The organism is Mesorhizobium sp. P160187, assembly GCF_057766425.1.
Window position 1 is genome coordinate 841,241 of the sequence record NZ_JBYMDX010000003.1, and the last position, 57,671, is coordinate 898,911.

General features: G+C 61.4%; 54 protein-coding genes and 1 tRNA gene (1 of these 55 cut by a window edge). 35 read left to right on the top strand and 20 right to left on the bottom strand.

The features are described from left to right. The first annotated feature begins 310 nt into the window (after positions 1–310). From AC3CCE_RS07420 to AC3CCE_RS07495, 16 genes are all read left to right on the top strand, one after another. A complete protein-coding gene (locus AC3CCE_RS07420) occupies positions 311–817 on the top strand; it encodes a terminase small subunit (protein ID WP_488377119.1) in 507 nt (168 codons plus the stop codon). Further along, entirely contained in the window at positions 792–2,324 is a 1,533-nt protein-coding gene (locus tag AC3CCE_RS07425) for a terminase large subunit domain-containing protein (RefSeq protein ID WP_352624875.1), read from the top strand. The genes AC3CCE_RS07420 and AC3CCE_RS07425 overlap by 26 nt, the downstream gene beginning before the upstream one ends. Next, positions 2,321–4,552 (top strand): hypothetical protein, encoded by a 2,232-nt coding sequence (locus AC3CCE_RS07430; RefSeq protein WP_352537093.1) that lies wholly within the window; start codon positions 2,321–2,323, stop codon positions 4,550–4,552. The genes AC3CCE_RS07425 and AC3CCE_RS07430 overlap by 4 nt, the downstream gene beginning before the upstream one ends. Positions 4,553–4,565: 13 nt before the next feature. Further along, positions 4,566–4,817 carry a hypothetical protein gene (locus AC3CCE_RS07435; RefSeq protein WP_156939134.1) on the top strand — a complete coding sequence of 84 codons (252 nt, stop codon included), beginning with the start codon at positions 4,566–4,568 and terminating at the stop codon, positions 4,815–4,817. Next, the gene (locus tag AC3CCE_RS07440) at positions 4,814–5,143 is read left to right on the top strand and encodes a hypothetical protein (RefSeq protein ID WP_488377120.1); all 330 of its coding nucleotides are present in this window, start codon (positions 4,814–4,816) and stop codon (positions 5,141–5,143) included. Before AC3CCE_RS07435 ends, AC3CCE_RS07440 begins: the two co-directional genes overlap by 4 nt. Then, positions 5,140–5,361 (top strand): hypothetical protein, encoded by a 222-nt coding sequence (locus AC3CCE_RS07445; protein ID WP_352534033.1) that lies wholly within the window; start codon positions 5,140–5,142, stop codon positions 5,359–5,361. The genes AC3CCE_RS07440 and AC3CCE_RS07445 overlap by 4 nt, the downstream gene beginning before the upstream one ends. Positions 5,362–5,389: 28 nt before the next feature. Then, on the top strand, positions 5,390–6,553 hold the full coding sequence (locus AC3CCE_RS07450) for a hypothetical protein (RefSeq protein WP_352534031.1): 1,164 nt from the start codon (positions 5,390–5,392) through the stop codon (positions 6,551–6,553). A gap of 24 nt (positions 6,554–6,577) precedes the next feature. Beyond that, a complete protein-coding gene (locus tag AC3CCE_RS07455; RefSeq protein WP_023831661.1) occupies positions 6,578–7,594 on the top strand; it encodes a phage major capsid protein in 1,017 nt (338 codons plus the stop codon). 18 nt (positions 7,595–7,612) lie between these two features. Next, entirely contained in the window at positions 7,613–8,128 is a 516-nt protein-coding gene (locus AC3CCE_RS07460; protein WP_352534030.1) for a hypothetical protein, read from the top strand. Positions 8,129–8,209: 81 nt separating this feature from the next. Next, on the top strand, positions 8,210–9,031 hold the full coding sequence (locus tag AC3CCE_RS07465) for a hypothetical protein (RefSeq protein ID WP_352534028.1): 822 nt from the start codon (positions 8,210–8,212) through the stop codon (positions 9,029–9,031). A gap of 5 nt (positions 9,032–9,036) precedes the next feature. Continuing rightward, a complete protein-coding gene (locus AC3CCE_RS07470; protein WP_352534026.1) occupies positions 9,037–9,738 on the top strand; it encodes a phage adaptor protein in 702 nt (233 codons plus the stop codon). Continuing rightward, positions 9,735–11,318, top strand: coding sequence for a hypothetical protein (locus AC3CCE_RS07475; RefSeq protein ID WP_352537089.1), 1,584 nt, complete (start codon positions 9,735–9,737; stop codon positions 11,316–11,318). Before AC3CCE_RS07470 ends, AC3CCE_RS07475 begins: the two co-directional genes overlap by 4 nt. Positions 11,319–11,365: 47 nt before the next feature. Continuing rightward, a complete protein-coding gene (locus AC3CCE_RS07480) occupies positions 11,366–11,758 on the top strand; it encodes a GNAT family N-acetyltransferase (RefSeq protein WP_081726051.1) in 393 nt (130 codons plus the stop codon). Then, complete coding sequence (locus AC3CCE_RS07485) at positions 11,751–12,764, top strand: hypothetical protein (protein ID WP_031201276.1); 1,014 nt, start codon at positions 11,751–11,753, stop codon at positions 12,762–12,764. The genes AC3CCE_RS07480 and AC3CCE_RS07485 overlap by 8 nt, the downstream gene beginning before the upstream one ends. Positions 12,765–12,767: 3 nt before the next feature. Next, positions 12,768–15,296 (top strand): glycoside hydrolase family 24 protein, encoded by a 2,529-nt coding sequence (locus AC3CCE_RS07490; protein WP_352624879.1) that lies wholly within the window; start codon positions 12,768–12,770, stop codon positions 15,294–15,296. Further along, on the top strand, positions 15,296–17,467 hold the full coding sequence (locus tag AC3CCE_RS07495; RefSeq protein ID WP_352624881.1) for a hypothetical protein: 2,172 nt from the start codon (positions 15,296–15,298) through the stop codon (positions 17,465–17,467). Before AC3CCE_RS07490 ends, AC3CCE_RS07495 begins: the two co-directional genes overlap by 1 nt. Here the strand turns inward: AC3CCE_RS07495 and AC3CCE_RS07500 are convergent. Continuing rightward, positions 17,420–17,818 carry a hypothetical protein gene (locus AC3CCE_RS07500; protein ID WP_352534018.1) on the bottom strand — a complete coding sequence of 133 codons (399 nt, stop codon included), beginning with the start codon at positions 17,816–17,818 and terminating at the stop codon, positions 17,420–17,422. The genes AC3CCE_RS07495 and AC3CCE_RS07500 overlap by 48 nt on opposite strands. Positions 17,819–17,865: 47 nt before the next feature. Here AC3CCE_RS07500 and AC3CCE_RS07505 point away from each other — a divergent pair, with 47 nt between their 5' ends. The 3 genes from AC3CCE_RS07505 (at position 17,866) to AC3CCE_RS07515 (ending at position 20,651) form a co-directional block, all read left to right on the top strand. Next, positions 17,866–19,020 carry a pyocin knob domain-containing protein gene (locus tag AC3CCE_RS07505; protein ID WP_352534016.1) on the top strand — a complete coding sequence of 385 codons (1,155 nt, stop codon included), beginning with the start codon at positions 17,866–17,868 and terminating at the stop codon, positions 19,018–19,020. 47 nt (positions 19,021–19,067) lie between these two features. Continuing rightward, the gene (locus tag AC3CCE_RS07510) at positions 19,068–19,991 is read left to right on the top strand and encodes a glycosyltransferase (protein WP_352534014.1); all 924 of its coding nucleotides are present in this window, start codon (positions 19,068–19,070) and stop codon (positions 19,989–19,991) included. Positions 19,992–20,288: 297 nt separating this feature from the next. Continuing rightward, entirely contained in the window at positions 20,289–20,651 is a 363-nt protein-coding gene (locus AC3CCE_RS07515; RefSeq protein ID WP_352534013.1) for a hypothetical protein, read from the top strand. Here AC3CCE_RS07515 and AC3CCE_RS07520 read toward each other — a convergent pair. Continuing rightward, a complete protein-coding gene (locus AC3CCE_RS07520) occupies positions 20,635–21,420 on the bottom strand; it encodes a hypothetical protein (RefSeq protein WP_352534011.1) in 786 nt (261 codons plus the stop codon). The genes AC3CCE_RS07515 and AC3CCE_RS07520 overlap by 17 nt on opposite strands. Next, positions 21,417–21,983 (bottom strand): CatB-related O-acetyltransferase, encoded by a 567-nt coding sequence (locus tag AC3CCE_RS07525; protein ID WP_023807183.1) that lies wholly within the window; start codon positions 21,981–21,983, stop codon positions 21,417–21,419. Before AC3CCE_RS07525 ends, AC3CCE_RS07520 begins: the two co-directional genes overlap by 4 nt. 69 nt (positions 21,984–22,052) lie before the next feature. On the opposite strand from AC3CCE_RS07525, the gene AC3CCE_RS07530 reads away from it, so the two are divergent. From AC3CCE_RS07530 to AC3CCE_RS07560, 7 genes are all read left to right on the top strand, one after another. Next, on the top strand, positions 22,053–22,850 hold the full coding sequence (locus tag AC3CCE_RS07530; protein WP_352534009.1) for a glycoside hydrolase family 108 protein: 798 nt from the start codon (positions 22,053–22,055) through the stop codon (positions 22,848–22,850). Positions 22,851–22,962: 112 nt separating this feature from the next. Beyond that, entirely contained in the window at positions 22,963–23,205 is a 243-nt protein-coding gene (locus AC3CCE_RS07535) for an ABC transporter permease (RefSeq protein ID WP_352534007.1), read from the top strand. Then, positions 23,187–23,381, top strand: coding sequence for a hypothetical protein (locus AC3CCE_RS07540; protein ID WP_352534005.1), 195 nt, complete (start codon positions 23,187–23,189; stop codon positions 23,379–23,381). Before AC3CCE_RS07535 ends, AC3CCE_RS07540 begins: the two co-directional genes overlap by 19 nt. Positions 23,382–23,418: 37 nt before the next feature. Continuing rightward, the gene (locus tag AC3CCE_RS07545) at positions 23,419–24,006 is read left to right on the top strand and encodes a hypothetical protein (protein WP_352537084.1); all 588 of its coding nucleotides are present in this window, start codon (positions 23,419–23,421) and stop codon (positions 24,004–24,006) included. Positions 24,007–24,211: 205 nt separating this feature from the next. Further along, the gene (locus AC3CCE_RS07550; protein WP_352624885.1) at positions 24,212–26,260 is read left to right on the top strand and encodes an acyltransferase family protein; all 2,049 of its coding nucleotides are present in this window, start codon (positions 24,212–24,214) and stop codon (positions 26,258–26,260) included. A 144-nt stretch (positions 26,261–26,404) separates the two neighbouring features. Continuing rightward, positions 26,405–26,752 (top strand): hypothetical protein, encoded by a 348-nt coding sequence (locus AC3CCE_RS07555; RefSeq protein WP_352533999.1) that lies wholly within the window; start codon positions 26,405–26,407, stop codon positions 26,750–26,752. 50 nt (positions 26,753–26,802) lie between these two features. Next, positions 26,803–27,039 carry a hypothetical protein gene (locus tag AC3CCE_RS07560; protein WP_352533997.1) on the top strand — a complete coding sequence of 79 codons (237 nt, stop codon included), beginning with the start codon at positions 26,803–26,805 and terminating at the stop codon, positions 27,037–27,039. 220 nt (positions 27,040–27,259) lie between these two features. Here AC3CCE_RS07560 and AC3CCE_RS07565 read toward each other — a convergent pair. Both AC3CCE_RS07565 and AC3CCE_RS07570 read right to left on the bottom strand, forming a co-directional pair. Next, positions 27,260–27,350 (bottom strand) — tRNA-Ser (locus AC3CCE_RS07565). Positions 27,351–27,462: 112 nt separating this feature from the next. Beyond that, on the bottom strand, positions 27,463–28,662 hold the full coding sequence (locus tag AC3CCE_RS07570; protein ID WP_352533995.1) for a porin: 1,200 nt from the start codon (positions 28,660–28,662) through the stop codon (positions 27,463–27,465). Between the two features lie 323 nt (positions 28,663–28,985). Between AC3CCE_RS07570 and AC3CCE_RS07575 the strand changes: the two genes are divergently transcribed. After that, positions 28,986–29,708 (top strand): antitoxin Xre/MbcA/ParS-like domain-containing protein, encoded by a 723-nt coding sequence (locus AC3CCE_RS07575; protein ID WP_023814763.1) that lies wholly within the window; start codon positions 28,986–28,988, stop codon positions 29,706–29,708. 342 nt (positions 29,709–30,050) lie between these two features. Here the strand turns inward: AC3CCE_RS07575 and AC3CCE_RS07580 are convergent, their stop codons facing one another. The 5 genes from AC3CCE_RS07580 to AC3CCE_RS07600 form a co-directional block, all read right to left on the bottom strand. Then, positions 30,051–30,197, bottom strand: coding sequence for a hypothetical protein (locus AC3CCE_RS07580; protein WP_023686592.1), 147 nt, complete (start codon positions 30,195–30,197; stop codon positions 30,051–30,053). 77 nt (positions 30,198–30,274) lie between these two features. Beyond that, positions 30,275–30,529 (bottom strand): GlsB/YeaQ/YmgE family stress response membrane protein, encoded by a 255-nt coding sequence (locus AC3CCE_RS07585; protein WP_023704219.1) that lies wholly within the window; start codon positions 30,527–30,529, stop codon positions 30,275–30,277. A gap of 105 nt (positions 30,530–30,634) precedes the next feature. Beyond that, positions 30,635–30,841, bottom strand: a complete 207-nt coding sequence (locus tag AC3CCE_RS07590) for a hypothetical protein (protein ID WP_023683046.1) — start codon at positions 30,839–30,841, stop codon at positions 30,635–30,637. Positions 30,842–30,921: 80 nt separating this feature from the next. Next, entirely contained in the window at positions 30,922–31,542 is a 621-nt protein-coding gene (locus AC3CCE_RS07595) for a ribonuclease D (protein ID WP_352624888.1), read from the bottom strand. A gap of 77 nt (positions 31,543–31,619) precedes the next feature. Further along, positions 31,620–33,005: a M20/M25/M40 family metallo-hydrolase gene (locus AC3CCE_RS07600; protein WP_352624890.1), complete on the bottom strand. Its 1,386-nt coding sequence runs from the start codon at positions 33,003–33,005 to the stop codon at positions 31,620–31,622. Between the two features lie 444 nt (positions 33,006–33,449). On the opposite strand from AC3CCE_RS07600, the gene polA reads away from it, so the two are divergent. Next, complete coding sequence (polA, locus tag AC3CCE_RS07605; protein WP_352624892.1) at positions 33,450–36,377, top strand: DNA polymerase I; 2,928 nt, start codon at positions 33,450–33,452, stop codon at positions 36,375–36,377. A gap of 7 nt (positions 36,378–36,384) precedes the next feature. Beyond that, entirely contained in the window at positions 36,385–36,873 is a 489-nt protein-coding gene (locus AC3CCE_RS07610; protein ID WP_023691986.1) for a macro domain-containing protein, read from the top strand. Positions 36,874–36,881: 8 nt separating this feature from the next. Here AC3CCE_RS07610 and AC3CCE_RS07615 read toward each other — a convergent pair whose 3' ends face one another. Beyond that, complete coding sequence (locus AC3CCE_RS07615) at positions 36,882–37,286, bottom strand: Fur family transcriptional regulator (RefSeq protein ID WP_352624894.1); 405 nt, start codon at positions 37,284–37,286, stop codon at positions 36,882–36,884. Positions 37,287–37,573: 287 nt separating this feature from the next. On the opposite strand from AC3CCE_RS07615, the gene AC3CCE_RS07620 reads away from it, so the two are divergent. From AC3CCE_RS07620 to amrB, 5 genes are all read left to right on the top strand, one after another. Continuing rightward, complete coding sequence (locus tag AC3CCE_RS07620; RefSeq protein ID WP_352624896.1) at positions 37,574–39,793, top strand: caspase family protein; 2,220 nt, start codon at positions 37,574–37,576, stop codon at positions 39,791–39,793. Between the two features lie 101 nt (positions 39,794–39,894). Then, positions 39,895–40,275 (top strand): hypothetical protein, encoded by a 381-nt coding sequence (locus tag AC3CCE_RS07625; RefSeq protein WP_352624898.1) that lies wholly within the window; start codon positions 39,895–39,897, stop codon positions 40,273–40,275. Then, entirely contained in the window at positions 40,272–40,985 is a 714-nt protein-coding gene (locus AC3CCE_RS07630) for a DUF4760 domain-containing protein (RefSeq protein WP_023751422.1), read from the top strand. The genes AC3CCE_RS07625 and AC3CCE_RS07630 overlap by 4 nt, the downstream gene beginning before the upstream one ends. Positions 40,986–41,018: 33 nt before the next feature. Beyond that, the gene (locus AC3CCE_RS07635) at positions 41,019–44,021 is read left to right on the top strand and encodes a caspase family protein (RefSeq protein ID WP_488377121.1); all 3,003 of its coding nucleotides are present in this window, start codon (positions 41,019–41,021) and stop codon (positions 44,019–44,021) included. A gap of 149 nt (positions 44,022–44,170) precedes the next feature. Next, entirely contained in the window at positions 44,171–45,889 is a 1,719-nt protein-coding gene (amrB, locus tag AC3CCE_RS07640; protein ID WP_352510264.1) for an AmmeMemoRadiSam system protein B, read from the top strand. 29 nt (positions 45,890–45,918) lie between these two features. Here amrB and AC3CCE_RS07645 read toward each other — a convergent pair whose 3' ends face one another. Both AC3CCE_RS07645 and AC3CCE_RS07650 read right to left on the bottom strand, forming a co-directional pair. After that, the gene (locus AC3CCE_RS07645) at positions 45,919–47,721 is read right to left on the bottom strand and encodes an MORN repeat-containing protein (RefSeq protein WP_488377122.1); all 1,803 of its coding nucleotides are present in this window, start codon (positions 47,719–47,721) and stop codon (positions 45,919–45,921) included. 188 nt (positions 47,722–47,909) lie between these two features. Beyond that, on the bottom strand, positions 47,910–48,989 hold the full coding sequence (locus AC3CCE_RS07650) for a trypsin-like serine peptidase (protein WP_023691993.1): 1,080 nt from the start codon (positions 48,987–48,989) through the stop codon (positions 47,910–47,912). Between the two features lie 402 nt (positions 48,990–49,391). Between AC3CCE_RS07650 and AC3CCE_RS07655 the strand changes: the two genes are divergently transcribed. After that, a complete protein-coding gene (locus tag AC3CCE_RS07655; RefSeq protein ID WP_352510262.1) occupies positions 49,392–50,483 on the top strand; it encodes a S1 family serine peptidase in 1,092 nt (363 codons plus the stop codon). Positions 50,484–50,562: 79 nt separating this feature from the next. Here the strand turns inward: AC3CCE_RS07655 and mgrA are convergent, their stop codons facing one another. The 7 genes from mgrA to AC3CCE_RS07690 all read right to left on the bottom strand — a co-directional run. Further along, a complete protein-coding gene (mgrA, locus tag AC3CCE_RS07660; RefSeq protein WP_352510261.1) occupies positions 50,563–51,609 on the bottom strand; it encodes an L-glyceraldehyde 3-phosphate reductase in 1,047 nt (348 codons plus the stop codon). 58 nt (positions 51,610–51,667) lie between these two features. Further along, entirely contained in the window at positions 51,668–52,810 is a 1,143-nt protein-coding gene (locus tag AC3CCE_RS07665; protein ID WP_352510260.1) for a Gfo/Idh/MocA family protein, read from the bottom strand. 11 nt (positions 52,811–52,821) lie between these two features. After that, a complete protein-coding gene (locus AC3CCE_RS07670; RefSeq protein ID WP_352510259.1) occupies positions 52,822–53,568 on the bottom strand; it encodes a sugar phosphate isomerase/epimerase family protein in 747 nt (248 codons plus the stop codon). 116 nt (positions 53,569–53,684) lie between these two features. Continuing rightward, positions 53,685–54,785, bottom strand: a complete 1,101-nt coding sequence (locus AC3CCE_RS07675) for an ABC transporter ATP-binding protein (RefSeq protein WP_023728557.1) — start codon at positions 54,783–54,785, stop codon at positions 53,685–53,687. A gap of 5 nt (positions 54,786–54,790) precedes the next feature. After that, complete coding sequence (locus tag AC3CCE_RS07680; protein WP_352624903.1) at positions 54,791–55,726, bottom strand: carbohydrate ABC transporter permease; 936 nt, start codon at positions 55,724–55,726, stop codon at positions 54,791–54,793. Further along, positions 55,719–56,612, bottom strand: coding sequence for a carbohydrate ABC transporter permease (locus AC3CCE_RS07685; protein WP_023683029.1), 894 nt, complete (start codon positions 56,610–56,612; stop codon positions 55,719–55,721). Before AC3CCE_RS07685 ends, AC3CCE_RS07680 begins: the two co-directional genes overlap by 8 nt. 81 nt (positions 56,613–56,693) lie before the next feature. Next, positions 56,694–57,671, bottom strand: partial view of an ABC transporter substrate-binding protein gene (locus AC3CCE_RS07690; protein ID WP_023683028.1) — the 3' portion only. It continues 261 nt past the right edge of the window; the window shows 978 of its 1,239 coding nt (coding positions 262–1,239); its start codon lies off the right edge, out of view — the gene reads right to left on this strand; its stop codon occupies positions 56,694–56,696.

The following is a 57,671-nucleotide window of genomic DNA, read 5'->3' on the forward strand; positions in this document are numbered from 1 at the left end:
GTTGGCTCGATCCCCGGCGGGTTAAGCCTTATCCGCTGACCGGCCGCAAAATTCCTGGCAAATTCTTCGTTCTCAAAAAAGATGCTGGGTGGTTTCGCCGTTCTCAAAAATCTGCACCGCCCATTTGCCGTCGATGCGTTCGATACGAACACCAGTTGTCTTATCGTCCAAGTCGCCACTCCCACACACGAGCTCCAACAAACCATAGCGTCTTAGAACGCACAAGTTCCTGCATGCGCTCAGACCGCAAGGTGCCTCAATGCCCGCAAAAGAGCTAACCCCGAAGCAAGCGCGCTTCGTCGAAGAATTCATGATCGACCTGAACGCCACACAGGCGGCAAAGCGGGCCGGCTACAGCGAATTGACGGCTCAGGTGCAGGGATCGCGCCTATTATCGAATGTTATGGTTGGCGAGGCCATCGCAGCGAGGCAAGCGGCCATCGCGCAGAAGCTCGGCGTCACTCAGGAACGCATCGTGGCCGAGTTGGCAAAGATAGCCTTTTCTGACATTCGCAAGGCGGTGCAGTGGGGCCGCAGCCCGATCGACACGGAATCGGAGAACGCAAAGCCGAATGGCCTAGGCATCTATCCGGTCGAGCTGGTCGGCAGCGACAAGATTGACGACGACACGGCCGCCGCAGTGTCCGAGGTTTCGCTCACCCAAACCGGTATCAAGATCAAGATGCACGACAAGAAATCGGCGCTGGTCGACCTGGGCAAGCATCTCGGCATGTTCAAGGAACGCGTCGAGCTCACTGGCAAGGACGGCGCTGCGCTCGTCCCCGTGGTCAATGTCCGCCTCCGCAGCCGCAGCTGAAATCAATCTCGACCTGCACGACAAGCAGGCGCTGGCATTCGAGACGGAAGCAACCGAAGCGCTCTATGGCGGTGCTGCTGGTGGTGGCAAGTCGCACCTGATGCGCGCGGCCGCCATCACGTGGTGCGCCGAAATCCCAGGCCTTCAGGTCTATCTCTTCCGCCGCATCCGCGACGACCTGATCAAGAACCACATGGAAGGCCCGGAAGGCTTTCGCCAGATGCTCGCCGGCTGGGTGGAATGCGGGTTCGTCACCATCGTCGAGGATGAAATTCGGTTCTGGAACGGATCGAGGATCTACCTTTGCCACTGCAAGGACGAGAAGGACCGTTTCAAATATCAGGGCGCTGAAATCCATGTGCTGCTGATCGACGAGCTGACCCACTTCACCGAAGTGATTTATCGGTTCCTCCGCAACCGCGTGCGCATGGTCGGGATCAAGGTTCCACCGCAATACGCCGGCCGGTTCCCGCGCATCCTGTGTGGCGCCAATCCGGGCGGCATTGGTCACCAGTTCGTCAAGGCAACATTCATTGACGGCGTGCTGCCGCTGAAGGTGTACAAGGCCGAAGTCAGCGAAGGCGGCATGCAGCGTCAGTTCATCCCTGCGCAGCTCGAAGACAACCCGTCGATGAACGACAACGATCCCGGCTATGAAAGCCGGTTGATGGGTCTCGGTTCGGAAAGCCTGGTGCGCGCGATGCGCTATGGCGACTGGGATGTGGTCGAGGGCGCCTATTTCGACAACTTCGAACGACGCCGGCATGTCGTCAAACCGTTCACAATTCCAGACCACTGGACACGCTTCAGGGCGGGCGACTGGGGCAGCGCCAAGCCCTTCTCTTTCGGGTGGTATGCGGTGGCGTCCGACGACACGATAGTGCCGTCTGGCGTGGCTGGCGCGCCCGGCATCGTCATTCCGCGCGGCGCGCTCATCAAGTACCGCGAATGCTATGGCGTGAAGATCGACAAGTCGGGCCGCTATCTGCCCAACACCGGTCTGAAGCTGCATGCCGAAGCAGTCGGCGCCGGTGTCCGGCAGCGCGATTATGACGACACCATTAGCTATGGCGTGCTTGACCCTGCTGCCTTCAGCCAGGACGGCGGGCCATCTCTCGCCGAGCGCATGGCTAACGGGACCAACTCCAACGGATCGACCTTCCGACGCGCCGACAACAAGCGAGCGGCTGGACGCGGTGCCATGGGCGGCTGGGACCAGTTGCGCGGCCGACTGACCGGCGACGAGGACGGCCGTGCGATGCTGTTCTTCTTCGAGACCTGCATCCACACGATTCGGACACTGCCGGCGCTGCAGCACGACGAGGCGAACCCGGAAGACCTCAACAGCGACCAGGAAGACCATGCGGCCGACGAGACGCGCTACGCGTGCATGTCGCGGCCATGGGCAGCCAAGACCAAGACGCCGGCTCCCAAGGTGCCACAGGGCTATGTCCAGCTTCCCGGCGTGCCTGACGACGGCAACGGGCGTCGAAGGATTCGCATATGATCAACGACACTGAAGACGAGATCGACAACACTGCAGATGATGCGGTCGACCCGTCGCTGAAGCCGAAGGCCTCCAAGGGCTGGCTGAAGCTGATCACGGATCAGGAGAAGGCCGGCTTTGCCGACTATCAGACACGGTGCACCAACATCCAGAAGCGGTATGCCGATCTGGAGCGCCTGGCGAACGTCACCCGAGACCGCGAGTTTCAAATCTTCTGGGCCAATATCGAAGTCCTGAAGCCTTCCATGTATTCCCGCCCACCGGTTCCGGTGGTCGCGCCGCGCTTTCAGGACAGGCGGCCGCTCCCGCGCACGGCATCGGAGCTTGTCGAGCGCTCGACGGCGGTGACGTTCGATCGGCAGAACATTGACGGCGTGATGCGGCTGGTGCGAGACGACCTGGCCACGATTGCGCGCGGCTGCATGTGGATCCGGTACGAGACCAAGAGCCGAGAGAACGGCTACACCGAAACCGTCTGCATCGAGCACAAGAACCGTCGCGACTTCGTGCATGATCCCGCCCGAAACTGGAAGGAAGTGGACTGGGTCGCGGGCGGCGCATGGATGACGCGCAAAGAGATGCGCAAGCGCTTCAAGGCGACGTCGGGCAACGCCTATCAGGATGCCGAGTTCGCCAAGCGCAAGGACGACAAGAACAACACCGACGGCAAGCTGAAGGCGCGGGTCTGGGAACTGTGGTCGAAGTCCGAAAACAAGGTGGTGTGGCTGTCACCGGGCGTTGATGTCGTGCTGGACGAGGGCGCGCCGCACCTGACGCTGGAAAACTTCTTCCCGTGTCCGCAGCCGGCCTACGGGACGTTGCAGCCGGAGAGCCTTATCCCGGTCCCCGATTACGTCTTCTACAAAGACCAGATCGAGGAAATCAACGACATCACCAACCGCATTTCGGCATTGACCGAAGCGCTTCAAGTGCGCGGCTTCTATCCGGCCGGCGCTGGTGAAATCGGCGATGCGATCGAGGCTGCGGTTAAGACGCGCGATCCGCGCCAGATCATGGTTCCGGTCAGCAACTGGGCCGCGTTCGGCAATGGATCGGCCAAGGACACGGTTGTCTGGCTGCCGACCGACATGGTGGCGTCGACCATCACGCAGCTGATCGCGCTTCGCAAGCAGCTCATCGAGGACATTTACCAGATCAGCGGCCTGTCGGACATCATGCGGGGCGAGAGCAACCCGAACGAAACGCTCGGCGCGCAGCAGATCAAGACGCAATACGGCTCTGTCCGCATTCGCGACCGGCAGAACGAGCTGGTGCGCATCGCTCGCGACGCGGCGCGCATCATCGCCGAGGTGATGGCAGAGAATTTCCAGTCGAAGACGCTGCTGGAAATGAGCCAGATGGAACTGCCGAGCGATGCCGATATCGCCAAACAGGTAAAGCCGCTGGAGGCCCAGGCCAAGAGCATCGAGAAGGAATTGCAGGGCGCGTCGAGCGATCCTGAAGTCGCCGCGATGGCGAAGCAGAACCCGGAAGCCGCGCAGCAGATCATGCAGCAGGCTCAGGGCCAGATTGCCGAGATCGCCAATCAGATCGAGGAGCTGAAAAAGACCGTCACCATCGACCAGGTGATGGACTTCCTGCACGACCAGAAAATCCGGCCGTTCAGTCTCGACATCGAGACAGACAGCACCATCCAGCCCGACGAGAACGCCGAGAAGCAGCGCCGCAGCGAGTTCCTGACGGCACTGGCTGGCACGCTCGCCCAGCTTGGCCCGATGGTGCAGGCGCAACCCGAGACGGCTCCCTTTGCTGCCGAGGTGCTGAAGTTCGCCATGGCGCCGTTCCGTCCCGGTCGCAGCATGGATGCGACGATCGACGAGTTCGCCGAGCAAATGAAGGCGATGGGTTCCCAGCCTAGGCCAGATCCCAGTGCAGGTAAGGCCGAAGCTGACGCCAAGGCCAACGAAGGCAAGATGGCGGTGGAAAAGGCCAAGTCTGACGCCGCAATGGCCAAGTCCCAAAGCGACGCGGAAATCGCCAGGACTAAGGCGGAGGCCGATATCGCCAGGATCAACGCCGATGCCGCGCAAAAGCAGCGCGAGGCCGATATCCGCATCCGCGAGATCGAGGCGAACGCGGCCGCCGCAGCTCAGAAGCACGAGCAGGACATGCAGAAGGGTCAGCTCGAAATCGAAAAGCTGCGCCTTCAGGTGCTCGGCCAAGCGCAGAAGAACGCCGCGCCTCAGCCAGCTGCTGCTCAACTTTGACAAGGACAACACCATGCCAGTCAGTGCTGATGAACTCTGCCGGGGCGGGATGTCATATCCGGTGGCGGTCGAAGTAGCCCGCCAGATGAATGCTGGCCTCACCAATGGCAACGTCGACCGGCTTATGTCCGTTGGGGTGCCTGGCGAGCAGGCAAAGGAACTGGCCAAGCAGATCAACGCCGGTGTCTTCGATGCGCACAAGCTTGCTTTAAGCAATGTGAACCCGGGCGTCGCAACTCTGCTGAAGCGGACCAGCGGCCTGTGATGGCTTACACGTGGATCAATCTCGGCGACGGCCGGCAGGTTTTCCGCAAGGTGGATACCACCAAGCCGAAGCGCTCGCATCTATCGGCGCCAATGATCAATTCGGACACCATGTCCGAAGTCCAATCAATGCACGACGGCAAGGTCTACACCTCGAAATCGGCTCTTCGCGCGACTTACCGCGCCGCCGGGCTCGAGGAAGTTGGCAACGATCCGGCACGGCTGCGGCCCCGCAAGCGTCCGAAGATCGACCGTAAGGCGATCAAAGAAACAGTGCTGAAAGCAAAAGCCCGATTTGACCGCGGCGAACGGGTCCGGGCGCCGTGATCAGCGCCGGCCTCGCCAACGCGATCGAGGCATCATTCAAAGCCAGTCGCCTCGATATTGGCCAGCAGGCTGTCTTGTGTGTCGCCATGATTGAGGGCGCGCTGTCCCTGATCATCCCGAACGACATTCAGGCGAAGATGGAAGACAAGTTTCTGCGCGGCATCACGCGCGAGCACATTGACCAGGCGCTGGAATTGATGCGCCAGGACCACCAGTAACCAGCAATCCCTCAGACGGAGCAATCCCATGGAAGACTTGAACGGAGGCGCTTCGGCGCCCGCCGAAATCTCGACTGTTGCCGACGACGTGCAGACGCCGACTCCGATCAGCACCGAACCAAACACCGCCGAGCCCAAGCCGGAACCGGAAGCGAAGAAGGCCCCGACCGCTCGGGAAGCGCTGAAGGCAGCGGCCGAAAAGGTCAATGAGAAAGCCAAGGCCGAAGGGACCGACACCGGCAAGAAACCTGCGCCGGTGGAGACCCAGCCCAAGCCGGGCGAGAAGGCTGCTGACAAGACCGACAAGACGCTTCCCGATCCGAAGCCTACCAAGCACGCGAACACCACTCAGCAGCCTGCCAAGCCGGCAGAGACAGCCAAAACCGAGTCCGGCAAGACGCAAACCAGCCATGCCGAGGCGCCAGCGCGCTTCAAGAGCGATGCCGCTGCGATGGCCGAATGGGAGAAGGCTCCCGACCCGGTCAAGGCGGCCGTTCACCGCTCGATCCGCGAGCTTGAAGCCGGCATCGAAAAGCACCGCGTGCCAGCGGAGGAATTCGAGAAGGTCCGTGACTTCCACGAACTGGCCACCAAGAACAACACCACGATGCGCGATGCGATGACGCGCTACACCAATCTGGAGCGGACGCTACTCTCGGACCCGCTGAAGGGCATTGAAGCCGTTTGCGACTATGCCGGCATCTCGCTTCGCCAGCTCGCTGCGCATGTCATGGGCCAGAAGCCGGACGAGGTGCAGGGCCAGAACGACGCCACCATCCAGCAGCTCAAGCGCGAGATCGAGACCCTCAAGCATAGCGTCGGCGGCGTGACCAGCACGATGCAGCAGCAGCATGTCGCAACGATCGACGCCCAGGTGCAGAAATTCGCGGCTGACAATCCCCGTTTTGAGGACCTGGCCGAAGACATCGCCTTTTTCCTGAAATCAGGCAAAACCGCCAATCTGGCCGAAGCTTACAAGCTCGCGGAAATGCTCAATCCCGACCCGGCCGCATCGACAACCACAGTTTCAGCAGCGCCTCAGACGCGCACCGCTCAAGACCCGCAGGCTCAGACCCTGAAGGGCCAGAAATCCATCACAGGCGCGCCCTCGGCTGGCTCAGACCCGGCAACGAAGCGGGCTTCCACCTCAATCAAGGATTCGCTCCGGCGGGCTGTGTCCCAGATCGGATAATCCATCGCAAAAAGGAGGGCCGAAATGGCTCTTACTTCCGTAGAAAAGAACCAGGAGATTTTGTCTCTGGCGCTTGAGGATCGAGCCTCGGGTTACCAGGACCTGGTCTCCAATTCCAACGCCTTGCTCAACGTGCTTAAGCGCAAGGGCAAGTTCAAGGAATACTCCGGCCCGAAGATCCGCCAGCGCCTGCTCTATACCAAGACGGGTTCGGCGGTCTGGTATAACGGCTTCGACTTCCTCAACCCGGTTCCGGCCGAGTTGTTCAACGACGCCGAATACTCGCCGAAAATGTGCGCGGTTGCCGTCACTCTCGCGAACGAGGACATCCTCAACAACGAGGGCGAAAACCAGCTCATGGACATTCTGGAGTCTCATATCGAGGCTGCGGAAGGTGAGCTGCAGGACGAGGTCGATATCTCGCTCCACGGCAACGGCACTCGCTTCGGCGGCAAGGAACTTGGCGGCCTCCAGCTCGCGGTTCCGACTGTGGTCAACTCCGGCGTCTATGCCGGAATCGACCGCGGCGCCAACGCGATTTGGCGCACTTCAGTGTTCGACGCGAACTCTGCCTTCCCGGCTATCGGAACGCAGGTCACGGCGACCACCATTCGCCCGATGCTCAACTCGATCATGACGCAGCGCTCGCGTGGCACCAGGGCCGCCGATCTCCTGCTGATGTCGCCGGAGCATTACGCGGCCTATGACGCGGCCACCGTGGCAATCCAGCGCGTCAACGATGTTTCTGGGCTCGGCAAGCTCGGCTTCACGTCGCTGAAATACTTCGGCGCCGGTCGCTCTGCTGAAATCGTCCAGGAAGGCGGCATTGGTTCCAACATGCCGGCGAACACGACCTATGGTCTGGACACCGACACGCTCTGGCTCCGCTACCACCCGGAACGAAACTTCAACAAGATCGGCAAATCCATGATGCCGATCAATCAGGACGCAAATGTCCAGTACATCGGCTTCATGGGCGAACTGACGATGAACAATCCGCTGTTCCAGTGGAAGCTCATCGACAGCAACCCGGCCGCGTAAAGGAGAGGATCCAGAAAAATGGCTTACGTTCCTCACACTCCGCACCTCGGTCTCCCGCCGATCGCCGCAACGCTCCCGGCCTCTACGGCGGCCGGGCGCTCCACTCCTGGCCCTTGGCTGGGTCAGATCATCCAGGCGCAAGATCCGGTCTACGGCGTCGGCGAGTTCATCTATCTCGCCGGCGTCGCCACCACCGGTGTCGGCTCGTGGGTGCTCTACAATCCTGACGACTGGTCGACGGTGCTCCTCGGCCCCGACATGATCGGTTCCGTTGCAGTCGCCATGTCCGCGAATGTCGCCAGCCAGTTCGGTTGGTATCAGATCAAGGGCAAGGCGATCGGCAAGGCTCTGGTCGGCTTCCTCGACAATGCCAACGTCTACGCCACGGCGACCGCCGGCAGCGTCGACGATGCTGTTGTCGCTGGCGACCGCGTCAAGAACGCCAAGGGCGCTTCTGCGATCGGCGTACCGTCTGCCGGTCTCGGCGAGTTCGAGATCGATCGACCGTACGTCGACGACGCTCTGGCCGCGTAAACGGGCCAATTCCAACAGGACACTGAAACGGGGGCTTCGGCTCCCGTTTTTCTTTGCACCCTCTCAGACAGGAGTTTCGCCATGAGTGCGAACCTGAACATCGTCAACGTCGTTTTTCGAAATCACGTCATCCCCAACGAACAAGCCAGCAGGTCCGCCGGCCGGCCGATCTTCACCGATATGGAGGTCTGCGACCTTTCATTCCCGGCAAACCGCCAGACCAAGGCGACCTATCCGGCACATGATGCCGAACCGAACGCCACGCGCGAGAGCATCGCGGCCGGCGGCGGTCTCGTCACGTATGCGCAGCTCTACAACAAGCAATATCTCGCCTTCAAAGACGGAACCTCTCAGCCGCTCTCCGGCACGCCGCTGTCCGAAGCGCCGTTCCTGAAGGAAGGCAAGCGCCGCGAACTGAAGGCTCTCGGCGTCCACACAGTCGAGCAGCTTGCTTCGCTGGACGGCACCCCGCTGAAGCAGCTCGGCATGGGCGGACGCGAACTGAAGAACCAGGCGCAGGCTTATCTCGACAATGCGGCCGGCAGCGCCGACATCGTCAACCTTGCGGCTCAGGTCGCGGCCCTGACCCAGCAGTTGGCGGATGAACGCCGGCTGCGCGAGGAGTTCATGCAAGCGGGAAAGCCACTGGAGGGCGCCAGCGCGACGGCCAAAGATACCGCCGCCGACGATGAACCCGGCGACGACGACGAGGAAACTAGCGAGGACGAGGACGGCGACGAAGAGACCGAGCCGACCACGCCGCCAACCGCTGCCGAAATCGAGGCGATGGATGATGAAGCTCTGAAGGTCTACATCGCCAAGGAAACCGGCAGTCGCCCTCGCGGCAATCCGAACCATGACACCTTGGTGGCCGCCGCCAAGGAACTGGCGATGGTGGACTGATCCCAATGACGATCCTCAGCGTCATCAAGGATGTCTGCACGGTCATCGGTTTGACCGTGCCGACCGCCGTCTTTTCGTCGACCGACCGCGAGGATATCGAATTGCAGTCGCTCGCCAACGAGATGGCGCAGAGGATCGCATTCGACACACGGGACTGGACCAAACTCAAGACGCTTGCCACCCTCACCGGCGACGGCGTTTCGACCGGCCTCAATCTCCCGGTCGATTACCAGCGCATGCTGAAGAAAGCACGCGTCTGGCCGTCGGCAAGCCCTTATACATCGCTCACGCACTATCCCGACAGCGACGAGTGGCTGGGCCTGGCGGTGCAGAATTTTCAGATCCTCGTCGGCGCCTGGACGATGATCGGCGATCAGATCCAGATCAAGCCCGCCATCCCCAACCCGGCCACGGCGCAATTCTACTATCTGACGAACAAAATCATCAAGGACAAGGACGGCGCCACAAAAGCAGCTTTCACGGCTGACGATGACGTGTTCCGGCTCGATGAGCGCGTGTTGAAACTCGGCATGATCTGGCAATGGAAGGCCAACAAGGGGCAGTCCTATTCCGAGGACATGGCGACCTATGAGGATGCCATCTCGGTGTCAGCCGGCGCTGACAAGGGCTCCAACATTCTGGCCGTCGGTGGGCGCCGCTCGACGATCGATGCTGACTTTGCCTTCCCGGGAGTAATCACGCCATGAGGGCCGGCTTCAGGCGCGTCCCTGTTGCGGCCCAATCGCAGCAGCGGCACAGCACGCTTACATTTCCAGCACCGATCCGGGGCAAGATTTCGAATGAAAATCTCGCTGCATCGAAGCCGCAGGGTGCCCGCGTCCTCGAGAACTGGTTTCCGACGACAACCGGCATCCGATTGCGCGGCGGCGAGAAGAAGAAGGCGACGATCGGCACTATCGCAGTGGTCAGCATGATGTCCTATGACGCGTCGCCGGGCCGGTTCATGTTCGCGGCGGATGGCACGAAGATTTTCGATGTCACGAACCCTGCCAACCCCAATGTAGCGCCGGCCCCCGTGGTCTCCGGGCTGACCAGCGGTTATTTCTCCTATGTGCAGTTCGAGACCGCTGGCGGCGACTACCTGTCGGCGGTGAACGGCACGGACAGCATGCGCCAATTCGACGGCACGGCATGGACGACGGTGGCCGCGCTGGGCACCATTGCCACGAACAAGCTCTCGCACGTCTGGACCTATCGCAACCGCGAATTCTTCATCCAAAAAAACAGCCTTACGGCGTGGTTTCTACCAGTCGACACCATTGCCGGCGCCGCCGTCGATCTCTCACTTGCCGGTGTCTTCCAGAAGGGCGGATCGCTGCTTTTTGGCGGCACCTGGTCGCTCGATGCCGGCGACGGTGTCGACGACAAATGCGTGTTCGTTTCGACCAAGGGCGAGGTAGCGGTCTACGAGGGTGCAAACCCCGCCGATCCGAATGACTGGTCGCTCGTCGGCCGCTATGACATGTCGCCGCCTCGCGGCAAACGGGCTGTCATGCAGGCTGGCGGCGAACTGCTGATCGGCATGGATGATGGCATCATCCCGATCTCGCAGGCGATCCAGAAAGATCGTGCCGCGCTGTCCATGATTAGTGTTTCCCGCAACATAGAACCGGACTGGCGCCGTGAGGCGGCGGCGCGCGCCAATCTGCCTTGGGAAATCCTGAAGTGGCCGCTGTTCAACATGGCAATCGTCTCGCTGCCGGCGGATGTCGGACAGGATGCGAGGTGCTTCGTCGTCAACCTGCAAACTGGAGCATGGGCGGACTACACAGGCTGGGATACGCGATGCCTAGTCCTGCATGACGGCTGGGCGTATTTTGGGACGTCGGACGGCAAGATCATGCAGTGCGAGGTCAGCGGCAGTGATGATGGCTCGCCTTATACCTGCACCTATGTTGGCCTGTTCGATCACATGAAGTCGCCGGCGCGGAGCAAGATCGTTCACATGGCGCGGACGGTCTTCCTGGCCAGCCGCAAATTCATCGCCAAGCTTTCAGTCTCGAAGGACTATCAGGTCTCACTGCCTTCGGCGCCGTCGTCGGTTGCCGACGATGTCGTTTTCGATGAATGGGATCTGGGCCTCTGGGATGTTGCGAAGTGGGACGCCAGCGCAACGAAGACGGTTTCCACGAAATGGGTCTCTGTCGGCCTGACGGGCTTTGCCATCGCGCCTCAGGTGCAGGTGACCTGTGGTGTGACGCCGACGCCTGATGCCGAGCTCGTCGCGATCGACATGACCTATGAAGTCGGTTCGGTGGTCGTTTGAAACTGATTTTCGGCCATAGCGAAGCGGTCGCTCGGTTCGTGGCCGACATGACGCCGGGCTGCGAAACCGGCTTCGGCAAATGCCAGGCGATCGGCGTGGGCGATGACGAAACCGGCGAACTCGTCGCCGGCATGGTGTTTCATGACTTTCAACCAGGCCCGGGGCTGATCCAGATTTCGAGCGCTTCGAAAACGCCGCGGTGGCTGACGGCGGATGTCCGCCACATCATGTTTTCGTATCCGTTCGACCAGATCGGTTGCCAGATGGTGGTTCTGCAGGTTTCCGCAAAGAACGAGCGCATGGTTCGAATCGCGAAGGCCTTCGGCTTCACCCCTTACCTGATCAAGCGCATGCGCGGCCGCGACGAAGACGGCTACGTTTTCACGCTCACTGAAGAAGACTGGCGCAACGGCCGTTTTACGAGGAAGACAAATGGGTAAAGCCTCAGCACCTAAGCCGCCAGATCCCAAGGAAACATCCGCGGCGTCGACCGGGACGAACATCTCGACTGCTATTGCCAACTCGTATTTGAACAACGCCAATCAGGTCGGGCCTGATGGCACGATCACCTATACGAACAGCGGCACGCAATCGATCACTGATCCTTATACGGGCAAGACCTATCAAATCCCGACGCGCACCGCGACGACGACGCTTTCCGCTGCGCAGCAGGCGATCAAGGATCAGACCGACAAGGCGCAGCTGAACCTTGGCACCCTTGCCAACAATCAGTCGTCGTTCCTGAACGATTACATGGCCAAGCCCTTCGACGGCTCAAACGATGCGACCGAAGCACGGCTGCTGCAGCTCGGGAAAGCGCGCCTCGATCCGATCTTGGCTCAACAACAAGATGCCTTGGCAACAAAGCTCTCAAATCAGGGCATCAAACTTGGCTCGGCCGCCTATGACCGAGCGATGGCCCAGCAAGGCCAGAACGTCAATGACGCCAACAACCAGCTAATCCTTTCGGGGCATGGGCAGGCGTTCGCGGAAGGGCAGGCGATCCGCAACCAGCCGATCAACGAAATCACGGCGCTGCTTTCCGGCTCGCAGGTCAGTTCGCCACAGGCCGCCGGCTATACCGGCAGCACCATTCCGACGACCGACAACGCTGGGCTGATCAACCAGAATTACCAGCAGCGCGTCGACGCAGTGAATGCAAAAAACGCGCAGACCGGAAGCTTGGTCGGAGGTCTTTTCGGTCTCGGCAGCAAGCTCATCGGACTGTCCGACGACGACGCGAAAAAGGACAAGGAACGGCTCGCCGACATCACCCCGGAAATGGGGCTGTGGAAGTTCCACTACAAAGGCGAGGCAAAGGGCGCTCCGATGCGGCTTGGGCTCATGGCCAGCGAAGTCGAGAAGGTGCGACCCGATGCTGTTTCGCGTCGGCCTGACGGTTATCGCCAGGTCGACTACGGCAAAGCTCTGTCGTTGGGGGCCTGAGACATGGCGTTGTCATTCATCTTCGATGCCGAGAAGGGCGAGACGCCTGCGTCGGTCGCCAAGAAGCGGGCTATTGTCCAGGCGCTGATGACGTCCCAGCGCGCGCCGCAGAACATCGGCGAGGGCTTGAACGCGCTCGGCGATGGCATCGTGCAGAATGTGCTCAACAGGCGCGCCGACGCGGCAGAGACCGCCGGACAAGCCCGTGCAACCGACGCGTTTGGCGGCATGATCAATGCGGGCACCTTCCCGGCGGCCCCGGGCTCTCCAGTTGCGGCCTCCGCGAGCGGCGCGGCCGACTACGGCGGCGACCAACTCGCATGGCAAGACGCAAAGCCCTATCAGAAGGCGCTGCTCAACACGATTTCCGGCCCAGAAAGCGGCGGTCGCTACAACGTCATCTATGGCGGCGGAAAGTTCGATGATTTCTCCCACCATCCGAACCAGGCGGTGCGCATCCAAACAGGGCCGAATGCTGGCCGCACCTCGTCGGCCGCCGGCAAATATCAGTTTCTTGGCTCCACATGGGACGATGAGGCGAAGGAACTCGGTTTGCCCGACTTCTCGCCAGTCAACCAGGATAAGGCTGCATGGAACCTCGCCGCTAAGACCTACAAGGCCAAAACGGGCCAAGTGCTTGATGACGTTCTTCACTCCGGCGATCCTGACGCAATCGCCAAGGTCGGCCAGGTCTTGAGCGGGACGTGGACGAGCCTTCCCGGTGGTATCGAACAGGGGACAAACACGAACAGGTTCGTTGCGACCTATCAGAAGGCGCTTGGCGCTGGCGCTACACCCGCACAGGCAGCGCAGGTGGCTCAGCAGGAGCAGTCACAAGACCCAGTTCAGGTTGCCTCGCTTGATCCCTCCGCTGGCATGAAACCAGCCCCAGCCCCCCTCACCGCCATGGCACCCGGCACCACGGCTCCTGCGTATGATCCCAGCGGCCTCCCTCCGCTCGATCCTAATGACCCGATGGCACCCGCAACGCGTCCGACTTATCCAGGCGCTCCGCAAGGGTCTGGCACAGCTGGTGAAGTTCGCCGGGGCGCCGACGGCAAGACCTATCAGTTTGTCGAGACAACTGGCATGGCCGGCGCGACTGGTGATCAGGGATGGATTCCGGTCAATGCTGATGCGCCTTTGCCCAATCCCGGCCCCGGCGATCCTGCTGCGACCACGCCGGCCGGCCAGCGCGTGCTGTCAACAATGATGAGCCCAGAACTGCTGAGCGGTCGCGGTGGCGTCGTGCAGGCCCTCAGCGCGGCTCAGCAGCCCGTACCAGCAGCGGCAGCCCCGTCGCCGGTAGTTGCGGCTCTCGCGGGCGCTCATCAGCCGCAGCAGGCCTCGCCAGCCTCTCCCGGCGTCCAGAAGGTCGCTCAGGCAATGTCTCCGCAGCAAGACCTGTCCAGCATCCCGGTAGAGGCTGGCGGCACTGGCGGCGCTATCCAGCCCGGTCAGGGCGGTCCGTCTATTCAGCAGATCATGCAGGTTGCCGCTGACCCGTGGGCATCGCCCGAGCAAAAGGCGATGGCCAATATGATGCTCCAGCAGAAAATGCAGGAGGCCGATCCTTTGCGGCAGCTGCAAATTCAGGCTGCGCGAAAGTCTTTGGCCGTTCCGCCGAAGCAGTGGCAAAAGCTCGATGACGACACCCTGTTCGATCCGGCCAGCGGCGAGACGAAAAGCATTTCAGGCGGCGGCCCGACGAAGTTCGAAGGCAACGGCCTCGATGCGCAGGCTTGGAACATCCTCTCGACCGCCGATCCCGCTTCGCGAGAATATGCGACTGCCTACGCTATCATTTCGCAGCCAAAAACGCAGATGGTGCAGACGCCTGATGGCATGGTGCCTATTCAGATGCCGCCCAACCTTCCGGCATGGCTACAGGCTCCCGGTGGTGGTGTCGTGCCTGCCGCACCAGCCGCGCCAGGAGTGACTTCGCCCGCTCAGGTAGCGCCTCCTGCTGCTGGGGCACCGGCTCCCGCCGTCGCTGCGCCGCCTTCGGCCGCTCCTTCTGCAGGAGCCGTCATCCCAGGCACAATGAAGCCGACAGAAACACAGCGGAACCGGGTTTCCTCGGTCGACCAGGCGTTCGATGCCATCACCGGCGAACTCGACCGCTATTCGGAGCTGGTCGCCAAGACCGGCATCGAGGCAATGCCCGGCGCGTCCAAGGACAATCTGAACACCGTCCGCCAGGGCATCATGTTGCAGATGAAGGAACTCTTCAATCTGGGCGTTCTCAACGGGCCTGATCTCCAGTTGATGGAAAACATGATCTACGACCCGGTTGTCGACGTGACCAAGGACGGCGGGGCATGGAACCTTCCGAGCCAGGTCTACACCGCAGCTACTGGCGGGGCGGGTGACAGGGCGGCCAACAGCGTCAAAGAGCTGAAGCGCATGCTGGAAGGCATCAAGGATTCGGTCGACCGGACGACGGCCGAGCCGAACGCTCCGGCAGCATCGCCAAATCCGGATGGCTGGAAAGATGTCGGCAACGGTGTTCGGATCAGGGTGAAACCATAATGGCGACATTCGAAATTCAAGGCGCGGACGGCAAGACCTACGAAGTCGACGCGCCCGACGAAAGGACCGCGCTGAGCGCGCTCGGCCAGGCGGGCGCATCCTCGGGTCCCGATGCTCGCGCTCAAGCCGGCATTGCGCTCGCCCAACAGATGCATGCGCTGTCGCCCGACCAAAAGCGCGCGATTGCCGGGGTCGACCAAGAGACGTTGCAGCCGGCCCGCGTGCCAGCATTCGCGCCTCCTGGCTATAATTCGCTCACCGACAAGATCGAGGGCGATGATGCTCTGAGCAAAATGCGCACCACGTCGGGCGGGATTCTGGAGGGCATCCCGATCTTGGGCCCAATGATCCGAGGCGGCGTCGATCGGGCAGCTGCTGCGACAATCGCAGGAGCGTCTGACGAGACCTATGACCAAGTTCTGAAGCGAATTCAGGCCGGCACCGCTGCGGAAAAGTCGATGAACCCGAAGCTGGATCGGGCGTCTCAGATTACTGGTGCGGTTGCTGGCACGATACCGGCCATGGCCGCAGCGCCGGAGGCTTTTGGCATTAACGCCGCCACTAATTTCGGCAAATTTGGAATGGGTGCGGCCTCTGGCGCGGTCATCAATGGAACTGACGCGCTAGTCCGCTCTGGTGGCGATCTGAACGAGGCCGGTTGGGGAGCTGCCACAGGCGCGGGCCTCGGCCTCGTTGCCCCTGCTGTGGCTCCTTTGGTCGGGAAGGGCGTCAAATATCTCGCCGATGGCTGGAACCTGCGAGGTGCGGCGAAGTCGCTCGGCGTCGATAAGGTTGCTGCCGCGATGATGGCAAAGGCTTTTGGGAACGATGCGCTCGACGCAGGTGCGCGAGGGAAACTAGCCGATCTCGGGCCATCGGGCATGGTCATGGATCTCGGCGACAACATGCGGCAGCAGGCCGCCGGCTTGGTGACGTTGCCCGGAGAAGGCCGATCGATTGTAAAAGGGGCAATCAACGCTCGCGACGCTGACGCCAACTGGCGCATTCGCTCGGGACTTGACGAAACCCTTGGCGAGGCTCCTACGCCGTCGCGCATCATCGATCGCGCCAACCGCAATCAGCAGGCGCTGGCGCCGGAGTATCGCGAAGCTTTGCGTGATGCCGGCCCCGTCGACACTCTGCCGATTGCCCGATATTTGGAGACCGAAGCCCAGACGCTGCGCGGCGATCCTCAACGGCTCGTTCAGCGCGTCCGCGCGATGCTGGACCACCAGCCTACGCCGGCCGATATTGCCAGGGCTCGCGCTAACGGCCAGCCGCCGCCCGGGACGACGCTGGTGAGCGATGCCAGCGAGTTGTTGAACACCCGTCATGCGATCGATGACATGCTGGAGACTACGCAGGGAACGAATGCGGTCAACGCGCTGACCACAGCCCGTCAGGCCGTCGATGACGAGCTTCGCGCGTCTGTTCCCGGCATCAAAGAGGTTGACGCGAAATACGCCGAACTCGCAAGGCAGAAGGAAGCGGTCGGCCGTGGTCAGACGGTCCTATCCAGCGGTAGAGAAGCGCCTCGCCCCGAAGAGTTGGCGGCAGAGGCCAGCCAGGGCGCCTTGCCGCAGGGGTTGCAGATCGGACCGTCTGCCGTCCCGGTTCGTCTGCGCGAGGGAGCTCGTGCCGAGATCGAGCGCATTGTTGGCACCAAAGCCAACGACCGGGTCGCGCTTCAGCAGATCATCAAGGGCGAAGGGGACTGGAATCGCGCTCGGCTATCGACGCTCTTCGGGCAAGAGAGGGCCGGAAAAATCATCGATCTGCTGGACAGGGAGCGACTCTTTGCCGAGACCACCGATGAGGTTACCCGCAATTCGTACACAGCTGCGCGGCAGGCGGCGCAGAAGGCGCTCACAGGTCAAGGTGGCGACGGGTTCGGCGTTCCTCAAGCCTATATGGCCGGAGGGCTTCCGGGCGTGGCTCGCGCAACAGGCGTCAAGGGCGTGAATGCAGTTGTCGACGCGCTGAGCGGCCTCAAATCGGAAGCATCTCGCGCTGCGATTGCCAGGACCCTGACCAGTAACAACAGCGCCGTGATCGATGCCTTGTTGAAAGCTAACGCGGGATCGCGGTTGCCAACCTCAGAGATCGACGATGTCGCTCGAGCCTTACTGCTGTCGTCGGGCCAGCGTCCGTCGATCCCACAACGCCAGTGAACCAAAGAGCGCCAACATCGCAACTATGCCGACCCCCACTCCGACCACGAATAGCCGTCCGCTGGCTATCGTGTCCGCTGCGGCAAACCAAAAGGCGTAAGTCCCCGCCAGGCATGCGGCAATGACAAACGATATCTGGTATCGCCCGGCTTTGCTCACTCCCGCAGTCGCAGCCGGGTTCTGCATATGCACCGCCATGACAGCGCCGATTGTGCCGATGCCGCCCACCACAAGCCCTGCCATCAGATGCAGCTCAAGCATGCGCACAAGGACGGCTAGGACATCGTGAACGAAAACCAAGATCACGATCGTGATCACGGCAGCGATGACCTGAAGAATTCTGACGCGCATGGGCGCGGAACATAGACCAATCCCCCAAAAAGCAAAAGGTGCTGCCAATGCCTATGAATGGAGCCGGCGTCACGTCATGGCCGCCGAACACAACGGCGATTCCGAACACGACGATCGAGAGCGGGAAGTACAACGCCTTCTTGGCCGATCTTCTGTCGATCATGAACACGCCGCGCCCAATCACGATGGGCGGCACGGGCGCGAGCTCGGCGGTCGGTGGCAATGATGCTCTGCACACGACCAGCAGTGTCATCGCATCAGCTGCGACGACTGATCTGGCCGCGGCAACCGGTGTCTCCGTCACGGTGTCGGGCGCGGCGGTGATCACCGCTTTGGGCGTGCTGCCCAGCGGCGTCTTGCGTTTCCTGACCTTCTCCGGAGCGGCGACGCTTACCCATAATGCCGCCACGCTCATCCTGCCGGGGGCCGCCAACATCGTTGCCGCAGCCGGTGATACCGCCGTGGCGCAGTCCCTGGGTGGTGGCAACTGGCGTGTTCGATCCTACATCCGCGCGTCTGGCCAACCAGTCGCAGTAATCTCTGATGCCAACCTCCCCGCGCGCCTTGGTGTGGTGGCTAAGACGATCACCGACTGGAACACTGCGGTCGACAACGGCTGGTATATGGGCAGTGGGGCGGCCAACGCCCCTGCGGCAAACACCGGGTGGAATATCGGCACGGTCGAGGCACACGGGGCGGCCGGCTACCGAACCCAAACGGTTTACGATTTTGTGAATGCCACGGCGGCCAACACCACCATCTGGCGCCGTTACCAGAACGGCGGCGTGTGGGGTGCTTGGTTTAAAATCCAGTGGTCTCAGGCCGAGCAAGACGCCCGCTACGTTCAGTCGAGCACGGCGCTTCTGCAGAAAGCCTACGAGAGCGCCCAGCAGACCATCACGGCCGGCGGCACATTGACGCTGGCGCATGGGCTAGGGGTGAAGCCGAAGCTCTACATCGCCGTCATCCAGTGCACGACTGCGGACTTGGCGTATTCGATCGGCGATGAAGTCGCCATCAATCCTATGCTGAACACTACTGACGCTACCGTGCAGGCCATCAGCATGGTTCCGGATACAACCAATTTGAATGTTCGAATTGGCGCCAATTCCAGTTCACTTCGAATTATGGCTAAAAGCGGAGCAAGCCTTACCAACATAACGAACACAAGCTGGAGGCTGGTATTCAGGGCGTGGGCCTAGCTTGCTGAATAGGATCCGTCTAAACCTGCGAAATGCATGCTACTGTCGTGGTTCAAGGCGAAATACCCTGCAAAGGTTACGGTGGCACTCAGCGCCAAGTAGACTGGCTGGCCACCACGCTGGTCGGTCTGGGGCATCGGGTCACGCTGATTGCCGCCCATGGCTCTACACATCCCCTTTGTGAGGTTCGACACGCTGCATCTGCGCCCGAAAGCGTGGCGGCAATCCCGCCAGATACCGACATTGTGCATTTCAACGGCTGGTACGAGGCCGAGACCAGTCACCGAGCGCTCTACACGCTGCACGGCTATGTGCCGAATACGCCAAGGGAAGGGCTGAACTGGAGTTTCGTTAGCGCCAGCCACGCCCGGCACCAGGGCCGGCAGACATTCGTCTACAACGGGTTCCCGGTGGATGCCTACCGGCTCGCCGACAAGAAGACCGGTCGGCTGTTGTTTCTCGGCGGTATCGCAAGAGCGGGAAAGGGTCTCGGTCGCGCCGTCGACCTCGCCAAGAGATTTGACTTCGATCTCGACGTTGCCGGCGGCTCTCGCTGGAAGTTGCTCGGGCGTAGCAAGACTCGGGGCGTGTTCCTCAAAAGCCTTTCGCGTCGTTTCAATTTCACGGGGACTGTCGACGGTGACGAAAAGCTGCGGCTGTTGGGCGAGGCAAAAGCCTTCCTCAACCCGATTTCTTGGGATGAGCCGTTCGGCATGGCGCCGGTCGAGGCAATGCTATGCGGAACTCCAGTACTGACTACTCGACGCGGCGCGCTACCTGAAACAGTTAACGCAGAGACCGGACGCTTTTTCGACAGTAACGATGAATTCGCGACCGGCCTGAACGAGATCAGCGGGATGTCCGCACTCCGCTGCCGCGAATCGGCTGCTGACCGATTCCCAATCGAAAAGACCACTAAAGCCTACCTGGCCCTCTACCAGCGCGTTCTTGACGGCGAAACGCTTCCGTAAAGTTTCCGGACGGGCGGCAATGCCCAAACCGGAGGTTTCCCATGACAAAATACTTCGCCAAAGCTCAAGGCGTGCGCCGCTAGCCGGCGGAAGGCCTATGCTGCTAACGCTCTTCCCCCCGCCTGATCTCAAAATCATCATGGTGCGTCCAATAATAAACGGCAGCTGACATTGCCACGATGCCCAACGCAAAGCCGACCGCCAACCCCAAATAAAACATCTCTGCCTCACGGCGAAAAACCATGCTTGGCGAAGGCATACACCAATGACAAATTCTGAGTAAAGGGATCGGCAGATATGACCAAATTCTTCGTCGACGCGGATGGCGTCTATCTCGGCGGCTTTGACGGTGAAAACGTCGATCTGCCTCAAAATGGCATTGAGGTCTTGGAGGCCCCGGCAGATGCCCGCCAACTCTGGGATGGCAAAGCGTGGAGCGCGCCGCCTGGTGAGCGTCGCATGGTGCCAAAATCGGTTGTGCAGGCTCGGATTATTGAGGCTGGCAAGATGTCGCAGGCCTATGCCGCCCTGGCGGGCAACCCAATCTATTTTGCCCGCTGGTTCGCGCCGGATCGGCCGGAAGTTTACAGCGACGATCCTGACGCAGTCGGGCTAGTCCGTGCTCTTGGGCTTGATCCTGCAGTCATCCTCGCGCCTTGAGTTTTTGGCGAATGATATCCACCGGCGTCCGCCACACTCGATATCGGCCAGCTTCGACGATTTGCCGTGCAACGGGCTCGGCAGCGTATGCATCGAAGAAGCGATGTACACGAGGTTCTGCGAACGCCTTCTTCCCTCGCGTATTATAGTCCCTGATCTTGAGCTTATGCGGGCTGATCGTCCGCCCCCCCAAGGACAAGGCTATGCCGATGCAGAACTGCTCCGCAGCGTCAATTTTCGATATCTGATGGACAGCAAGCATCGGTGGATACGCGTCCATCAGAGCGGGAAGATTGTCTCGATGCACTCCGAGAATGCCACTTTGCCACATAGGTTCGCGGCCCGTGATAACATGTTCGCCGATCCGAAGGCCTTCCCCTTCCAGCACAGGCGTCCATTTGTGGGGTTTCTCTAGGCGTCGCATCACTGAATGCTTAGGCGAAATGCTTTCGAAGCCAAGGGATAGAAATCCTGCTGGGTAGTGGTCTGAGTCCATGAAGATGAGGCGGTCGGTCATCCTCAGCAGTTTGATCAGCGCCCGTGCCTTGATGCCAAAATGATATTGACCGCTGAAGGACCAAGCCTCTTTCTGCATGTCAGTCAGAAGCAACGTCTCCATGGGATAGTCGATAAACAATTCGGGCCTGTCCGTCGCAACAATGATCTTTGCTTCTGGACAATGATACAAAAGCTTGAGTGCGCTCAGCAACGCGCCGCGATGGTACAATTCGTTTTCGCCATACGCGATATAACCGAAAACGTCCCTCATCGAGTGGCGTGCTTTGCAATGAAAGTCTCGATCGGACCGCTGAGAGTAGCTGCCTCGCTCTTGATCTTATCGTCGTCCCACAACCACCACTGTATTTCCAGCAATTGCACAACGGTATCAGCAGGGAACCGGCTGCGGACAACTTGCGCGCGATTGCCGGCCACTATCGCATAGGGCTCGACAGACTTGGCGACGACGGAGCCGGCACCCACAACAGCGCCGTCGCCGACTGTCACGCCTGGCAATATGATCGCACCGTGGCCAATCCAAACATCGTTGCCGATCGTGATGCCCCCAGGCTTCCCAGCGTTGGGTAAAGGCTCAGGCTGCTTCAGGACGCGGCTATAGATCGGGAATGAAGTGGCACTCTTGGTTTGGTGTTGGCCGGTGCACATGAACAGGACTTGGCCAGCAACAGAGCAGAAGCTTCCCACATTTAGAGGGGCTTCATTAGTCGGAAAAAGCACCTTCCGCCAAGTGACGCCATAGGTGTGGCGGCCGACCGACACATTATCGGGCAGTTTCGCGCGCGCGTCTTTGAACCACTTAGAGAATACTGACATTTAGACATCCCGCCCTGACCGCCAAATAGCGGTTACCTTCTTTCAAATGCAACCTCAAGAGGCTTACACATGGACCGCAATTTCGCGCGGGCGCTCTCGCTCGTTCTCAAATCGGAAGGGCTCTGGTCGGACAATCCGGCCGACCCTGGCGGCGCGACCATGAAAGGCGTGACGCTGGCCAACTTCCGCCGCTATGTGAAGGCCGATGCCAGCAAAGCCGATCTGCGCAAGATCAGCGATGACCAAGTCGCGACGGTCTATCGCCGCTTCTATTGGGACGCAGTGGCCGGCGCTCAGTTGCCAGGTGGCGTCGATTACGCGCTGTTTGACTATGCGGTGAACTCCGGGCCGGGACGTGCTGCAAAGTGCCTTCAGGCGGTCGTAGGCGCCAAGCAGGATGGGAAGATCGGCCCTGACACGCTGGTCAAGCTGAAGGGCATGATGCGCGCTACCGTGGTGGACGAGGTCTGCGACCAGCGTATGGCCTTCCTGAAGCGTCTGCCGACATGGAAGACTTTCGGCAAGGGTTGGTCGTCCCGCGTGTCCTCAGTGCGGGATGAAGCCATAAAGATGGCCGCTCTGCCCGATGCGCCGCCGCCGATCAGGGTTGAAGTGCCCGTCGAAGTCCCGAAACCTGTCGTTCCTGAAAAGGTGGAGCAGAAGGTCAAGGAGAAATCCGGCTTCCTGTCCTGGCTCACCGGCCTCTTCGGTTCCGGCGCCATCGGGCTCGGCTGGCTCGGCGGCATGGATTGGCAGGCGGTTCTCGCCGGTGGCGTCGTGCTGCTGGTGTTCCTCCTGATCTTGCTCTTGCTGCGCTCGCAGATCGTCGCAGCGGTGCGTCAGATCAAGGCTGAGGTGGCCGAGTGATGGAAGGCTTCCGCGAACTGCTCATCCCGGCGTTCGATCGCCTGCTGCGCACTGTCGGCGCTGTCAGCCTGGCTATCATCGCCGCCTTTGCCGTCTGGTTTTGGTGGCCGCTATGAGTGCGGTCATCGCATGGTTCCTGAGCAACCCGACCGTCCTTGCAATCGGGGCGGCCATCATCGGCGCGCTTGGGTTCGGCTTTCAACAGCGACTCGCCGGCGCAAAGGCCGAGCGCAACAAGCAGACAGCAGACAATGCCGTGGCCGCAACCGAAGCCGACAAGATCGATGATGCCGTCGCCGGCCGCGCGCCGGGCGTCAACCGGGAGAGGCTGGGCAAATGGTCACCAAAGCAATAGCCCTTGCGGTGCTCATCGCGATTGCCGGCTGCGCGACGGCTGGCGGCTCATTTTGCGCGGTGGAGCACCCGATCCGCCTATCCGCCGAGGCCATCGCAGCGCTCTCAGACGGCGAGGTGAGCCAGGTCTTGGCCCACAACGAAAAAGGTCAAAAGCTTTGCGGCTGGCGGCCGTAAGCAGTGCGTGGGTGGGGCGAACAGAATGGCGGATGACATGAACAACGGACAGTCAGTCCCTTTCGACCCCTTGGCGTCATATGCCCGTCTCAGCGAGCGGGTGGAGAACCAGGGCCGCGACATCGTGGATCTGCGGTCCAACATGAACACCGGCTTTCGCAACATCGAAGGCGCGGTGAATTCGCTGGCAACCGAGTTGCGCGGGAGCTCCAAGACGCAATGGCCTGTCATCTGGTCGGCGATCGGCGTCTCGTTCGCTATCCTGCTGGCCGTAGGCAGCCAAGCTCTGGCCCCGATCCGTGAAAATGTCAGCGATGTCAAGGGCGCGCTGAGCGTCGTTGTCGACAAGATGGTCACGCAAGCCGAGATGAAATGGCGAACGGATCGTGGGGCGGAAGACCGCCTGCGCACTGAGGCTGCCATTGCCGACATCCGCAGCGGCCTGGTTCCGCGCGCCGAACATGAGCGCGTCTGGCAAAACTACGATCAGCGCTTCGCCGATGAGCAGCGCCAGATCGATGAGATGAAGGCCGCAACCGCCAGCGTCTACAATCAGCGGGATATAATCCGCGACATCCTCGAGCGGCTTGACCGGGCGGAGCATCGCGTGCCGCCGGCGCCCTGACGACGGTATCCTTCTGACTTTCTGACTTTCTGACCTTCCTACTCGCCCGTCTCGGCTTCGCGCCGGGGCGGGCTTTTCGCTTTTCTCGCCCCCCCAGCTGATGCGAAATTGAGTACTGAGGTTGTTATTGGGCTACTTGTTCCATACCCTCACGTACGTTTCACTCTGTGTAAGCGCGAGCCTAGCAGCAACCGGCAGCAAGTATTTGAGCAAGTCCAGTTTCCGGCCTGAGATTCAGGGGCTGCGTGCTATCGCTGTCTGCTCAGTCGCTTTGTTCCACGTCTGGCCGTGGCTGGTCCCCGGCGGCTATGTGGGCGTTGACGTGTTTTTTGTGATTTCTGGGTTCTTGATCACCGGCGTCTTGCTGCGGGAGGTGGAGGACACCGGAAGAATTGGCCTACTTGGTTTCTATATTCGCCGGGCGCGGCGCCTGTTGCCTGCCGCGATGCTTGTGCTTCTGCTGGTGGGCTTGGCGACCCCGCTCTATCTACCCTCGGCCCTTTGGAGGGACGGCACAAACGAACTAGTGCACAGCGCCCTCCAATTGGAGAACTGGCGGCTCGCCGCGAAGGCGATTGATTACCTGGCGATGACGAGCGCGCCGAGTCCGGTCCAACATTACTGGTCGCTGTCGATCGAAGAACAATTCTACGTTGTCTGGCCGGGGCTGATCATCGGCGTCCTGTGGCTTTCACGAAAGGCCCGCAGGCCTTGGCGGCCCTTGCTGGTCACCGTGCTAGGCGCAATCTTCATCGCCTCGCTTGCCACCTCCGTATGGCTCACCCTTGTTGACCCGGCGCGGGCGTATTTCGTCACTCACACTCGTATCTGGGAGCTGGCGCTCGGCGCTCTGCTGTGTGCCATGGTGCCGGAGTCAGCCGACACACGGATCGGGGAACGAGCGCGGCGATTACTTGGGTTTGCCGGCGTCGGCTCGATTCTCGCAGCCGCCTTTCTGTTCTCGGCCAAGACACCCTTCCCCGGCTACGCGGCGCTGTTGCCGACGGTAGCGGCCGCGCTGGTGATCGTCTCCGGTCAAAGCCGGTTGTCGTTCAGCGCCTTTGCTTTGCTCAAGTCACGACCGTTCCAATTCCTCGGCGACATCTCTTACTCGCTCTATCTTTGGCATTGGCCGATCATCGTCTTTTCCACACAGCAAAGTGGCGAAACGATGGGCTTTTGGGGAGGCGTGGCCATCCTTACGGCAAGCGTCGGTCTGGCCGCCGTCACAAAGGTCCAGGTCGAGGACCGTTTCCGCTTCCGCGCATCGTTGCCATCACGCCCCCGACTGATCGAGTGCCTGACCGTTTTCGCCCCGGTTCCCCTGGTGCCTCTAATCGCATTTTGCGCTGTCTCAATAGAAATTGCCCGGCAAGAAGCGTTGATCTCGAACAACCCCGACGACTATCCAGGGGCTAGGTCGTTGTTCTCCAACAAGCCGGTGCCGACCGTAGCGGCCTATGCTCCTTCGCTACCGACAATAAAGCAGGATAAGCCACAAACGGACAGCTGCCGCCCGCCTCGCGAAAACAGCGAACCTGTCGGTTGCCAGGTTGGCGATCCAAATGGGCGGCTCAAGGTGTTCCTGGTTGGCGATTCGCACGCAGAACACTGGCTTCCGGCGTTTCAGGTGACCGCGTCGGATCGAGGGTGGAATGCGGAGAGTTTTACCAAGCCCGGTTGCCCGCTGTTCCCCGCCATGATCATGGTGTCTGACAGCGACCGTCCGTTTCCAGATTGCCTGACCTGGGGCCAGCATATGCTGCGAATTTTTCAACAACAAAGGCCAGACATCATCATTTTCGGACAGAGAGACGTTTTACGTGCTTATCCCGACGACGGAAGCCAGCTGCCCGTGAGCGATACGTTGGTGCAGCTATGGCGCAACATCGAGGCATTGGGCATTAAGGTGGTGGTAATAGCCGACACACCAGCTTGGGGAACGAACCCGGAGCGATGCATGGCTCGGGACCGTCGCTGCTCCGTTCCATATAAATCGGAACGTGATCGTGATCCGCTGGTCGTTGCTCACCGCCTCTACCCGCATGTGCCCCTCGTCGACTTCAGCGACATCGTGTGCCCAGGCAACATCTGCGCCGCTGTTATCGGCAACGTGTATGTCTGGCGTGACGGTGACCACCTCACCGCCACCTATTCACGCTCTATGGCCGACATTTTCGGCAAACGCATCGACGCGGCAATCAATGAGCCACGGGCGGCTGGCACTCATTGGTCGAACTCCAGGGGCTCGTGATCTGGTTGCTGGTGCCACATGACCTGGCGGAAGTCGCGCCGGTCGACCTGCTGGCCGCAGATGGGGCAGACATGGAAATGCTCTTGCAAGTGAGGATCATGTGGCTTACCGGGCTTAGGCGGTCCGAGGTCGGCTATTCTCGTCATGCTCGAACGAACACCATTCCACGGCAAAAGTTCCGTCAGTTTGGTCTTCTCAGTTGGTGAAAGACATCGCACCAAAAGCGGCAGTCATGGCGGAGCGACTGCTTCCATCGGCACCGGCGGCGCCAATGACGGTGTCGTCACCGGGGTCGGTACCGAAGTAAATGTCGGCGTTGGAGCCAATCCAGCCGCCAACCCCAGCAACCCGACCGCTCCGAGCAACCCGAATCTGGCTAGCGTTGTCGGCGATATGTCGAACGCCCAGGTCACTCGGATGAAGAAGCGCTGCGTCGAAGTGCTTAGCAACGAAGATACCTATGATCGTGACCTGCGCCGGCTTGCCTGCTGATCTCGCGCCGTTAACCAGCGACCCCTTTCCGACCTGTCGCGGCTGTCGACATGACACTCTCCAGTTCCGACAGTGCAAGCCCGCCCGCCGAAAGGTTGGGCGGGCTTTTACAGTCAGCGTCCTTCCATCCGCAGCAGACAATCGCGCTTGGCATCAGCGACCTGGCCGAGCAAGCGAAGGAAGACCGCGCGGACAAGCTGGGCATATCCTGCGCAGAGGAAGTCGGCAGCGTGTACGCCGCGATTCTCGGTGCTATCGTGCACCGCGACGCCGGCTTGGCTGACTGACCGAGGCCGCTATATCGCGCCCGGCGGGCGTATTCAGTTCAGCGAGCCCGTGGGAAGCCAAGGCCATCCAGTTGATAACAGCGGCAGAGAAGGCCGGCATCGCCCCTCATGAAATCGCTGGCGAGGTCGAAAGCCTCTTCGAACTGCTCTTAGAGGGATGCGGCGGTGAGGTGCGCGAGACCGGGCATAGCCCGGACAAAACGTCTCTCAGAAGGGCAATTGGCGGAGAGGATGGGATTCGAACCCACGAGAAGCTTTTGACCTCTACTCCCTTAGCAGGGGAGCGCCTTCGACCACTCGGCCACCTCTCCATAACGCCGCAAGCTACAGCGACTTCTGCACCCAATGGGACGTGGGTAAGGTCTGACAAAATGAAAACCCGGCGGTTGCCCGCCGGGTTCCATTTTCCAATCAAGCGCGCTATCAGAACGAGCGCTGGAAGCGGAGCATGCCGCCGATGGCGTCGTCGCCATCAGTGATACCGGTCCAGTTGTGGTTCAGGGTGCCACCGTCTTCACCGATGCTGCCTGCATTGACGTAGTCAACTTCGGCAGTGATCGTGAACCCGGGAACGACGTCGTAGGCGATGTTGGCTGCGATGCCGAGGTTTTCACCTTCGTCATACGAAACCTGAGCGTTGAACGAGGTCTTCTCGTTGATGGTGTAGGTGCCACCACCCCAGACTGCCCAGTTGCCATCCCACGGCTTATAGAAGCCGCGGCCGCCGGCCGGGAACGCGTAGCCCGTATCCGTCAGGTTGTCGTCGGTGCCGTAGCCGCCCATGATGAAGAGCGACAGGTTCTGCATCGGGGTGATGTCCAAACGAACCTTGCCGGAGACTTCTTCATAGTTGCTGTCATAAGCGAGCACGCCGGTGATGGCGCCCCAGCCCTGCGTGTACTTCAGACCGCCGACGACATGCGGAACGTAGCTGTCGATAGTGCCCACGCCGTAGACGCCGTTGCCGGCAAGATCTACCGTGCCGCCGCCCGAACCTTCTTCGAGCGAGATCACGGCCGAGAAGCCGTTGCCTGCGTCGAAGTAGTACTGGATGACGTTGGTGTCGAAATCACCGTAGGGAACGAGCGTATCCTGGATGACGTTGCCGGCGTAGCCGATGAACGTGTTGAACGCCGATTCGTCCTTACCGACGCGCAGACCACCAAGCTGGATCCAGGCGAAGTTCAGCGAAGCACCGGTGTTGCCGGCAGGATTTACGTCACCAAGCGCGCCCGCATCACGGTTGTTGTTCTGGAAGTTGAAGCGGGTCTCGGTGTAGGTCTTCAAGGTGCCGAGCTCGGTTTCCTGGCCGGTCCAGGTCTTCAGCGAGAAGCGGGCCTTCTTGAAGTAGGTGTCATTGCTGCCGCCGTCCTCAACGTCAGCGGACGTCGCACCGTCGAACGAACCGACATCACCCACGCCGATGTCGTAACGGACATAGCCGCCGATGCGCAGGCAGGTTTCGGTGCCGGGGATGTAGAAGTAGCCCGAGCCGTAAACGTCGCAAATCTTGACGTATTCAGCCGGTTCCGGCTCGGCGACGACGACGGCGTCGGCGGCGCGCGCACCGGAAACTGCGATCAGGGCCGCAGCGGAGCCGAGAAGAAGGCTCTTAATGTTCATTTTCTGACCTCCAGTCAAAAGTTAAAAAACGGGTCTGGGTATTCTTTGCTGAAGGACAGCGTTCCCTGCCCCATCCCCACTACCGAAAAAGTGCGCACCGCGCCGCTCCTTCGAAGTCAACATTATCCATGAGGTTTTGATGATCAACCCAGATCGTCAATTCGAAGGACGCCTCTTACCGCTATCCGCGGCGCGTGTTGCAGAAACGTCACGTTTTCGCCCTGCGAGCAACAATTTGGTAACGAATTGGCGTTGCTCGGCCCGCTTTTATGATCTTTGTATGGCGGTGGGATGCCTTGTCTAACAACAGAATCGAGAGCGCAATGACAACCAGAAGACGTTTTTCCAAACTGCGGCACAGGGAAAAGCTTGAAAGCCGCGAAGGCCTGCAGGAGACCCTCTATCTAGCCATTGAAAGCGTGCTCCAAACGGATGGACCGAAGATTCGCCTGCCGGCGATGAGGGCTGCGGCTGAGATAGCGGCCATCATCGTATCCCAGATAGTATGTCAGCCAGACGCTATTCAGAGGGCCTTCAAAACCATTGAGGAAGACGTTCCGAATTACGCGACTGAGTTTGCGACCGAGTTGACACAGATCGCCTTGGGACAAGTTTCTAGGCGCCTCGTTCGTCTCAAAGCCAGCCGTTCCGAACAGACAGCAACTCTGAAACTGGCGGACGATTGGGCCGGCCCGGTGGCTGGCCCAACGGAGATCGAGCGTTTCTTCGGAATTCCGCGCTCCACATTATATCGTTGGCAGAAACGAAATGAAGCCGTCGCTCTAAATACCAGGAGCAGCAGCAAGCCCGTATTCCCTTTAAGGCAGTTTGCTGATGGACGGCCCGTTCCTGGCATCGCTGAGGTAATCTCGGTCGTTGGTAGTCCACGTCAAGCATGGGAATGGCTCATATCCCCAAACGTTCTGCTTAAGGAACAAAGACCAATCGATGTTCTTCACGCTGGCGACGTAAAAGGGGTGGTTTCAGCTGCTCGGAACCTCGCACCGAATGACCCTACAGTTATCCCGTTCAAAGTCTCAACGTAAGTTTTGGTTGTGCCAACACGAAAATCCCGCCCCTCGGTTGGTCGCGAATAGCTCGCCTCGTTCTTGAGTTCATTTCGCACAGCGCGCTCCATCGCGGATTCCATTGGATTGTAGTTTTCCATTGCATTTCTCTCCCCAACGCCCCGAACGATCGGAACCAACGGTAACGACTTCAAACAAATTCAACGGCTTAGTGTTAAGGGCGCGTTAAAGCAGGGTTTATGCACCCTTCTGAAATTCCTTAAGAATTTCTAAAATCCGCTGCCGCCAACTGGGTCCGAAAGCCGCATCCTCGCGGCCTGTCTGCCGCAAAAGGCAGAGGCCCTGGCTACCCCGAATATTTCAATTCTGCTGGATCGAAATGCCCTTGTCGTCGATCTTCAGTTCGACGCCCTTGGGCTTGGTCTGTTCGTGATAGACATATGCACCGAGCGCGATGACCACGACAACGAGCGCGCCGACAAGGAGATAGAGAGTGTTCTGTTTCACGGCGCGCTCCTTTGGCAGCAATTCCAGGAAAGCACAGGCTTTCTCCTGAGGAATTGCGTTGAATGAAACTTAGAGCGTCAAGCTCGCTTCAGAACCTTGACCAGCACCAGCAGGATGACGGCGCCGATCGTGGCGTTGATGATGGCAGCCAGAATGCCGCCGCCGATAGCGAAACCGAGCCTTGGAAATAGCCAGCCGGCGATCAGGGCGCCGATAATGCCGACGATGATGTTGCCGATGAGGCCGAAGCCGAAGCCCGAGACGATGAGGCCGGCGAGCCAGCCGGCAATGGCGCCGATTATGATGAAGATGAGAAGGCTTTCGATGCCCATGACGCGTTCCTCCAGGAAGAGAGGCTACGGAGCGGAAGGCCCCGAATCGGCCTCGATATCAACGACTTCAGGCTATGCGAAAGCAGTTGCACCCGCCAGCGGCGCTCATTGATCGTCGTCATCGTCGCTGGAGACTGGCCGCCAGCTGGTCGGGTCGACCTTTTTCTGGGTATCGCTGTCGGTGTAGACCCACCAGGCGCCGTCGCGATATTGCCCGACGGATTCGCTGACGACGCCGGCGCCGTCCTTCCACAGGACAGTGACCTTGGATCCATCCGTCGGGGCGGTCGCTATCGGTTTGCGGTCTGCCACGTCATCCCCCTCATTGAGTCGACAGAACGCCACGACGCGTGTCTGGTTGCAAGGCTGCCGGAAGCGTTATCCGAAGGCCATCAGCTGTGGGCAAAAATATCCTCTTCGTCCCAACCCATCAAATCGAGCTTGGCACGCGTCGGCAGGAAGCGGAAGCAGGCGTCGGCTTCCTTGTTGCGCCCGTCCCGCGCCAGGCGTCCAGCCAGCACCTCGCGCAGACGGTGCAGATAGAGAACGTCGGAAGCGGCATATTCGAGCTGTTCGGGCGACAGGGTCTCGGCCGCCCAGTCCGACGACTGCTGCGCCTTCGACATGCCGACGCCAAGCAGCTCGAAGCAGATGTCCTTCAAGCCGTGCCGGTCGGTATAGGTGCGGGTCAGCCGCGAGGCGATCTTGGTGCAGAACACCGGCTCCGGCATGACGCCGAAGGCGTTGTAGAGCACGGCGAGGTCGAAACGGCCGTAGTGGAACAGTTTCGATATGCCGCGGTTGCGCAGCAGGCTGACGAGGTTCGGCGCTTTCTTCTGGCCGGGTGCGATCTGGATCACGTCGGCCGAGCCATCGCCGGGCGAGATCTGCACCACGCACAGCCGGTCGCGGTGCGGGTTCAACCCCAGCGTCTCGGTATCGATGGCCACCGCGTCGACATTGTAGTGGGCGAGGTCGGGCAGATCGTTCTTGTGGAAGCGGATGTCGGGCATAGTTGTCTCCGGATCGCGGCATAACTCGTCCTCGCCGCGATCCGCTGAAAAATCAACAAGAAAACTTCCCAGCCTCCTCAGCGCGTCAGCGCATCGAGAATGCGCGCCCAGGAGCGCTGGCCCTTGTGGAAGGAGGTCAGCTCGTATTTCTCGTTGGGCGAGTGGATGCGGTCGTCGTCGAGGCCGAACCCGACCAGCAGCGATTCCATGCCGAGATAGGTCTGGAAGTCGCCGACCACCGGTATCGAGCCGCCGCTGCCCGTCGTCACCGCTGGCTTCGTCCATTCATCCGACAGCGCAGTCTTGGCCTTGGCCAGGAATGGCGAGTCGTAGGAAAGCTGAATTGCCGACCCGCCGCCATGCGGGTGGAATTCGACCGAACAGTCCCCGGGAATGCGCGCCTTGACGAATTTCCGGAAAGCGGCGCGGATCTTCTCGGGGTCCTGCTTGTGGACGAGGCGGAAGGAGATTTTGGACGACGCTTCCGCCGCGATCACCGTCTTGAACCCCTTGCCGGTATAGCCGCCGATGATGCCGTTGAACTCGGCCGTCGGCCGCGCCCAGGTCAGTTCCATCACCGAGCGGCCTTTTTCGCCCGACGGGATCGAGAGGCCGATCGGTCCGAGGAAGGTTTCGGCGGTCTCGCCCAGAGTTTCCCATGATTTCAGGATCTGCGACGGCGTTTCCTCGACCCCGTCATAGAAGCCGGGAATGGTGATGTGGCCGTTCTCGTCATGGATGTCGGCGAGGATTTTCGCCAGGATGCGGATCGGGTTGGCGGCGGCGCCGCCATAGAGGCCCGAATGCAGGTCGCGATCGGCAGCCTTGACCGTGACCTCCTCGCCGACCATTCCGCGCAGCGAAACGCAGATCGACGGCGTTTCGCGGTCCCACATGCCGGTGTCGCAGACCAGAGCGAAATCGGCCTTGAGCTCATCGGCATTGGCCTCGAGGAACGGCTTGAGCGACGGCGAGCCGGACTCCTCCTCGCCCTCGAACAGGATGGTGATGCGGCAGGGCAGATTGCCATGCACCTGCTTCCAGGCGCGGCAGGCCTCGACGAAGGTCATCAGCTGCCCCTTGTCGTCGGCCGAGCCACGGCCGGTGATTACCTTGTGACCGGGCTCGATCTCCTTGACCGCCGGCGCAAACGGGTCGTTCTCCCAAAGCTCGATCGGATCGACCGGCTGCACGTCGTAATGGCCGTAAAACAGCACATGCGGCGAACCGGCGGGGCCTTCATGGTGCGCAACCACCATCGGGTGTCCCGGCGTGTCGCGCATCGAAGCGTCGAAGCCGATCAGCTTGAGGTCCGCCACCAGCCACTCCGCGGCCTTGCGGCAGTCGGCGGCATAGTCGGAATCGGTCGAGATCGACTTGATGCGAAGCAGGCCGAACAGGCGCTCCAGGCTATGGTCGAGATTTTTGTCGAGACGGTCTAGGACGGAGGAAATGGTGGACATTACTGCGGGCCCTTCTTTTCGGTGCCGGGACCGTAAAGGCAGCGCATCAAAACGAAAAGCCCGCGATCGTTGGACCACGGACCGTAAACACTTGTCAGAAGGCAAAAAAGAACCGCCGTGGTGGAGGGGAACCACGGCGGTCTTTTACTCGAAACGATGCGGCAGCCCGGAGAGGGGGGATAGGCTGCCGCAATTGTCCGGGATAGGCGGGGGACGGGCCTTGCTCCGGACTCGGCGAAAACTGCCGATGACCTTTATTTGTGTCCCGGATCGTGGCGTTTCAAGGGCACAAAAATTACACTTTTGTAACATAGCCGTGAGCGCCGAGGCAAACAGCAGCAGGGCCTATTGGCAGGCAGGCTCTGTCAGCATGTCGCCGCAACACCTGTTGGAAGCCCGCCTTTGCCATGGACCGCGCCGTCCCGGCGCGCTATCCCTGCCGGCATGAAAAAAGGCGACCATCTCTTCCTTATCGACGGCTCCGGCTACATCTTTCGCGCCTATCATGCGCTGCCGCCGCTGACCCGCAAATCCGATGGGCTGCCGGTCGGCGCGGTCTCCGGCTTCTGCAACATGTTATGGAAGCTGATGCAGGACGCCCGCAACACCGATGTAGGCATCGTGCCGACGCATTTAGCGGTCATTTTCGATTATTCGTCGAAAACCTTCCGCAATGATCTTTACCCGGAATACAAGGCCAACCGCAACGCACCGCCCGAAGACCTGATCCCGCAATTCGGTCTGATCCGCCAGGCAACCGTGGCCTTCAACCTACCTTGCATCGAGATCGAAGGCTACGAGGCCGACGACCTCATCGCCACTTATGCCAGGCTGGCGTGCGAGGCCGGCGGCGACACCACTATCATCTCCTCCGACAAGGATCTGATGCAGCTGGTCGGACCCACGGTCGGCATGTACGACCCGATGAAGGACCGCCAGATCGGCATCCCCGAAGTCATCGAGAAATGGGGCGTGCCGCCGGAAAAGATGATCGACCTGCAGGCGCTGACCGGCGACTCCGTCGACAATGTGCCGGGCGTACCCGGCATCGGGCCGAAGACGGCGGCGCAATTGCTGGAACAGTTCGGCGACCTTGACGGGTTGCTCGCAAGGGCCAGCGAGATCAAGCAGGAAAAAAGGCGCGAATCCATCATCGCCAATGCCGACAAGGCGCGCATATCGCGCCAGCTGGTGACGCTGAAGAACGACGTGCCGGTGACCGACGAGCTCGACGATTTCGTGTTGCACGCGCCGGACGGGCCGAAGCTGATCGGCTTTCTCAAAACCATGGAATTCACCTCGCTGACCCGCCGTGTGGCCGAGGCGACCAGCACCGAAGCCGGCGATGTGCAGGCTGTCGCAGTCACCGTCGAGCGCGCCGACACCGCGCACGGCCCCGATGTCGGCTCCGGCACACCGGTGCCTGCGGCAACACAGGATGAAGCCAAATCCGAAACCGCCAGGGCCGGCGACGCGCCTTCGCTGCTTGCCGCACTTCGCCTGGAAACGGCCGCCGCAGCCAAAATCGATCCTGCCGCCTATGTCGCCATCCGCGACACGGCAACGCTCAAGACCTGGCTGGCCCAAGCCAAGGAGACCGGAACCGTCGCCTTCGACACCGAAACCACGTCTTCCGATCCGATGCTGGCCGACCTCATCGGTTTCTCCCTCGCGATCGGCCCCGGCCGCGCCGCCTATGTGCCGCTCGCCCACAAGAGCGGCGCCGGCGACCTGCTCGGCGGCGGCACGCTGGAGAACCAGATTCCGGTCCGCGAGGCGCTGGCGCTGCTGAAGCCGTTGCTGGAAGACAAATCGGTGCTCAAGATCGCCCAGGACGCCAAATACGACATCGTCGTCATGAGCCGCCACGGCATCGATATCGCACCCTTCGACGACACGATGTTGATTTCCTATGTGCTCGACGCCGGCACCGGCCACCACACTTTGTCCTCGCTTGCCGACAAATGGCTCGGCCATGCCACGACGCCGCTCAAGGATCTCGCCGGTTCCGGCAGAAGCTCGGTCGGGTTCGAGCAGGTCGACGTCGACCGGGCGACCGCCTACGCCGCCGGCCATGCCGACGTAGCGCTGCGGCTATGGCAGGTGCTGAAGCCGCGACTTGCCGCCAAGGGCCTGGTTTCGGTCTATGAGCGGCTGGAGCGGCCGCTGGTACCGGTGCTGGCGCGGATGGAGCAGCGCGGCATCTCGGTCGACCGCCAGATCCTGTCGCGGCTCTCCGGCGAGCTGGCGCAAGGCGCCGCACGCCTGGAAGAGGAAATCTATGGCCTTGTCGGCGAGCGCATCAACATCGGGTCGCCAAAGCAGCTGGGCGACATCCTGTTCGGCCGCATGGGCCTGCCCGGCGGCTCCAAGACCAAGACCGGGCAATGGTCGACTTCCGCGCAGCTTCTGGAGGATCTCGCCGCCGAAGGCCACGAACTGCCGCGCAAGATCGTCGACTGGCGTCAGCTGACCAAGCTGAAATCGACCTACACCGACGCGCTGCCCGGCTTCATCCATCCCGACACCAGGCGCGTGCACACATCTTATGCGCTGGCCGCGACGACGACGGGCCGGCTGTCCTCCTCCGATCCCAATCTGCAGAACATCCCGGTGCGCACCGCGGAGGGACGCAAGATCAGGACCGCCTTCATCGCCGACAAGGGCCAGAAACTGGTCTCGGCCGACTACAGCCAGATCGAACTCCGCGTGCTTGCCCACGTCGCCGAAATCCCGCAGTTGAAGCAGGCCTTCGCCGATGGCGCCGACATCCACGCCATCACCGCCTCGGAAATGTTCAATGTGCCGGTCGAAGGCATGCCGTCCGAAGTGCGCCGCCGCGCCAAGGCGATCAATTTCGGCATCATCTACGGCATCTCGGCCTTTGGGCTGGCCAACCAGCTGTCGATCCCGCGCGAGGAGGCCGGCGCCTACATCAAGAAATACTTCGAGCGTTTCCCCGGCATCCGCGACTATATCGAGGCAACAAAAGCCTATGCCCGCGAGCATGGCTTCGTCGAAACCATCTTCGGCCGCCGCATCCACTATCCTGAGATCCGGTCGTCAAACCCGTCGATCCGTGCCTTCAACGAGCGCGCCTCGATCAACGCCAGGCTGCAAGGCACCGCTGCCGATATCATCCGCCGCGCCATGGTGCATATGGACGAGGCGCTGGAAAAGGCCGGCCTGTCCGCCCGCATGCTCTTGCAGGTGCATGACGAATTGATCTTCGAGACGGTTGAAGCGGAAGTCGAGGCGACGATCCCCGTGGTGCGCAGGGTGATGGAGAACGCGCCGATGCCGGCCATCTCGATGTCGGTGCCGCTGCATGTCGATGCCCGCGCAGCGAACAACTGGGACGAGGCGCATTGAAGGTGCGATGATTGTCTTTGTCACCGGAGACCTGCTGGCCGCCCAGGAAAGCTATATCGCTCAAGGCGTGGCAGAGGGCAATCAAGAGGGCCTTGGCACCGGACTTGCGCTGAAGATTTCGAAAAAGTGGCCGAATGTGCAGGCTGCGTTCAAGAAATATGCTCGGACCGGCAGGTTTATTGGGGGTCATATCTGGACATTGGAGCCAGACGGCAATCAGCCGGGCTTCATTTATCTGGCAACCCAGCCAGATATGTATCACGCCACGCTTCCCTATTTACGGAAAGCAGTTCGCGGGCTTGTGAAATGGGCCGACAAAAACCGGGTAGAATCCATCGCCTTGCCAAAAATCGGGTCTGGCCTTGGCAAATTATCTTGGCTCGACGAGGTGAAACCCCTGCTTATGGAGCAGCTAACACCTGGGCCTACGCGGTACGTCGTCTATGAGACATTCTTGAACGAATTCGAGAATAGCGCACCGCCTCGGCTCAAGTAGGAAGCAAGCTAAGCCGCCTCAGCCAGGCACTTGGCACACGTCCCGCGAAACTCGATCACCGCCTTCGTCGCAGCAAACCCGGTCGAGCGCACCCATTCGTCCAGCCGATGGTCGACGTCATGGTCGGACATCTCCATCACCTGCCCGCATGTGTCGCAGATAGCGAAGGCTGTCATCGAATGCGTATGGTCGTGCGGTTCGGCGCAGGCGACGAAGGAGTTGAGGCTTTCCAACCGGTGCACGAAGCCTGACTTCACCAGGCTGTCGAGTGCCCGGTAAACCTGTAGCGGCGCGCGGAAACCGCGCTCGCGCAGCTGGTCGAGAAGCGTATAGGCGCTGAGCGGTCCGCTGGCGGCCTCGAGCTTTTCGAGTACGCTCAGCTGATTCTTCGTCAGCACATCCCTTGCCGCCATGATCCCGTTTTCCGATCGTTTAGAGCATGATGCCGAAAAGTGTGAAGCGGTTCTCGGACGACATCATGTTCCATCTGTTTGATCCAGCGCCGCTCGCAATCAATGCGGCGGTCTCAATTCCCTTGAGATAGCGACGAAGCGGGCTTTTTGCCACTTGTTTCAGTTATCGCCATCGACACCATGACCACCACCGCCGATTGACGGCACCGACCACATTCAAAATACTGACAAAATTCGCGACGAAAGGTGCCGCACTTGCAAATTCGATCGGGCTTGGGGAAGCAATCATGATCAAACTGACACGACGGACGCTGCTCGTCGGCACGTCGGCGCTTGTGGCTGCCGGTACGGTTTCGTTCCGCGCCCTCGCCGCCTCGCGCACCTATCACGCGCTGCTGGTTGCCTGCACCGACTATCCGAACCTACCGCAGAAGAACTGGCTGATCGGGCCGAAGAACGATGCCGGCCTGGTGCGCGACTATCTCCTGAAGAACACGCCCGATCCGGTGAAGTTCTCGGCCGAGAACGTGATCCTGCTCGCCAAGGACGTCGAAGGCGCCAACGGCCCGCCGACGCATGCGGCGATCAAGGCCGCCCTTGCCGACCTCGCCGGCAAGGTGCAACGCGACGATTTCGTCTATCTGCATCTGTCGGGCCACGGCGCCCAGCAGCCGCAGGCCAAGGCCGGCGACGAGACCGACGGCCTCGACGAGATTTTCCTGCCCTCCGATATCGACAAATGGATCAACCGCGAAGAGGGCGTGCCGAACGCGCTGGTCGACAACGAAGTCGGCGCCGCACTCGACGCCATCCGCGACAAGGGCGCCTTTGTCTGGGTGGTGTTCGACTGCTGCCATTCCGGCACCGCGACGCGCGCCGCGGAAGTCGATGACGAACTGGAGCGCAAGGTCGAGTTCGCCGACCTCGTCGGCGGCGACGACGCGGCGAGAGCAGCCGCGGTGAAGGCCTATGACGACATCTCGGCAAGCGCATCGCGCGGTTTCGACGAGAATGGCGGCCGCAAGCCGGCCTTCAACCTGACGCCGACCGGCGCAGAGCCGATCGCCCGGGGCAAGCTGGTCGCCTTCTATGCCGCGCAGACGGTCGAGACGACGCCGGAAATGCCGCTACCCAAGGGCACGCCCGACGCGCCGCGCTTCGGCCTGTTCACCTTCACCATCCTGTCGAAATTGGCCGAGAACCCCAACGTCACCTATCGCCAGCTCGGCCAGGCCGTGCTGCAGCAATATTCGGCCGACGGCCGCGCAAGGCCGACGCCCCTGTTCGAGGGCGAACTGGACGCCCGCGTGTTCGGCACCGACAAGACCGACGCCGTCATGCAATGGCCGATTGCCGTCAAGGACGGCGATGTCGCGATCGGCGCCGGGCTGCTGCAGGGTCTGACCCCCGGCAGCAAGCTCGCCATTTTGCCTTCGGCGCTGTCGAAGCTCTCCGACGCCGTCGGCTATCTCGAAGTGAAATCGGCAAAAAACCTCGAAAGCCAGCTCGCACCGGTCGAATTCGACGGCAAGCCGGCGCTTGCGCCGACGGCGGTGCCCGCCGGCGCCTATGCGCGCGTTGCCGAACTCGCAGTCGACTACAAGCTGCTGGTGGCAAAGCCGGCCCCGACCGCAGGGCTCGAAAAAGAAACCGAGCTGGTCAATTCGGTTCTGGACGAATTGGTGGCGAAGCCGAAGTCCGGCTTCCACATCGCGCTGGTCGAGCCCGGCAAGAGCGCCGATCTGCGGCTTGCGGTGCTGCGCGAAAAATCCATGGACGGCGCTGCCGCCAACGCCAGCGACGAACCGGCGCTGTGGTTCCTGCCGGCGTCCGGCGACATCAGCCTGAAGGACGGCAGCAAGCCGCCACGCATCGTCATCCATCAGGATGGCCGCGACAAGCTTGCGGAAAACACAGCCAAGACCCTGACCACGATCTTCCGCGCCACCGGCCTGTCGCGGCTCGCCGCGGCGTCCGACTACCGGCCGGACGAGGTCAGCGTCCAGTTCCTGATCAAGCGCCAGGACAGCGATGCGCTGGAGCCGATCGAATCGTCAAAGGTGCCGCGCGTTTCGCCGGGCGATCAGGTACACATTGCGTCAAAGAACGAGTCCGACGAGTTCGTCGACATCAACGTGCTGTATATCGGCAGCGACTATTCGATCACCCACATCGTCGCCGAGCGGCTGGCCCCGATCAATCAGCAGGCCGATCAGGGCCTGAAGGAAGGGCTGCTCGCCTTCACCGACACCAGCTTCGGCATGGAGCGCATGATTGCCGTGCTGACCGAGGCGCCGCCGCAAAGCGAGAAAGAGGATCTGAGCTTTCTTGCCCAGGAAGGCGTGCGCGCCGTGACGCGTGCCGCATCGGGAACGCCTGGTTTTTCCGACATGCTGGCCGACATCGGCATGGCGCCGGCAACGCGCTCCGTGATGCGGCTTGCCGACGAGAGCGGTCCCAAAGGCGCGGTGATGATCTTCCCGATGGAGACGGTGCCCCGCGCCTGACCTGACATCGCTTCGCCGGCTCTTGTCGGCGTGATATAGGAACATTCCCGGCTCGCGACACTTCTATGCGCCGCGGCTGAATGCAACAGATGAGGACATCAGTGACTATCCCCGTGCTCTCCTGGCATGCAGCGACGGTCGGCCTTGCCGGCAGCCTGTTGCTGGTTGCCAGCGCCTCGGCGGACGAGAATTGCGGCTTGTGCGCCAAGCAGATCGTCACCAATTCCGAGCTCGCCACCTGCTTTCTCGACCAGTACGACCAGATCGCCAAGACCGGCAACAGGGCCGTTGTCGTCGATCTCTCCAGCTGCGCCTCGCGCGGCGTGGTCGAGCCCTTGCCGTCACCCAGCAAGGCGGCTGCCGAGCCGGACGTGCAGTTCATGATTTCGCGCACGCAGCTCGATTGCCTGAAAAAGAAGCTGGAGACACCCGGCGTCGTGCTCGATCCCACCGCCACCATCCAACTGGACAGCTGCGGATGAAAAAGCCGGGGGGCACTGCAACGCAGAAATCGCCGGCCACATCGGCGCCTCCGCCGGCCAAGAAGCCGGCGACCTTGCCCGAAACCACCGAAGGCTTTCCGTGGCCGAGCAGTCACGAGATCAAGAAGGAAGCCAACCCCTTCACCGACCGCGACTGGCGCATGCTGATCTACGCCTGGTCGGGTCTCGCCGTGCGCCTGGCGATCATCTTCACCCTGGCCTTCTCGGTCTTCCAGTTTCTCGCAAACCAGGAACAGAAGCGCGTCGAGCAGACGATGTCGCTGGTCGAGCTTTGGGAAAGCAAGGATTTTCAGCAGGCGCAGCGCGCGCTCAAGGAGCGCCTCTCGTCGCTCAACGCCAAATACGACAATTTGCTCAGCGCCACGCCGTCGCCGACCGAGGAACGGGTCTTCCGGCAACGCATTGGCATTGAGGCGATGACTGCCGGCGGCGGCACCATGCCGATCGCCGATTTCAACGACAATTTTGATCGCATCGTCTATTTCCTCAATCGTCTCTCCATCTGCGTTGAGGGCAAGCTCTGTTCGCGCGATGTCGCCGATGCCTATTTCCGCGACTATGCGGTGTCGTTCTGGAGCTATTTTGCCGGCTACATCGAAAAAGAACGCAAGGCCGGTTCCGCCAATTATGCCCAGGCGATCGAGAATTATGTGCGTCACGGGTCGCCGCCGCCCGCCGACTCCAAATAGCGGCGCAACAAGGTGCCGGGCAGCTCCCATCCCTTGCGTGCTATCCGGTGGCTAATCCTGGTCGGTCTTCTGGCGTTAACGTCAACCGCCGGTGCCGAGGACCTCGATTTCCATCTCGATCTCAACACCGGCGGCCACAGCGCCAGGGTCACCGATCTTGCCTTCACGCCGGACGGCGAGGGACTGGTCTCGGCGTCCGATGACAAGACCATCCGCATCTGGGACTGGCAGAGCGGGGTGACGCTCCGCACCATTCGCGGCTATCTTGGCAATGGCAATGACGGCAAGGTCTTTGCGATTGCCGTGTCGCCGGATGGCAAGACGATCGCCGCCGGCGGTTATTTCGGCGCCGGCATCGGCGACAAGCCCCCTTATGGCGATATCAGGCTGTTCGATTTCGCCACCGGCAAGATCAAAACCGTGCTCAAGGCCGCCGACTATGCCATCTATGATGTCGCCTTTTCACCCGACGGAAACACGCTCGCCGCCGGCGGTGGCGATGGTCTCGTCTACCTCTGGCGGGCGGACGACAAATCCGCGTCGGGCTGGACGCTGGCGGAAAAACTCGATGCCGATTCCTGGCGTGTGGAAAAGCTCGCCTTCGCCGCTGCGGGAACCCGGCTGGTGGCGACGACCACCGACAACGGCATAAGGCTCTGGGACATCGCCAAGTCAGAGGAAATCGCTTTGCCCGCCGAGGCCGAACCGCTGCGCGATGTCGGCGTCGCCGCACTCGCCGTGTCATTGGATGGCAGGCTGTTCGCCACCGGCAGCAAGGACGGCGACGTCCAGCTCTGGCAGGCCAGCACCGGCAAATTCGTCCGCGCCATGCCGAAGCAGGATTTCCAGATCGGCGCTCTGAGCTTCGCCACGGGTTCGCGGCTTGTGGCGTCATGCAGCTATCGCTGCGCCGACAAGCATCGCTCGGCGGTCTGGAATACCGACAGCCGCGAGCAACTGCTCGATTATAACGGCCATGACGGCACGGTCTTTGCTGGCGCCGGCAATGCCGACGGCTCGCTGGTGGCGACAGCCGGCGGCACCCGCAACGCCATCCAGGTCTGGAACCCCATGACCGGCGAGCGCAAGGCGCTGCTGCAAGGGGTCGGCGAACCGGTGACGGCGATCGGGATCGATGCGGCGAGCAGCTCCATCGCTTGGGGCAACACCAACCCCTGCCCTGAACGCGTGTCCTGTCCCGAGCTGCAGGGCACGCTGGACAAGGTACTGGCGCTACCGACGGCCGAGCGGTTCTTCGAGGACCCGGAGGCGCTGGCGGAACAGGGCGCCTATGCCCGCGCGGCACTGACCGACGGTGGGTGGTTGCTTCGCGCCGTCCCCGGCGGCAAGGACGGCCTGGAGAATGCCGTGCTCGAAATCGCGAGCGGCGGAAAGGTGATGCACAGCATCGAGAATTCCGCCACCAATGGCTTCGTCCATTCGGCTTACACGCTGATCGGCAATGGGCTTGGCCTGATCACCGGCGGCAGCGACGGCACGCTGTTGGAATACAAAACCGCGACCGCCGAGGTATCGAGTGAATTCACCGGCCACACCGGCGAGATCAACGCCATGGTTGCCGTCGAGAAGGAAAGGCTGTTGGTCACCGGCAGCGCCGACCAGACCGTGCGGCTGTGGAATTTGAAGAGCCACAAACTGATCGTGTCGATGTTCTTCGCCGACTCCGAATGGATCGCCTGGATGCCGCAGGGCTACTATTATTCCTCCGCCGATGGCGACAAGTTGATCGGCTGGCACGTCAATCAGGGCCGCGACCACGAAGGGCGTTTCATCAGCGCCGGCCAGCTGAAGAAATATCTCTGGAGCCCGGAAATGGTGCGCCGGGCCATCATCCTGCGCAGCGCCGAACAGGCGGTCCAGGAAATGCGTCCCGGCGTTGACCGCCAGCTGGAAAAGCTGCTCGAGCGCAAACCGCCGGAATTCGGCATCAAGCTTGCCGCCGACCAGAGCAGTGTCCGCGAAGGCTATGTCGCCGTCGAAATATCAGGCGTGCAGGAAGCAGGCGCCGACGTCGCCGGGTTTTCGATCCTGTCGAACAGCCGCAATGTCGGCAATGTCACGGCGCGCTCGGCCGATGGCGGCAAGAGCACCATCGTCGAAGTGCCGGTCGAGAATGGCGAGAACACCATTCGCATCACCGGCACCAACGAGTTCGGCTATCTGACCGAGCGCAGTGTCACAGCACTTGGCAGGAAAACCGAAAAGCCCGCCAACAAGGGCAAGCTCTACGTCGCCGTGATCGGCGTCGACAAATATCCTTTCCTCACCGATGCATGCGCCGGCCACGCCTGCGATCTGCGCTATCCCGTCGATGACGCCACCGAATTCCTCAAGGTGATCTCGCAGAAATCCGCGCCCTTGTTTTCGGCGATGGAGACGCTGGTTCTGGTCAACCGCGAAGCGCTGGATGAGGCGCCCGATTCCGGCAAGGACGTGTTCAAGGTCGCCAGCGCCGACACCATCCTGGAACCGGATTCCGACACCATCGACGACCAGCTCGCCGACTTCCTCGACAGACCCGGCGAGAACGACACCACCATCATTTTCGTCGCCGGTCACGGCATCAACATCGACGAAGACTATTATTTCATCCCCACGGACGGCCGCAAACAGGATGCCGACCGCTGGAAGCGCTCCTCGCTGGTCGACTGGGGCGACATCCAGAAATCGGTTGAGCGGGCCAAGGGCATGCGCTTCATGCTGCTCGACACCTGCCACGCCGCCAACGCCTTCAACCCGCGCCTGGAAAAAGACGCGCAGGACGCACGCATCGTCGTCTTCTCGGCCACCGCTGCCAACAACACCGCCGCCGAAATGCCCGAGCTCGGCCATGGCGTTTTCACCTATTCGATCCTCGAAGGCCTGCGCGGCCGGGCCAAGACCTCCGACGGCGGCGTGACGCTGTTCGGCCTCGCCGACTATATTTCGCGCGAAGTGCTGCGGCTGACCGCGTCCAAGCAGAAGCCGTTCTACTATGTCGGCGGCGTGGAGAACATTGTGCTGGCTGAGCCGTGAGAGGTCGGCACCCAGGCACCCCCCTCTGGCCTGCCGGGCATCTCCCCCTCAAGGGGGGAGATTGGCAGCTTCTTTGGCGACGCCTTTTTCTTCACCGTTGGAGATTAGCGAAAACCGCAAAACAGCTAATCTCCCCCCTTGAGGGGGAGATGTCCGGCAGGACAGAGGGGGGTGCCTGGGCGCAAACCATCGTGCGGCATTTTGCAGGCGCCTTCTTTATTTTGTCACCCCTCCAAGCGTCCGCAGCCCCCATCACCTGTCCACCGGGCGATGCCAACTTCCCGTCCTTCTACGCCGACCCCACGCTCTTCACCGACGCCATCTCCGCCGTCGCCAAGCTCACCCCCTCCAACCAACGCCTCACCGGCATCACCGTCCCCCACCACCTGCTTGTCGCCGATCTGGTCGCGCTCGGTTTCCATGCCGCGTCCGGCTTCCGCAACAAGCGCATCGTCATCCTGTCGCCGGACCATTTCCACGAGACGCAGAAACTCTTCGCCACGACGCCGCGCGGTTTTGAAACAGTGCTCGGTCCAGTCCAGGCCGACACGGAAGCCGTGCACCTTCTGGAAGCGAACAGCGACATGGTCGAAGACTCCTGCCTATTCGCCAGGGAGCATGGCGTGCAGGCGATGCTGCCTTTCCTGCATCACTATTTCCCCGAAGCTGAAATCGTGCCGGTGGCGATGTCGGTCAAAGCCAAGCGAGCCGACTGGGACCGGCTGGCGCAGGCGCTGAAAGCGATCGTCGACAAGGACACGCTGATCGTCGAATCCACCGATTTCTCCCACTATCTGCCGCAGCACGAAGCCAGGCGTTTCGACCAGCAGACGCTGAACATGCTCGCCGCCGGTTCGCTCGACGGCATCGCGGCGCTGCGCCAGCCGGATCACGCCGATTCGGTCGGTGCGCTCTATATCCAGACCAGGCTGCAGCGCGAACTGTTCGGTGCTGCGCCGCTGGTCGTCGCCAACGAGAACTCGCAGGCGCATTCAAGCGACTATGTCGAGCGCACCACCAGCTATGTCGTGGCGCTGTTCGGCGCCTTCGGCCCCGGCTTCAACAATCCTGCCCGTCCCGACGACAAGCTCTACTATTTCGCGGGCGACGTGAATTTCGGCCGCGCCATGAAGAAGATCCTGGTCCGCGACGGTGTTGCCGAGAAGATCGTCGAAAGCGTGCTGGCCCTGACCCGCTCGCGGCCGCTGATCGTCAATCTCGAAGGCGTGATCCTGCCCAACGTCCCTGAAGCGATCGACGACATGACGCTGGCCATGCCCGCAGACCTCGCCATCGACATGCTCAAGAAATTGCATGTCGCCGCTGTCAGCCTCGCCAACAATCACGCCTACGACCTCGGCCCGTCAGGCTATGCCGAGACGCTGGCCGCACTCGATGCGGCCGGCATCGCCCATTTCGGGCAGGGCGAGACGCTGGCGCTTGCCGATCTCGACCTGGTCGGGCTGACCGACATCGATACCAACGGCTCCAGGAACACCGACCTTCTGACGCCTGCTTTGCTCGACCGGCTGCTGCACGGCAATGCCGAGCGGCCGGTGATTGCCTTCGTCCATTGGGGCCGCGAGTACAAGACGGAGCCGTCGCCGCGCGAGGAGATGCTTGCCGACCAGATGCGGCTGCGCGGTGTCACGGCAATCGTCGGCGGTCATCCACATGTATCGAGCGAGGCGATCCTGCCGCTCGGCGGCGGCGATGTTGCGGAGATCTATTCGCTCGGCAATTTCCTGTTCGACCAGAAGGCCGAACGATCGTCTGGGTCGATGCTGGAACTCAGGGTGTTCAGCCAGGGCACGATCTTTGCCAGGCTGATCCCGCTGCCCAATTATTTCGAGATGGGCTCGAAATAACGCGATTCCCGAAAGGACGTGACAGGACCTCAACAGCCTTGCAGATCTTCCGGCAGATAGCAGACCGCCGGCTTGGTGCTGGTTTCAAACAGCGACTGCTTCGGCCTGAAATAGAAGAACGTGGCCGGCTTGCTCTCCCGTGTGCTGCCATCGGCGAAATGGGCGGCGATGCTGAAGCGATGGATCGACGACATTGACGACCACATTTTCAGCCGTGCCGTGTAGGCGCTGAGATTCTTGTTGCCGCGCACCGGCATGGGGATGCTGTAATCGGTCTTGCCGATCGGAAATTCGATGTTCTGGTAGCGTTGCGCTTCGGGCGACGCGCCGCCGCCATCGCCGCATTCGGCGAGCAATTCTGGGACCTCGATGCTGACCAGCGAGACGATGACGCGAAACGGCTCGCTCTGCTGGTAGACAGCGCCCTGATCGTCCGCCCAGGAATAATCGAGCTTGCCAATCCCGGTCACGCTCATTTTCTCGACGCTGCCGCTGATGTAATCGGCAACGTCGCCGAACTTGACCTTGTTGGCCACCTGGGCGCGGCAGACATCCAGGCTGTCCCTTGACGGGCAGGTGAAGCGCTCGGTCTCGAGCGTGGTTGTGTCGACGCCGGCTTCAATCAGCACGTTCTTGATCGAGACGTCGACGCCGTCGCCGAAAGTGCCGATGTCCTTCGTGAACGTGCGGCTCGGCTCGCCGGTCGCGTTGTCCTCCTCGTCGGTCCTGGTGAACTGGATCGACATCTTCATGTCTTTCACGTCGCCCCAGCCATTGTTGACGATCGAGAAGTCGGGGCGGAAGCCGACGCAGCCATAATGCTCGCTGATCGACAGCATCGGCTTGCGGTAGGCCTCGCTCGCGGCCACCTTCATTTCCAGGCTGTCGATCTTGACCCTCGACTGGTCGGTGGTCTTGAGGTCGACTTCGGCGAAGGCCGGCGCCGTCTCCCAGTCCATGCCTTCATAGACATTGCCGGTACGAATCTCTCCGGTGCCGTTCCAGGCATCATTGTACTGGTCCGACACCGGATAGATCGCGATGTCTTCGTCGCGCACGAGATGCTGGTACTGCATGTCGGCCTGCTGCGTCATGCGCTGGTCGACGGCAATGCCGATCTCGACCTTGTCGGCGGAACCGCCGCCGGTCTGCGCCTTGAGCAACCCGCCCACTCTGGCATCGGCCAGCACATCGGGGCGCGCACCGCCGATCTCCTTGCCCTTCGCCCATTGCGACCAGTACACGGTGCCGCCGGGCAACCGGGTGCGGCCCTTGCCGTCCTTCAGCCCATCGGCAAAAGAGCCGACGAATATCTTGCCTGTCTTCGTCTCCAGCCTGCCCTCGCCATTCGGCACACCGGCCCTGAATTGCCCTTCATAGCGATTGCCGTCGGCATCGACATGGATCGCATGGCCGTCGAGCTGGCCGGCGACCCAACGGCCGTCGAGAATCTCGCCTGAACGCAGCTCCAGCCGGCCTTGTCCTTCGGGGCGGCCATTCCTGATCTCGCCGAAATAGCTGGAATAGATCGTCTTGGGGTCGTAGCTCGCCGAGCCGCGTACGCGCCAGACCAGCCTGCCCTTGCCGTTGACGGTGCCGTCGGCTGCGACGGTGCGGTCCGGCGACACGCCGGCTGCCGGCTCCCAGGTGAAATCAAGACTCAATTCCGGGTGGGAATCCCAGACCCGTACATTCTTGCGCAGCACCGAACGTGTTTCGCTTTTATAGAGGATTTGCACCCGCTCGGCCCAGGCGCCATCGGGTGTGGCACCGCCTTGATCGGCCATAGCGGAAAAGCATGTCAGTGCGGCCAGCATGGATGCAGCCGCCATCGCTTTGACTCCAAAGCTCATTCTTGCCCGCGCCATCTTACCCAACCCCTTGGATTGCCTAGCGTAAGCACCGCTGTAACACAGTGCAAGAGAGGTGTTTCGATACAAAAAAACCGGCGGCAGGAACGTCCCGCCGCCGGTTTGGTAGTGCTGGTTATCGCCGCTGTTTGCCGGCGAAAGATCGGGCCTTATTTGTACAGGCTGTTGATCCACGCCACGTTGGCAGCGTTCAGGCGCACCGCAGTGTTGGCGTTGGGGCTTTCGGCCACGTTCACGCCGGTGACGACGCGCTGCTTGGCGCCATTGTCGTAGGCGTAGACCGAGCTGCCGCTCGACCCCGGATAGGTGTCGCAGTCGTACTGGAAATACTCCGCGCCGACGTTTTCGGCTTTCACTTCGCAGGTCGCCTTCCACATCGTTCCCATCGGCTTGTCGCCGGGATAGCCAACGATGTTTGCGGTGAAATCGCCGAGGTTCTCATAGTTGGCATAACCCAGCCAGCCGAGATTGGTGCCGACATCCTGCTTCAGCGTGATGATGCCGAGGTCCCACGGAATGACCGAGCCGTAGTAACCCTGATAATTGTCGATGAAGCCCTGCAGGATATAGACGCTCTCGTAGCTGAAAGCGCCAAACGGTGCATCGTCGGCGGTGTTGCCGTTGAGCGACGGCACGAAGATGACGTCGTCGAGCCAAGCCTTGTCTTCATTGCTGTAGAGGCAATGCGCGGCGGTGAGCACCGTGCGCGGACCGATCAGGGTTCCCGAGCAGCTGCCATAACCGCTCTTGGCTTTGCCTTCGATATACCCGATCGCGGTGAACGGGTAGGTCTTGGTGTTCTTGATCTGCTCGCGATCGTCGGCCCCGAACACCTGGCGGCCGGCTTCGTCGCCGCCCGTCAATCCGGTCTTGTCGGCGTTCGGTGTGTTGGCGGGCGCGTTCAATTCCTTGATGACAAGGTCCTTCAGCGTCTCGCCTGCATCGATCTTGATGTCCTTGCCATCGGCGGAACGTCCGACGATGCCATAGGATTTGACCGCCGTGCCCTCGTCGGTCAGCGGCGCTGCCCGGCTGGCTTCATCTTCGGTCAGTTTCGGCGGCGCGATCGGCTTTGCACGGCCGGGCTGGTAGTCGCCCGTTCCGAGATCGCGCATGCTTTCGCCATTGCCGGCATTCGCTGAGCCGGGATCGGCGGCGAAGGCAGGCATCGTCCACAGTGCGGTGGATAGCAGTGCGGACGCAATGATAGTGCTTGTCAGTTTCGTCATGGTGAGACTCTCCCAAAAGTCAGCAAGGAGTGGAGCAAAATACAGAAATATTGTCGAGATCGTGGTGGAGTTAAAAAATTAGTTTGGTTACCCGCCCGTATCGGATCATCGGTCCGGGCGGCCTCGTTAAAGCCCTCCGCCAAACGCACCCGCGTCGATATACTGCCTAAAATAATCCAACATTGGCAATGACAAATCGCTTCCACGTAGCCCGTGGGGGGCTATAGGGTTTGGGTGGGCTCTGCCCGATGGGGCACGATTAGCAAAAGTCGTATTTCGGTTTTATGACCGCGCGGATGTCGTTCGTTCTGGCAGAAGGCGATCGAGGTACCGGTACCGCTTCTGTTGGTTATGCGTCATGGCGGCATGGCTCGGCATTTTTCATCTCAGGAGGGTTTCAAGGTGAACATTATCCATCGGTTCAGGCCGCTTGCCGCTGCATCGCTGCTGGGCATCGCGGCCGCTTTCCCCGCCGTCAACGCGCTCTATGCAGCCGACGACGCCGCCAGGCCGGAAGCGGCGGTCTCGCCGATGCAGCGCGTCGCCGAATCCCGGGACAAGGCCAAGGCCGAGAATCCCGACGGGGCCGACCGCGTCTATGGCGGCAAGGAAGCCGACAAAGGGGCCTATCCGTTCCAGGTGGCGCTGCTGACCAGCGCCCGGCTGGACCCCAGCCCGGCCTCGCAGCCGAACGCGCAATTCTGCGGCGGCAGCCTGATTGCTCCGCAATGGGTGCTGACGGCGGCGCACTGCCTCAACGACAAGGGCCGGCCGATTTCGCCCGACACGGTGACCGTGCTGACCGGCGCCACCGATCTTACCGAAGGCAAGCGCTACAAGGTGATCGAGGTTATCGTCAACGAGGGCTACAGCGAACAGACGCTGGACAATGATCTCGGCCTGCTCCGGCTGGCGGAGCCCGCCGATGCGCCGGTCATCAAGATCACCAATGAGCCGACGCCAGACAGCGGCAAGACCACCGTCATCGGCTGGGGCAAGATGCAGGACGGCACCTTCCCGACCGCGCTGATGGTGGCCGATCTCGATCTCGAGCCGAGCGCTGCCTGCAACAGCGGCATCAAGTCGATCTATGCGCATGACCTAAAGGCGGCACTTGGCGATCTCTCGCATCGGATGCGTTATTCGGAAAAGGGCATCGATGCCGCCGCCAATGCGATCGCCGCCGATATGTCGGATCCGCTGACCAAGAACATGATCTGCGCCGGCACCGACAGCGGCGAACGCGACGCCTGCAACGGCGACAGCGGCGGTCCGCTGTTCATGACCGGCGCCAACGGTCCGGTCCAGGTCGGCGTCGTCTCCTGGGGCGAAGGTCCGTCCGACGGCACCGCCGCTTGCGGCCACAAGAATGCCTATGGCATCTACACGCGATTGGCCAACTATACGGGTTGGATCGAAGCCAAGATGAAGACCCCGGCTCCGGCAGCCGCGGCGGCGCCCAAGGCCGGTCTCGGCACGGCCAAGAAGCCCTGAACGGGCCCGAAGCTTGATAAACGCAAAACGGCGGGATCTTTCCCGCCGTTTGATTCATGTCCGGTGCCGGCTGTTCCGCTTACTTCCGCGGCGGGCCTTTGCGCTCGGCCGACGCCGCCCACAGATTGATGTCGGACTCGCGTGCGTAAGTGTCGATTTCGGCGAGCTCGGCATCGCTGAACTCGAGCACCTTGAGCGCGCCGACGCAGTCCTCGACCTGTTCGGGCCGGCTGGCGCCGATCAGCGCCGAGGTGACCCGGCCCTTGCGCAGCACCCAGGCTAGCGCCATCTGCGCCAGCGTCTGGCCACGCTTGCCGGCGATCGCGTTCAGCGCCTGGATGTTGGCGATGGTCTTTTCGTTGATGAAGGCGGGCCGCAGCGACTTGCCTTGGCTGGCGCGGCTGCCCTTGGGGATGCCGCCGAGATATTTGTCGGTCAGCATGCCTTGCGCCAGCGGCGAGAACACGATCGATCCGACACCGAGCCCTTCCAGCGTATCGAGCAGTCCGTCCTCTTCGACCCAGCGGTTGAGCATCGAATAGCTCGGCTGATGGATGATGCAAGGCGTGCCGAGCTGCTTCAATATGTCGGCCGCCTCGCGCGTGCGCTGCGAATTGTAGGACGAAATGCCGGCATAGAGCGCCTTGCCGGAACGCACCGCATGGTCGAGAGCGCCCATCGTTTCCTCAAGCGGCGTATCCGGATCGAAGCGGTGCGAATAGAAGATGTCGACATAGTCGAGCCCCATCCGCTTCAGGCTCTGGTCGAGGCTCGCCAGCACATATTTGCGGCTGCCCCATTCGCCATAAGGCCCTGCCCACATCTCATAGCCCGCCTTGGTCGAGATGATCAGCTCGTCCCGATAGCCGGCGAAGTCGGTGCGCAATATCTCGCCGAAGGCGATCTCGGCCGAGCCCGGCGGCGGACCGTAATTGTTGGCGAGATCGAAATGGGTGATGCCGAGATCGAAGGCCTTGCGCGCGATCGCCTGCTTGGTCTTGTGCGGCGTGTCGTTGCCGAAATTGTGCCACAGACCGAGCGAGATCGCCGGCAGTTTCAGGCCGGATCGCCCACATCTGTTGTAGAGCATTTTCTCATAGCGGTGTTCAGCCGGCTGCCAGCGCATGGGGTACAGATCCTGGATTGTATGGGTGTCGGCGCGAGCGCGCCGACACCCTTCTACCTCATTTCTGCTTCGCCAACAGTCCTTTTGCGTCCTTGACGCCGAGTGCAGCCGGCCGCTCGCAGCTGGTCTGCATGGCGACGAACTTGCCGGTCTCGCCCGACCGCAACAGGCCGGTCATGACGTCGACGGCATGCAGCGCGAGCTCCATCGAGCAACGATGCGGCCGGCCCTCGGCGATCGCCAGCGCCATGTCGGCAAGGCCTGCGGTGCGGTAGTTGGCCATCATGCCCTGGCCGTGCATTTCGTTGGGCACGCCGAACGGATGCTGCCATTTCGGCAGTTTCTTCACCGGTTTTGCCGCCTTGGTTATGCGCACGTCGCCACCGAAGAAATTCGGATCCGGCACGAACACCGTGCCCGTCTCGCCATAGAGTTCCATCGGCGCATGACCATGCGCCCAGACGTCCCAGCTGGTGTTGAGCGTGACCACGGCGCCGTTCTCGAACTCCAGCAGGCCGTGGATCGTCGTCGGCGTGTTGACCGGGATTTTTTCGCCCGCGCGCGGTTTCGACGAGATCGTGCGTTCCTTGGCAGGCGTCGTCGCGAAGGCCGCCACCTGCTTCACCGGCCCGATCAGCTGGATCAGGTTGGTGATGTAGTAAGGCCCGATGTCGAGCACCGGCCCGGCGCCCGGCTGGAAGAAGAAATCGGGATTGGGGTGCCAGTGCTCCATGCCGTGGCCCATCACATGACAGGTGCCGCTGGTGATCTTGCCGAGCGCGCCGGTGTCGATGAGGTTGCGCACCAGCTGGTGCGCGCCGCCGAGGAAAGTGTCCGGAGCCGAACCGATGCGCAGCCCTTTCTTCTCGGCCCGGCTCTTGAGGTCGAGCCCTTCCTTGACCGACAGCACGAACGGCTTTTCCGAATAGACGTGCTTGCCGGCATCGAGGATCTGCTTCGACACCCCGTAGTGCACCGCCGGGATGGTGAGGTTGACGATGATGTCGATCTCGTCATCCTTGAGCAGTTCTTCGACGGTCTCGGCGCGCAGCTTGAACTCCTTCGCCCGTGCCTTGGCCGCGTCCATGTTGATGTCGGCGCAGGCGCGCATCTCAATGCCGCGAAACAGCGGCGCCAGCGAGAAATACGCTTTCGAGATGTTGCCGCAGCCGATGACGCCGATACCCAGTTTCTTTGCCATGATGATTGTTCCTAGTAAGCCTTGACGGATGCGAGCGAGCGGCTGGCGAAGCGCTCGATATCGTTGGGGTTGTCCTGTTCCATGACGTAATATTTGGCCGCGCTCTTCGCCCGAAGTGTCTTGATCAGGCCGGCCCAGTCGATGGTGCCGTGGCCGACATCCGCCCAGCCGTCCTCGTCAAGGCCTTCGCCTGACTTGGCCATGTCCTTGACATGGACGGCCCTGATGCGCTTGCCGTGCTTTTCGATCCACGGAAGCGGATCAACGCCGCCGCGGACTACCCAGGCGACGTCCATCTCCCAGCCGATGTCGGGCGCAGTCGACAGGATGTGATCCTGCGGCACCGAGCCGTCGGCGAGTGTCTTGAACTCGAAATCATGGTTGTGCCAGGCAAAGCCGTAGCCGGCTTTTTTTGCGGTCTCGCCGACCTTGGCCAGACGCTCGCCGAAGCCGCGCCAGCCGGCAGCGTCGGCCGGCCGCTGCTCGGCCAGCAGATAGGGACAGATGACGAGCGTGATGCCGAGTGCGTCGGCTGTTTTGCGTACGCCGTCGAAATCATTCTCCAGCGCATCGATCGAGAAATGTCCGGTCGGCATCGAAAGCCCGTTCTTGTCGAGTTCGGCGCGGAACGCCGTGGGGTCGTCATAGACGCCGCCGAAACCTTCGACTTCCTTGTAGCCGAGCTTGCCGAGCATTTTCAGGATGCCTTCCCACGGCTGGAAATTGCGGGCGCTGTAGAGTTGGAATGACCAGTTCATCGTCTCTGTCCGTTTCTTGGGTGGAAGGCTTGGGGATGTTTTCGGGGGATCGTTTTCGCGAGATCGTTTTAGGGGGATCGTTCTTGGGAGGATGGTTTGCGGATGATTCTAGAGGGTCACAGGCGATTGCCGGTCGCGGCGTCGAACAGCGAGGCGCGCGCCGGATCGAAACCGAACTGGATCGGATCGCCGCTGCGCAGCGTCCGTTCCGCCTCGACGCGGAAGGAGAGGTTGCGGCCGGCAAGCTTCGTCCACACCAGCGTGTCGGAACCCATCGGCTCGACGATCTCGACCGAACCGCCGGCGGAAAACGGCATCGACTTTGCAGCGTCACCGAAAGCGATATGTTCAGGCCGGATGCCCAGCACGCAAGCGCCGGCCGGGCGCTCCGTGCCGTCAAAGGTATAGCGATCGAGCGGCACCGAAACACCGTCGGTCCTGAACACTGGAGCAGCACTGGCCTCCAGCTCCCCTTCGAGGAAATTCATCGCCGGCGAGCCGAGGAAGCCGGCGACAAACCGGTTGACCGGCCGGTTGTAGATCGTCTGCGGCGCGTCGAGCTGCTGGATGACGCCGCCGCGCATGACCGCGATACGATCGGCCAGTGTCATCGCCTCGATCTGGTCGTGGGTGACGTAGATCATGGTGTTCTGCAGCTTGCGATGCAGGAGCTTGATTTCGACGCGCAGTTCCGAGCGCAGCTTGGCGTCGAGATTGGATAGTGGCTCGTCGAACAGGAAGACGTCGACGTCGCGCACCAGCGCCCGCCCGATCGCCACCCGCTGGCGTTGGCCGCCGGACAAGGCCGCGGGCTTGCGCTGCAAAAGCGGCTCGATCTGCAGGATCTCGGCGGCGCGGGCGATGCGCTTGGCGATCTCGTCCCTGGGCACGCCGGCAACGCGCAGGCCGAACGACAGGTTCTTCTCCACCGTCATTTGCGGATAAAGCGCATAGGACTGGAACACCATGCCGATGCCGCGATCCTTGGGCTCTTCCCAGGTGACGTTCTTGCCCTTGATGAAGATGCGGCCTTCGGAAATATCGAGCAGCCCGGCGATGCAGTTGAGCAAGGTCGACTTGCCGCAGCCCGAGGGACCGAGCAGCACGATGAACTCGCCCTCTGCGACCTCGAGATTGAGGGTCTGCAGCACCGATACAGAGCCGAAGTTCAGGGACAGGTCCTGGATCGAAACGCTGGTGCCGTTGGCTGCCGTCATCGCCATCACCCTTTCACCGCACCGGCGGCGATGCCGCGCACGAAAAGCTTGCCGGAAATGAAGTAGACGATGAGTGGCACGAGCCCGGTCAGGATGGTGGCGGCCATGTTGACGTTGTACTCCTTCACGCCTTGCACCGAATTGACGATGTTGTTGAGCTGCACCGTCATCGGATAGGTGTCGGGGCGGGTGTAGACGACGCCGAACAGGAAGTCGTTCCAGATGCCGGTCACCTGCAGGATGATGGCGACGACGAAGATCGGCAGCGACATCGGCGCCATGATCCGGAGGAAGATGCCCCAGAAGCCGGCGCCGTCGACCCGTGCCGCCCTGAACAGCTCTTCCGGCATCGAGGCAAAATAGTTGCGGAACAAAAGCGTGAGGATCGGCATGCCGAAGATGGAATGGACGATCACCAGGCCGCTGAGGCTGCCGTAGAGGCCGATCTCGCGCAGGATGATGACGATCGGATAGATCATCACCTGATAAGGGATGAAGGCGCCGACGATCAGGATGACGAAGAATGTGTCGGCGCCCTTGAAGCGCCAGTTGGCCAGCGCATAGCCGTTCACCGAGGCGATCGCGATCGACAGCAGCACTGACGGCACGGTGATGCGCACCGAATTCCAGAAGCCGCGCGAAAGCCCGTCGCAATTGAGGCCGGTGCAGGCGGTCGCCCACGCCTTCACCCACGGTTCGAAGGTGATTTCGAGCGGCGGCGAGAAGATATTGCCCATCCGTATCTCGGGCATGCCCTTGAGCGAGGTGACGACCATCACGTAGAGCGGCAGCAGATAGTAGACCGCCACCACGATCAGCGTGCCATAGAGGAAGATGTTGCGGCGCGAGAAGACATGCCGCGGCTTCGGCCCGCGCGGCCCCGAGACTTCGCGCTCGGCGGCACCCGCGCTGGCGGGCAAAGGGACGGCCGGGTCAGCCACGCTTCCTGCCTCCGAATTCAAGGTAGGCCCACGGCACGACGACGATCACCACCGAGAGCAGCATCATGGTCGAGGCGGCAAAGCCCTGGCCAAGATTCTGTGCGAAGAACATGTAGTCATAGACATATTTGGCCGGCACTTCGGAGGCGATTCCGGGGCCGCCGCTGGTCTGGGCGACAACGAGGTCGTAGACCTTGACGATGCCCGACGCGATGATGACCAGCGTGGTGATGAAAACCGGCCGCATCATCGGGATGACGATGAACAGATAGGTCTTCCACATCGGGATCCCGTCTACCCGCGCCGCCTTCCAGATGTCCTCGTCGATGCCGCGCAGGCCGGCCAGCATCAAGCACATGATGAGCCCGGTGCCTTGCCACAGCGCCGCAATCGAAATGCCGTAGATGACGATGCTGGAATTGTAGAGCGGGTCGAAGTTGAAGCTCGTCCAGCCGAGGTCCCGCACCACATGCTGGATGCCGAAATCCGGATTGAGCAGCCACTGCCAGACCAGGCCGGTGACGATGAAGGAAAGCGCGAACGGATAGAGGAAGATGGTGCGGAACGTGTCCTCGAAACGGATCTTCTGGTCGAGAAGCGCTGCAAGCAGGAAGCCGATGACCAGTGAGAACACCAGCGAGATCGCGCCGTAGATCAAAAGGTTCTCGATCGAGATCAGCCAGCGCGGCGTCGCCCACAGCCGGTAATACTGATCGAGCCCGGCGAAATTCAGCCGCGGCAGCAGCTTCGAATTGGTGAAGGAATAGAACACCGTCCAGACGGTGCCGCCGACGAAAACCACCGACGCGGTGAGGATCATCGGGATCGAGGCGACCTTCGCATTGATGTTGCGGAACAGCGGGTTGGGGCGTTCGCTCTTGCTCATCTCGTCAGCCGGCTGGGTAAGGGCGGTGCGATCCCGGCCCTGCTTTCGCAAGGCCGGGAGCGAGGTGTATTGCCTCCAACGTCAGTCTGCCGAAGCGATGAGGTCGGCGAAGCGCTTCTGCGCGTCTTCGATGGTCAGGTCCGGCTTGGCGAAGAATTCGGCGAAGAGATCTTCCTTCTGCTTCTGGGTATCCTGCGAAAGCAGTTGGTCCGTCCACGGGATGACGGCGCCCTTGGCGAGGATGGCCAGACCCTTCTTCATGCAGTCGTTCGCCGCATTGAGATCGACGTCGCCGCGCACCGGCAGCGAGCCCTTCTTGAGATTGAAGGCGACCTGAGTCTTGGGGTCGAGCAGCGTCTCTGCCAACACCTCCTGCGCCTTGGACTTGTCGGCATCCTTGAGCAGCGGGAAATAGAAGGCGTCGCCGCCAGTGGCGATAACTTCGTTCAGACCGAGGCCCGGCAGGCAGGCATAGTCCTTGCCGGCGACCTTGCCGGCAACCTGGAACTCGCCTTGCGCCCAGTCACCCATGATCTGGCCGCCGGCCTTGCCGGTGATGACCAGATTGGTCGCCTGGTTCCAGTCCTGCACATTGGTGTTCTTCGCCATCTTGCGGGCATCGTCGGCGGCCTTGAAGACCTTGGCGATCTCGGGCCCGGCGGCGAACTTGGCGTCCTTGTCCTTGTAGACCTTGAGGAATGCATCGGTGCCGCCGACCGCCGCCAGCAGCACATCGAAGGCGCCGGAAGATTGCCAGGCCTGTCCGCCGACAGCGAGCGGGATGATGCCCGCCTTTTCCAGGGCGGGCGCTGCCGCCACGAATTCATTCCAGTCCTTCGGCAGCGGCACGCCGGCCTTCTCGAAGGCTTCGTTCGACAGCCACAACCACTGCCAGGAGTGGATATTGACCGGCACGCAGTAGATCTTGCCGTCTATGGTGCAACTGTCGAGCAGGCTCTTCGGCCGCACGATTTCCGTCCACTTGCCCTTGGTGGCGACATCGGTGAGGTCGCGCATCAGGCCGGCCTGCACCAGTTCTTCGGCCTGCCGGCCGTGATT

Excerpts from the sequence above, each read along its gene's own strand:
- AC3CCE_RS07450 (WP_352534031.1), top strand. The coding sequence starts at position 5,390 with ATGGAAGACTTGAACGGAGGCGCTTCGGCGCCCGCCGAAATCTCGACT.
- AC3CCE_RS07575 (WP_023814763.1), top strand. The coding sequence starts at position 28,986 with ATGACAACCAGAAGACGTTTTTCCAAACTGCGGCACAGGGAAAAGCTT.
- AC3CCE_RS07645 (WP_488377122.1), bottom strand. The coding sequence starts at position 47,721 with ATGGCGGCTGCATCCATGCTGGCCGCACTGACATGCTTTTCCGCTATG.
- AC3CCE_RS07505 (WP_352534016.1), top strand. The coding sequence starts at position 17,866 with ATGCCTATGAATGGAGCCGGCGTCACGTCATGGCCGCCGAACACAACG.
- AC3CCE_RS07470 (WP_352534026.1), top strand. The coding sequence starts at position 9,037 with ATGACGATCCTCAGCGTCATCAAGGATGTCTGCACGGTCATCGGTTTG.
- AC3CCE_RS07620 (WP_352624896.1), top strand. The coding sequence starts at position 37,574 with ATGATCAAACTGACACGACGGACGCTGCTCGTCGGCACGTCGGCGCTT.
- AC3CCE_RS07420 (WP_488377119.1), top strand. The coding sequence starts at position 311 with ATGATCGACCTGAACGCCACACAGGCGGCAAAGCGGGCCGGCTACAGC.
- amrB (WP_352510264.1), top strand. The coding sequence starts at position 44,171 with ATGTCCGGCAGGACAGAGGGGGGTGCCTGGGCGCAAACCATCGTGCGG.
- AC3CCE_RS07455 (WP_023831661.1), top strand. The coding sequence starts at position 6,578 with ATGGCTCTTACTTCCGTAGAAAAGAACCAGGAGATTTTGTCTCTGGCG.
- AC3CCE_RS07610 (WP_023691986.1), top strand. The coding sequence starts at position 36,385 with ATGATTGTCTTTGTCACCGGAGACCTGCTGGCCGCCCAGGAAAGCTAT.
- polA (WP_352624892.1), top strand. The coding sequence starts at position 33,450 with ATGAAAAAAGGCGACCATCTCTTCCTTATCGACGGCTCCGGCTACATC.
- AC3CCE_RS07630 (WP_023751422.1), top strand. The coding sequence starts at position 40,272 with ATGAAAAAGCCGGGGGGCACTGCAACGCAGAAATCGCCGGCCACATCG.
- AC3CCE_RS07600 (WP_352624890.1), bottom strand. The coding sequence starts at position 33,005 with ATGTCCACCATTTCCTCCGTCCTAGACCGTCTCGACAAAAATCTCGAC.
- AC3CCE_RS07545 (WP_352537084.1), top strand. The coding sequence starts at position 23,419 with ATGAACAACGGACAGTCAGTCCCTTTCGACCCCTTGGCGTCATATGCC.
- AC3CCE_RS07520 (WP_352534011.1), bottom strand. The coding sequence starts at position 21,420 with ATGAGGGACGTTTTCGGTTATATCGCGTATGGCGAAAACGAATTGTAC.
- AC3CCE_RS07515 (WP_352534013.1), top strand. The coding sequence starts at position 20,289 with ATGACCAAATTCTTCGTCGACGCGGATGGCGTCTATCTCGGCGGCTTT.
- AC3CCE_RS07430 (WP_352537093.1), top strand. The coding sequence starts at position 2,321 with ATGATCAACGACACTGAAGACGAGATCGACAACACTGCAGATGATGCG.
- AC3CCE_RS07675 (WP_023728557.1), bottom strand. The coding sequence starts at position 54,785 with ATGACGGCAGCCAACGGCACCAGCGTTTCGATCCAGGACCTGTCCCTG.
- AC3CCE_RS07530 (WP_352534009.1), top strand. The coding sequence starts at position 22,053 with ATGGACCGCAATTTCGCGCGGGCGCTCTCGCTCGTTCTCAAATCGGAA.
- AC3CCE_RS07595 (WP_352624888.1), bottom strand. The coding sequence starts at position 31,542 with ATGCCCGACATCCGCTTCCACAAGAACGATCTGCCCGACCTCGCCCAC.
- AC3CCE_RS07435 (WP_156939134.1), top strand. The coding sequence starts at position 4,566 with ATGCCAGTCAGTGCTGATGAACTCTGCCGGGGCGGGATGTCATATCCG.
- AC3CCE_RS07495 (WP_352624881.1), top strand. The coding sequence starts at position 15,296 with ATGGCGACATTCGAAATTCAAGGCGCGGACGGCAAGACCTACGAAGTC.
- AC3CCE_RS07555 (WP_352533999.1), top strand. The coding sequence starts at position 26,405 with ATGCTCGAACGAACACCATTCCACGGCAAAAGTTCCGTCAGTTTGGTC.
- AC3CCE_RS07570 (WP_352533995.1), bottom strand. The coding sequence starts at position 28,662 with ATGAACATTAAGAGCCTTCTTCTCGGCTCCGCTGCGGCCCTGATCGCA.
- AC3CCE_RS07460 (WP_352534030.1), top strand. The coding sequence starts at position 7,613 with ATGGCTTACGTTCCTCACACTCCGCACCTCGGTCTCCCGCCGATCGCC.
- AC3CCE_RS07525 (WP_023807183.1), bottom strand. The coding sequence starts at position 21,983 with ATGTCAGTATTCTCTAAGTGGTTCAAAGACGCGCGCGCGAAACTGCCC.
- AC3CCE_RS07480 (WP_081726051.1), top strand. The coding sequence starts at position 11,366 with ATGACGCCGGGCTGCGAAACCGGCTTCGGCAAATGCCAGGCGATCGGC.
- AC3CCE_RS07665 (WP_352510260.1), bottom strand. The coding sequence starts at position 52,810 with ATGGCAAAGAAACTGGGTATCGGCGTCATCGGCTGCGGCAACATCTCG.
- AC3CCE_RS07500 (WP_352534018.1), bottom strand. The coding sequence starts at position 17,818 with ATGCGCGTCAGAATTCTTCAGGTCATCGCTGCCGTGATCACGATCGTG.
- AC3CCE_RS07560 (WP_352533997.1), top strand. The coding sequence starts at position 26,803 with ATGACACTCTCCAGTTCCGACAGTGCAAGCCCGCCCGCCGAAAGGTTG.
- AC3CCE_RS07475 (WP_352537089.1), top strand. The coding sequence starts at position 9,735 with ATGAGGGCCGGCTTCAGGCGCGTCCCTGTTGCGGCCCAATCGCAGCAG.
- AC3CCE_RS07585 (WP_023704219.1), bottom strand. The coding sequence starts at position 30,529 with ATGGGCATCGAAAGCCTTCTCATCTTCATCATAATCGGCGCCATTGCC.
- AC3CCE_RS07650 (WP_023691993.1), bottom strand. The coding sequence starts at position 48,989 with ATGACGAAACTGACAAGCACTATCATTGCGTCCGCACTGCTATCCACC.
- mgrA (WP_352510261.1), bottom strand. The coding sequence starts at position 51,609 with ATGCGCTGGCAGCCGGCTGAACACCGCTATGAGAAAATGCTCTACAAC.
- AC3CCE_RS07685 (WP_023683029.1), bottom strand. The coding sequence starts at position 56,612 with ATGAGCAAGAGCGAACGCCCCAACCCGCTGTTCCGCAACATCAATGCG.
- AC3CCE_RS07535 (WP_352534007.1), top strand. The coding sequence starts at position 22,963 with ATGAGTGCGGTCATCGCATGGTTCCTGAGCAACCCGACCGTCCTTGCA.
- AC3CCE_RS07670 (WP_352510259.1), bottom strand. The coding sequence starts at position 53,568 with ATGAACTGGTCATTCCAACTCTACAGCGCCCGCAATTTCCAGCCGTGG.
- AC3CCE_RS07425 (WP_352624875.1), top strand. The coding sequence starts at position 792 with ATGTCCGCCTCCGCAGCCGCAGCTGAAATCAATCTCGACCTGCACGAC.
- AC3CCE_RS07465 (WP_352534028.1), top strand. The coding sequence starts at position 8,210 with ATGAGTGCGAACCTGAACATCGTCAACGTCGTTTTTCGAAATCACGTC.
- AC3CCE_RS07490 (WP_352624879.1), top strand. The coding sequence starts at position 12,768 with ATGGCGTTGTCATTCATCTTCGATGCCGAGAAGGGCGAGACGCCTGCG.
- AC3CCE_RS07615 (WP_352624894.1), bottom strand. The coding sequence starts at position 37,286 with ATGGCGGCAAGGGATGTGCTGACGAAGAATCAGCTGAGCGTACTCGAA.
- AC3CCE_RS07485 (WP_031201276.1), top strand. The coding sequence starts at position 11,751 with ATGGGTAAAGCCTCAGCACCTAAGCCGCCAGATCCCAAGGAAACATCC.
- AC3CCE_RS07540 (WP_352534005.1), top strand. The coding sequence starts at position 23,187 with ATGGTCACCAAAGCAATAGCCCTTGCGGTGCTCATCGCGATTGCCGGC.